We start from the raw sequence: 56000 nt of genomic DNA, 5'->3' as shown, positions 1-56000 counted from the left end.
ATGGGGGCTGCGGGAGGAGACCTGGACGAGTTCGACCTCCTGCTCGACTGCGCGGTGCGTACCGCCGTACGCCTCTTGGACGACCTCCAGGCACAGCATGCGTTCCAGGACGGCGGCGCCGGGGGCGAGCAGGTGGTCGGTGAGCGCCTTGAGCTGCTCGCGTTCACTGCCGTCCGGGTCGACGACGCTGCGTACGGTGCCGGCGGCGAGGTCGCGCAGGGCGTCGGCGCATCCCTCCAGGCAGGCGGCGAGGGCGGTGGCTGGGTGTAGCGGCGCAGGCGGCGTGCGGCGAAGCCCGCGGAGGCGGGATCGGCCGAGCCGTCCCACCGGGTGAGGGCGTCGCGCAGCCGTTCCTCCAGGCGCCGCACGGCGGCGCCCGTGGCCCTGCCGTGGTCGTCGTACTCGGCTGCCGGCAGGGCGGAGCCGGTGTGCGACCAGTGGGCCTCCAGCAGTTCGGTGTCCGCCTGGATCTCCTCGAAGACGGCGCCGGCGCGTTCGCGCGCGGCGATGACGGCGTGGCGCTGCGGCGAGCCGGCAGGTGCCAGCCAGACCGCGCGTCTGAGGACGTCGACGGTGATGTCGCGCAGCCGTTGGACGGTGGTCTGTCCCCAGTCCCAGGCGGCGCCGGTACGGGCGACGGCCTCGGCGACGGAGTCCCCGCGGGGGATGAACGTCTCCGGGCGCGCCCGCCGGTCGCGCAGCAGAGTGCGCAGGCAGTCGGCGATCTCCCGTTCGCTCCACCGGCCCACGGCCGTGGGCGGCTGCCCGGTGGCCGTCCACCGGGCGATGGTCCCGGCGGCGTACTCGGTCCGCGTCTCCAGGTACCCCTGCCAGGCCGCCTCGGGGAGGCGTTCCGCGGCGGCGGTCAGGGCGGACGTGAAGCGGGCCCGGGCCCGGCGCCGCTGCCGGACGTCCTCGTTGCGGCCCTGGATCTCGGCGAGTTCCCGGGAGACGGAGTCGGTCGAGCGCAGCCGCGTCAGGACGCCGAGGACGACGTCGGGGGCGCGCGGGGTGGGTTCGGCGGCCTGTGCCCCTGCCGGGGCCGGGGCGGGGGGCGGCGGGGTCTCGGAGGGGTCGGGGACGACGTACGTGAGCAGCCGGCGCACCTGCAGTTGCGCGGTCTGCCGGTAGACGGCCTCCAGCGCGGGGCGGATGGGCTTGTTGAGCAGGATGCCGCCGTCGACGACGTGCTGCGAGGTACGGAAGTTCGCCCACCCGGCCGTCGAAGGCCACACCTCGCCGGCCGCACCGGCGTCCGGGGTCACCTCCACCCACTGCGGCGCGAAGGCGGCGGGGAAGGAGGAGCTGCAGCGGGCGGCCACGGCGAGCTTGTCGATCACGGTGTCGTCGTGGAGGTCGCGGGTGACGAAGCGGAAGCGGGCGTCGTGGTCGATCTCGGTGATGTGCACCCCTGCGTCGTCGCAGAAGGCGCTCTGCCGGCCCCGCCACAGGGTGCCGGTGAGGATGAGCTCCACGGGCCGCTCCCCGCCGGCGCCGGGACGGGAGGGCGAGGCGAGGACGTCACGGAGGGCGTTGCGGAGCTCGTCCAGGAAGTAGTCGCCCTTGAGGACGGAGGGCGGCCGGCGGCACAGCGGGTTCTGCAGCAGCTGCGACAGGGCGCCCTTGTCCCGCCACAGGCCGGACAGGGAGGTGATGTCCCGTTCGCGGACGAGGCCCAGGGCGAGGAAGGCACCGTTGAGGCCGCCGGCGGAGGTGCCGGCGATGACGTCCACACGGGCGTCGGCCTGCAGCAGGTCGAGCAACGGCCGGTAGGCCGCCCCGTCCCGGCCGCGGGCCGTGGCGAGGCGGTGCAGCTCGACGGCGACCCCGCCGATCCACACGGCGAGGCTGATACCACCGTTCATCACGACGGCCAGCCGGATGTCCTGCCGGTCGATGTCACCACTGCCGTCGGGACTTCCGCCGGGCCTCCCGTCGGGGCTCTCGGGCTTCTCGTCAGGTCTCTCGTCGGGTCGGTCGCTGCCCGTCACGCCGTCTCCTTGCGCCTCGTGCTGCTCCCAGCTGATCACGCCGGCGGGGCTGCTGCCCGTAGGCGGCCCGTTGTGGGCCGTGTCGCCACTCCCGTCACCGGTACGTCGTACGCGTCACCCTCGAACCGCCCCGGTCGTCGCCCGACGGGGCCGCCCTCATTCGCCACCCCCGCCTCCTCCGCCACGCCGGCGAACCGGCCCGGGCCGCTCGCCTGCCGGCGGTCGCGGGCCGGGACCGCCGCCGCGTCCCGGGCCCTCAGCGCAACGGGAAGGGGACGCCTCGCTCCGCCTCCGGGCGGGGGCCGAAGAAGCGGCGCTCGGCTTCGGTGATGGGGACGTCGTCGATGCTCGCCTCGCGGCGGCGCATCAGGCCGTCCTCGGTGAACTCCCACAGTTCGTTGCCGTAGCTGCGCCACCACTGGCCGGTGGCGTCGCGGCACTCGTACTGGAAGCGCACGGCGATGCGGTCGTCGCCGTAGGACCACAGCTCCTTGCGCAGGGCGTAGTCGAGTTCGCGGGACCACTTCTCGCGCAGGAAGGCCACGATCTCCTCGCGGCCGGTGACGAACCGGTCGCGGTTGCGCCAGAGCGAGTCCTCGGTGTAGGCGAGCGCGACGCACTCGGGGTCGCGGGTGTTCCAGGCGTCCTCGGCGGCCTGGACCTTGCGGCGTGCGCTCTCCTCGTCGAAGGGCGGGAACGGGGGGCGTGCGGCCATGGCGTGGCTCCTCGCTGCTCGAAGACGCTGGGAGAACGGCCGTTCTCCCACCGTCCGCTACCCTAGAGAACGATCGTTCTCAACGCCAGGGGGGATTCCGTGGACCACGACGAGGCCCGCTCGCGGCTGCTCGACGCCGCCGAGCGGCTGTTCTACGAGCGCGGCATCCAGGCCGTGGGCATGGACGAGATCCGTACCGCCTCCGCCGTACCGCTCAAGCGGCTCTACCAGTACTTCCCCTCCAAGTCGCACCTTGTGGAGGGGTACTTGCGCCGCCGCGACGAGCGCTGGCGCTCCGCCCTGGCCGACTACGCGTCCCGGCACGGGGCCACCCCGCGCGAGAGGCTGCTGGCGGTCTTCGACTGGCTGCACACGTGGTGCGCCGAACCCGGCTTCCGGGGCTGCGCGTTCATCAACGCCTACGGCGAACTGGGCGCCACCTGCGAGGCGGTGGCCGTCACGACCCGCGAGCACAAGGACGCGGTACGGGCGTACGTGGCCGGCCTCGTCGGCGAGCTGCACCCCGCCGATCCGGGGCCGCTGACCGCGCAGGTGATGCTCCTGATGGACGGTGCCATCACGACGGCCTCGCTCAGCGGCGACCCGTCCGCGGCCCGGCACGCCCGGGCCGCGGCAGAGACCCTCCTCGCGGCCGTCCGGTCCTGATCCTCACGCGCCGCCGGCCAGCGTCCGGCGCAGCAGCGCCTTGTCGGGCTTGCCGGCGGACGTCAGCGGCAGCTCGGGCAGGAGGTGCAGCGCCTCCGGTGCGTACAGGGCCCCCTTGCGGGCGGTGACGAAGGCGGCGATCTCCCCGTGGTCCGGGTGGTGGCCGGGGGCGGGGACGACGGCCGCGTGGACGTGTTCGGTCGCGTCCGCGTCGCGCGTACCGAAGACGGCGCACTGCGCGACGGCCGGGTGGGTCAGGAGGAGCTCCTCCACCTCGGTCGGGTGGACGTGCCCACCCACCACGACGACCACGTCCTTGAGGCGGTCGACGACGAAGAGGTGGCCGTCCTCGTCCAGGCAGCCGGCGTCGCCCGTGCGCACCCAGCCGTCCCGCAGCACCTCGGCGGTGAGGTCGGGCCGCTTCCAGTAGCCGGCCATGGCGCTCGGCGCCCGTACCTGGATCTCGCCCACCTCCCCCGCCGGCAGCATCCGGCCGGCCGCGTCCCGGATGGCGACCTCGACGCCGGGCAGCGGGCGGCCGGCGGTGATCCGGCCGCCGGGCCCGGTGATGCCGTGCTCGTGCGGGCGGACCTCGGCGATCCCCGGCACCTCCGACTGCCCGTACCAGCCGTACAGGACCGGCCCGAAGACCTCGGCGGCCCGGCGCAGACGGGCGGCGGAGGCGGGGCAGCCGCCGTAGGTGATGCGCGCCAGGCTCGACAGGTCGGTCCGGGCCAGGTCCGGGTGGTCGAGCAGGCGGTACAGCAGGGGCGGCAGGAGCCAGAGGTGGGTGACGCGCTCACGGGCGATCGCGGCGAGGACCGCGCCGGGGTCGAAGGAGAGCTGGAGCACGACCGAGCCGCCCTGCAGCAGCATCTTGTCGGTGAGCGGGCCGGAGAGGCGGGCGAGCGGGGTGCAGGCGAGATAGCGGGGCGGGTCGCCGGCGTCGGCGAGGGCGAAGTCCAGGCCGCGGCGGTAGGGGCCGTGCGTGGTGCGGATGCCCTTGGGGATGCCGGTGGTCCCGCCCGTGTGCTGGATCGCCAGGTCGTCGTCCGGCCCGACCGGGGACCGGAAGGGATCGCTGCGCCGCCGGGCGGCGGCGGCCAGGACGTCCTCGCCGAAGGGCCCGGGTCCCAGCCCCAGCACGGCCGGGCGCCCGGCCAGGGACAACAGCTCCTTCGCCGCCGCGTGCCGGGTTGCGTCCACGAGCAGCACCGTCGTCTCCACGCTCGCCGCGATACGGGCGAGCACCTGTGGCGCCATCCCGTCGTAGAGGTGGACGACGCGGGCCCCGGCCAGGTGCGCGGCGTAACGGGCGCTCAGCGCCTCGGGGGTGTTGCCGGTGAGCAGACCGACCGTCGACCCCGGGCCGATGCCGCGCGCGGCCAGCTCCCGCGCCAGCCGGTGCGTACCGTCGCACAGCTCCCCCGCGGTGATCCCACGGCCGTCGGCGGCGGTCAGCACGAGCCGGCCGGGGCTGCGCGCCAGCACCCCCAGGACGACCTCCGGGTAGCTGACGAATTCGGCGGGCCGGCCACCGGTGGTCATGCGGGCACTCCCCTCGGACGGCGGCACGGCCGCGGACGGGCCGGGCCCGTCGCACGGACGGTGCCTACGGCATTCCCTGCGACACACGGGACAACACCCTTGACCCGTGCGGGCGCCGGCCGGCAGCCCCCTACGATGACGGCGTGATCCATCCCTCACCGACCACGCCGTTCGGCCGCTTCGAGAAGGTCTGGCCGGCCGCGGACCGTACCGACCTGCTCGCCGCACCCGTCGCCGCCGCGCTGCGGCAGTGGGACGACGCCGCGACGACCGCCTCCGTCCTCGTCGTCGACACCGATCCCGACGTGGCGGACACCGCGGCGTTCAGCGCGGCGTACGACGTGCCCCTGGACGTCTCGGCGAACTGCGTCGTCATCGCCGCCAAGCGCGGCCAGGACGTGACGTACGCGGCGTGCGTCGCCCTGGCGACCACCCGGGTCGACGTCAACTCCGCGGTGCGCAAACGCCTCGGCGCCCGCAAGGCGTCGTTCGCGCCGATGGACACGGCCGTGGCGCACACCGGCATGGAGTACGGCGGGATCACCCCCGTCGGACTGCCGGAGGGCTGGCCGCTGCTCGTCGACGCGGCCGTGGCCGCGGCACCGTACGTACTGATCGGCAGCGGCCTGCGCCGCAGCAAGCTGATCCTGCCCGGCGCCCTGCTGGCACGGCTGCCGCACGCGGAGGTCGTCACCGCCCTGGCCGGCTGACGACCGGCGTATCGTGGGCCCCATGACGGACGTGCCCCGGGAACGCCGCCACGCCTTCGGCGACGACGCCGAGCAGTACGACGCCGGCCGGCTCGGCTATCCGGAACAACTCGTCGACGACGTCCTGGACTTCGCGGGCGGTACGGCCGCGGCCCCCGCCCTGGAGGTCGGCGCCGGCACCGGCAAGGCCACGCTCGCCTTCGCGAGCCGGGGCCTGCCCGTCACCTGCATCGAACCGGACGAGCGGATGGCGCGCGTCCTGCGCCGGCGCTGCGCCGGGTTGCCGCAGGTCACCGTGGAGGTGGCCGACTTCGAGACCTGGCGACCGGGCGACCGGCGCCACGGCCTGCTGTACTGCGCCCAGGCCTGGCACTGGGTCGACCCGGGGGCACGCTGGACCCTGGCACGGGCCGCGCTGCGCCCGAACGGCGCCGTGGCCCTCTTCTGGAACCACTGGTTCCTTCAGGACGAGCACCTGGCACGCGAGCTGACCGCGGCCCACCAACGGCACGGCCTGGAGATCCCCGAGAACACCCTCCTCGACCCCCGCCCCCGCCCGGCCCATCACGGCCCCGAGGCCCGGCAGTGGCGCGAGATGGAGGCCGACGGCGGCTTCACCGACCTCGACCACCGCCTGTACACCACCCACCACCCCCGCACGGCCTCCGGCGTCGTGGGCCTGCTCGCCTCCAACTCCGGCTACCGCGTGATCGACAAGGCCCGCCGGGAACCCCTCCTGGAGGACCTGGCCCGCCTGGTGGGCGACCGTACGGTGACCGTCCGGGTGGTGACGAGCCTGTTCCTGGCACGCACGAAGAAGACATGAGAAAACCGGCCGATTCAGGATCAGGTGCGACTCGGGCCGGGTAGGAGACGATCACCGATCTTGGAGGCGACATGGCCGGATTCCTCGACAGGGCCAAGGAGCAGGCCCAGCAGGCCCTTCAGCAGGGCAAGGGAAAGGTGGAGGAGGTACAGGCGCAACGCGCGGGCGGCGAGCTGCTCAAGAAACTGGGAGCCGCCTACTATGCGGAGCGCCGCGGCGCGGGCACGGAGCAGGCCACGCAGGACGCCCTCAGCGCGCTGGAAGCGCACATCGCCACCCACGGCGACGGCTTCCTGCGCGGCTAGCGCCCCGTAAGGGGCGCGGGGAACTGCGCGACAAGCCACGACGTGCCCGCAGTCGGCCTCCCGGGGTGGCGTGTCGGCTGCAGACCGTCGCGGGCCGATCGCGCCCCCGCGGCGGCAGCCGCGGATCGGCACCGCCCCGCGCCCCTACGAGGCGCCGTGGTGGCGGTCCGCGGCTGCCGCCGCGGGGGTCGGAAGGGCGCGGTGGGCGCGCAACTGCTGGCGGCGCTTGGCGACACCCCCCGGCATGCGGTGCAGGCTGAACGAGCCGGGCTTGCGTGCCTCTCCCGCCAGGTGGCCGGGGATGCCCTTGCAGATCAATTCCTTGATCCTGGCGCCCAGGCCGTCGCCGATGTGCAGCCCCACCGCGACGTCGGACCGGTTGGCGAACTGGTAGAGGCCCGCGCCGCGGCCCAGGCTGAGGCACTGCGCGTACATCATCTGGTGGAGGTCCTGCGGCTGCTCGCCCGCCAGTCGGCTGAGCACGGTGTCGGCGGCTCGCGCGCCCAGCGGCGTCGCGTTCAGGCAGCTCATCCGCAGCGGCAGGCCGGAGGGTGCCGCCGAGTCCCCGGCCGCGACGATGCGCGTGTCGTCGACGCTCGTCAGCGTCTCGTCCGTCAGCAGGCGGCCCACGGCGTCGGTGCTCAGCCCGCTGCGCGCGGCCAGGTCGGGTACGCCGAAGCCGACGGTCCAGACGGTGACCTCGCTCGGCAGCTCACGGCCGTCGGCGAGCCGCACGGTGTCGCGGGTCACCGCCGTCGCCTTCGCGTCGGGGCCGTCGACGACCGTCACGCCGAGTGCGGCCAGCCGCTTCGCCACCGAGCGCCGGCCCCGGGTGTGCAGGTACGGACCGAGAACGCCGCCGCAGACCAGGGTCACCGCGCGACGGGCCTCCGCCAGCTCGGCGGCGATCTCGATGCCGGTGGGACCGGCACCGACCACCGTCACCGGGGCCGCCACGGGCACGACGTCGAGGACCTCGCGCAGTCGCTGTGCCTCCTCCAGCGTGGCGAGCGGGTAGGCGAACTCGGCCGCTCCCGGCACGCTCGGGTCGGCGCTGCCACTGCCCACGGCGTAGATCAGGTAGTCGTAGTCGAGCGCGCCGCCGGCCGCCGTCGTCACGCTGCGCCCGGCCGCGTCGATCCGGGTCACGGTGTCGATCACCAGCCGGACGCCCCCGGCCAGGACGTCCCGGTAGGCCACCACCGCGTCGTCGGACCCGCCCACCAGTTGGTGCAGCCGGACCCGGTGGACGAAGTCCGGGCGCGGGTTGACGAGTGTCACCGTCACGTCGTCGCGCTGGGTCAGCCGGTTGGCGGCCATCACGCCTGCGTATCCGCCACCGATCACGACCACATGCGTGTTCCCGGTCATCGCGCCTCCTCCGTGTGCGGGTGTTCGCCCACAAGACGCCGCCGGCCCAGCGGCTGTGACAGGTTGTGAGGCAGGTCACAGCACTCCACCCCGCCGAACGCACGGTGTCGCCATGCCCCGCGCCGTGAAGGGCGATGTCCGATTTCCGCCGGTGCCCGGTGCCGGGAGGGGGCACAGTGGACTTCGGGACACTGCAAGCACTCTGTGAAGGCCGATGATGACCATGTTGTTCACGACGATCGACAGCCCTCTGGGCGAGCTGCTGCTGGCCGGCGAGCGGGTGGCCGGGGCCCCCGGGGGTACGGCGCTGGCCTCTCTGTCCGTGCCCGGGCAGAAGGGCGGCGCCACCGTGGGGGCCGGCTGGGTGCGCGACGACGCGGCCTTCGCCGCCGTCGCGGAGCAGCTGGGTGCGTACTTCGCGGGTGAGCTGACCCGTTTCGACATCGCGTACGTGCCCTCCGGCTCGGAGTTCCGGCGCCGGGTCTGGGCGGCGTTGGACGCCATTCCGTACGGCACGACGCTCACCTACGGCGCGGTCGCGGACGCGATCGGCGCGCCGCGCAGCGCGGCCCGTTCGGTGGGTACGGCGATCGGGGCCAATCCCCTGCTGGTGGTGCGGCCCTGTCACCGGGTGATCGGCGCCAACGGGTCGCTGACGGGCTACGCAGGGGGTCTGGAGCGCAAGCAGTTGCTGCTGGCACTCGAAGGCATGACCCTCGGTGGCTGAGACGATGCCGTCCGAGCAGGTCCGCCGGCGGGTGGCGGCCACCGACTGGGCGGGCGTCGCCGAGGAGCTGGACGCGCACGGCTGTGCCCTGACGTCCCGGCTGCTCAGCGATGCGCAGTGCCGGGAGATCGCCGGCCTGTACGAGCGGACGGAGTTGTTCCGTACGACGGTCGACATGGCCCGGCACCGCTTCGGCTCCGGGACGTACCGCTACTTCACGCACGACCTGCATCCGCTCGTCGCCGCCCTGCGCGAGGCGCTGTACCCGCCGCTGCTGGCAGTGGCCCGCGACTGGGCGGGGCGGCTGGGCCGGCCCGCGCCCTGGCCGGACGATCTGGGCGCGTGGCTGGCGATGTGTCACGGGGCCGGTCAGGAGCGCTCGGCACAGATCCTGCTGCGCTACGAGGCGGGCGACTGGAACGCCCTGCACCGCGACGTCTTCGGCGACATGGTCTTCCCCCTGCAGGTGGTCGTCGGCCTGGACGCGTACGGCACGGACTACACGGGCGGGGAGTTCCTGCTCGTCGAACAGCGCCCCCGGGCCCAGTCCCGGGGGACCACGACGGCCCTGGTGCAAGGGCACGGGCTGGTGTTCACCACGCGCGACCGGCCGGTGCGCACCAAGCGCGGCTGGTCGGCGGGGGCGGTGCGGCACGGGGTGAGCACCGTCCGCTCGGGCCGGCGGCATGCGCTGGGCCTGGTCTTCCACGACGCGTCGTGACGGCGGCGGGCCGTGGCGGAAGGGACATCGATGAGTGTTCACGACAGCGGATCCGGCGAGCGGACCTCGCCTCTGGTCGGTGCGGAGGAGCACGAGGCGTACGGGCCGCTGCCGGTCCCCGCCCCGCACACCGCCGCCGAACTGGCCGCATTGCTGGGCCTGCTGGCCGCGTCCCGTCCCCGCGTCGCGAGCGTGGTGGTGGGCCACGGGCGGGACGACGTCTCGGCGGCCGCCGCCACGGCCCTCGCCGGTGCATGGGAGGCGCGGGGCGGGCTGGTCCTGGCGACGGTCACCTGGCCGGAGTCGGCGGCCTCGTGGCTGCGCGCGGCGCGCCGGATGACGGCGCAGCGGCCCGACGCGTGGGTGGTGGCGGGTGCGCCGGCCGGGTTCGTCCAGCTCGCGCGGCGGCTGCGGCACAGCACGGACTGGGAGCCGTCGCGCACGTACGCGTTCGGGTCGCTGGGCGATGCGCGGGTGGCCGCCCTGGCCGGTCCGGGCACGCTGGACGGCCTGCGCGGTGCGCTGGCCGACGGCGGTACGTGGCAGGTGCGGGCCGGCTGGGTGACCCGCTTCCCTCCCGGGCGATGAGGAAGGCGATGATGGGGGGATGACGACCCTCTCCGCGGTGGACCGTCTGGCCGAGCGCGCGCACGCCGGGCAGGTGGACAAGGCCGGTGCCCCTTATGTCGAGCACGTGCGCGCGGTCGCGGCCGGCCTCGCGCCGTTCGGGCCGGAGCTGCAGATGGCGGGGCTGCTCCACGACGTGCTGGAGGACACGGAGTGGACGGCGGAGGCGCTGCGGGCGGCGGGTGTCCCGGACCGGGTCGTGGCCGTGGTGGAGGCGGTCACCGACGAGCCGGGGGTGTCCTACGAGGAGAAGATCCGGCGCATCGCCCGCGACCCGGACGCCGTCCTCGTGAAGATCGCGGACAACGCGCACAACAGCCGCCCCGACCGGGCCGCTCACCTTCCGCCGGACCGGCGCGAGCGGCTGGCGGCGAAGTACGCGGGGGCCCGTGCGGTGCTGTGGCCGGCCGCCGACGCCGCCGACATCGAGGCGATCGTGCGGATCGTCAACCCCCACCTCCTGCCCGAACTCCCCCGCGGGGCCGGGCCCGTCGGCTGAGGCGGAGCGCTGATCTGCGGCAACGGGAGTGCCCTCCTCCTTGGGAACGGCATCGCCTACTCCCAGGGTCGGAGATCCCCCCAGCCCCTGCGGAGGATGTCCCACCGCGCGGCGTGGACGACCGTTGGGGCATGCACAGTTCTTCGACTTCGAGCAGGGCGGGCATGACGCGGCGCGGGGTGCTCGCGGGCACCGCGGCGTTAGGGGCGGCCGCCGTGGCGACGGCGGTCCCCGAGGCGGTGGCGGCGCCGGCTGCCGTACCGGCGTCCCCGTCCGACCCCGCCCTCGTCCGGCCGGACGACGCGCGCTATCCGTCCCTGACCCGACGCGGCACCAACGCCCGCTTCGTCGGCCGGCCCGACTACGTGCGCGTGGCCGCGAGCACCGAGCAGGTCGTGCGGGCCGTCCAGCAGGCCGTGCGCGACGGGAAGCGCATCGCCGTGCGCAGTGGCGGGCACTGCTTCGAGGGCTTCGTGGACGACCCGTCCGTGCGGGCCCTGATCGACCTCTCCCCCATGAACGCCGTCTCCTACGACGCGGCGCGGCGGGCGTTCGCGGTGGAGCCGGGTGCGCTGCTCGGCCAGGTGTACCGGCGGCTGTTCACCGAGTGGGGGGTGACCATCCCGGCCGGGGCCACCGCCGAGGTGGGGATCGGCGGTCATGTGCTCGGGGGCGGCTACGGTGCCCTCTCGCGCCGGTACGGGCTGTCGGTCGACCATCTGTACGCGGTCGAGGTCGTGGTCGTGGACGCCGCCGGCACGGCGTCGAGCGTCGTGGCCACGCGGGAGTCCACCGGCGCGCTGGGCGACCTGTGGTGGGCGCACACCGGCGGCGGGGGCGGCAACTTCGGTGTCGTGACCCGGTACTGGTTCCGTGACCCGGCGGCCACCGGGTCGGATCCTTCCCGTCTGCTGCCCCGGCCCCCGGCGTCCGTGCTGACCTTCTCCGCCTCCTGGTCGTGGAAGGACCTGGACGCGCGTTCCTTCGCCCGGCTCGTGCGCAACCACGGCAGCTGGCACGAGAACAACAGCGCGGCCGGCTCGCCGTACGCGGGGCTGTTCAGCGTGCTGATGCTCAACAGCCGCCAGGCCGGCACCGTCGACCTGGTGGGCCAGCTGGACGCGACCGGCTCCGGCGCCCGGCGGCTCCTGGACGACTACCTCGCCGCCGTCGGCCAGGGGGTCGGGGCGCGGCCCACGGTGAGTCGGCGCGAGCAGCCCTGGCTGCAGGCGAACGCCAACGTCTCGGAGAGCGCACCCGGGTCCTTCAAGGCCAAGGCGGGCTACCTGCGCAAACGTTTCACGGACCGTCAGATCGGCGTTCTGCACGAGCACCTGACGAGTGCGGCGGGCGAGAAGCTGTACGGCTCGGTGTGGCTCGTCTCCTACGGCGGCAAGGTCAACACCGTGCCGGTCGAGGCGACGGCCGTCGCCCAGCGGGACTCCGTCCTCAAGGCGGTCTACCTCACCGGCTGGGAGGACTCCGCGCAGGACAGCGGGCCCTGCCTGAGGTGGGTGCGCGAGCTGTACCGGGCCGTGTACGCCGACAGCGGCGGCGTGCCCGTACCCGGCTCGGGCAGCGACGGGTCCTTCGTCAACTACCCCGACACCGACCTCGCCGACCCCGCCCTGAACACCTCCGGGACGCCGTGGCAGACCCTCTACTACAAGGGCCACTACGCCCGTCTGCAGCGCGTCAAGGCGCACTGGGATCCGCGCGACGAGTTCCGCCACGCCCTGTCCGTCCGCCCGCCCCGCTGAGGCCATTGCCCCCGCCCCCGCTCGCCCGCCACCCTGGACTGTCATGAAGACAGCTGTGCTGCCCGTGCCGGGTGCCGAGATCGCGTACACGGTCCGCGGATCCGGTCCGCCCCTGCTGCTCGTCAACGGCGGTGACGGTGACGCGGCCATGTACGAGCCGCTGGCCCGCCTGCTCACCGAGGTCTGCACCGTCGTCACCTACGATCCGCGCGGCAACTCCCACAGCCGCCTGACGGGCCCGCCCGAGGCGCAGTGGATCGAGCAGCACGCCCAGGACGCCCGCCTGCTGCTGGAGGAGGTCGCCGCCGGCGAGCCGGCGTACGTGCTGGGCACCAGCTACGGCGCCATGGTCGGCATGGACCTGCTGGTCCGGCACCCGGACCGGGTGCGGGCGCTGGTGGCGCACGAGCCGTTCGTGGTCGACCTGTTGCCCGACGCCGATCGCTGGCACGGGTTCTTCCAGGAGGTGTACGAGCAGTACCGGCGCGAGGGCGTCGAAGCGGCGCTGAGCAGGTTCGCCGCGGCGGTCGGCGTGGAGGGGCCCCCGGAGCCCGCCGAGCATCTCCCGGAGCCCGTCCGGCAGATGCTGGCGCGCATCCACGCCAACGCGGAGACGGCCCTGGCGTACGAGCTGCGCTCCTTCGTCCGGTTCCGGCCGGACGTCGAGGCGCTGCGGGCGGCGCCGCTGACCTTGGTGGTCGGCGGCGAGGGACCGCGCACGCTCCTGCACCGGACGACCGAGGCCCTGGCCCTGCACGTCGGGACCGGGATCACGGACTTCCCCGGCGGGCACGTGGGGTACCTGACGCACCCTGCGGACTTCGCCGCGGCACTGCGGGGGGTGTTCGGCATCTGAGGCACCGGAGGAGGGTGGTGATGGAGGACATTTCCGGCGCGGGGTGGGCTCACGGCGTCTGCTTCCCGCCCTTTCAGGGCCGGGTGCCGACGCCGGTGCGGATCTCGCGGACCCGGCCTCCCGGTGTCCTCGCCGCGAGCGGCGGCGTGGGGCCGCCGCTGCCGTCGCGCAGTCCCTCGATGCACTCCGCCACCGCCTCGACGGCGGTGAACCGCGGTCGCCAGCCCAGCTCCCGTGCGGCGCGCGTGCAGTCCATCAGCGGCAGGCGCAGCACGGCGTCGAAGAGGTCCGGGGAGGCGGGCACGGCGTGCAGCCGCCAGGCGGCGGCCAGCGCGGGCCGCAGCAGCCGCAGCGGTACGCGCCGTACGCGCGCCTTCCACATGCCGGCGAGGACCTCGGCGTCGATCGGTGGCCCTGCGGCCAGGTTGAACGCTCCGCGCACGTCCCGGTCCAGGACGAGCCGGTAGGCGTCGGCGACGTCCGCGGTGTGCACGGCCTGGAAGCGCAGACCCGGGACGTCGGGGACGAACGGCAGGAGCTCGGGGTGGACCAGCGCCCGGGGCAGCAGGGGCCCGGCGAACAGCCGGCGCTGCTCGACGGCGGCGGTGCGCTGGAAGACGAAGGCCGGGCGCATTCTGACCACCCGGACGCCGGGGTGGCGCTGTTCGAAGGCGTCCAGGACCCGCTCCAGGTAGGACTTCTCGCGGATGTAGGCGGCCCCCGGCCAGCCGTGGGTGGGCCAGTCCTCGCCGACCGGGCGGTCCTTGGGACCCGGCGAGTAGGCGCCGACGGAGGAGGTGTGGACGAGCAGGGGGACGCCGGCGGCGGCGACGGCGTCGAAGACGCGCAGGCTGCCCAGGACGTTGGTGCGCCAGGTCAGGTGCGGGGTGTGCGTGGGCTGGAACAGCCAGGCCAGGTGGATGACGGCGTCGGCGCCGCGGAAGAGCTCGGTGAGGTCGGTGCGTTCGTCGCCGAGGTCGACGCCGACCCAGGTGGTCCGCTCCGGCAGCCACGTCGGCACCCGCCGGGCCAGCCCGGTCACCGACGCGATCGCTTCGTCGGCGGCCAGGGCGCGGACGATGCCGGTGCCCAGGTTGCCCGTGGCCCCGGTGACGATCACGCGGGTGCCCGCTGCTGCGGTGCTCATGGCTCTCCCATGGGTCGTGGCGGTACGTCCCGGCGTCCCGGTAGCCGGGTATCCGTTGCGCCCGCGCCTATGCAGATGTGCCTCTGCAGATGTCCTGGCGGACGTCCCGGCGGACGCATTCCGCTCCTGCCCCGTCAGTAGCGCAGCAGCACGCCTACGCCGTCGTGCAGGGGCAGCGTGTCGCGGGGGACGACGACGAGTTCGGCGCCCGTGCCGACGGCGGCCCACAGCAGGGCGTCCTCCGCCGTCTCCCGGCGCACGGTGGGTTCGCCGAAGGCCCGCAGTTCCTCGGCGGACAGGGAGATCCGGTGGGGCTCGGTGCCGGTCCAGACGGGGGCGGGCAGGTTCACGGGGGTGTTGACGAGCAGGGCCTCGGCCCGGCCCTGCTGCAGGGCGGCGGCGACGGCGGTCAGGCCGTCGGACGCCTCGGGCCGCTGCGCGCGCTGGGCCCGGTGGCGGTCGAGGAGCTTGTGGTCGCCGGTGCTCAGGCGATCGGCGAGCAGGCCGCGCAGCTCGTCCTCGAGCAGGGCGCGGCCGGGGCCCGGCCGGGGCGGCATCTCCTGCGCCGTGGCCACGCTGCGTACGGTGATCAGGTGGTCGCGTACGCGCCGGGGCAGGTGGCCCACCAGCACTCCGCGCGCCCACTCGGCCTCCGCGCCGGCTTGCACGACGATCACCTCGGCGTCGCCGCCGCCGGCCAGGTCCTCCAGGTGCCGGGCGATGTCGGGGGCCTGCTGCGGCCAGTCGCCGGCCGGGAGCCGGTGGGTGGTCGCGGGGCCGGGGACGACCCTGCTCATGGGCCAGCGCCCGCTCTCCACCTCGACGAGCACCTCCTCGGGCTCCTGCGTCAGGTGGTCGATCGCGACGGCGGCGTAGGGGATCTCGGGGGCGTGGTGGACGGCCAGGGGCAGGGCGTGCGGCAGCGGGCCGAAGCGTGCGACGTCGCGCCGTGGGGGCTCGGGAAGTTCCTCCAGGAGGACGAGGCGGCCGCGGGCCGCGAACAGGGCCTGCCCGTGGCGCCCGGCCACGTCGCGGTCGGCGCCCAGGACGTCGGCGAGGGCGTCGACCGTATCGCCCTCCGCGCCGCCGGCGACGAGGTCCTCGCGCAGGTGGCGCCAGCGCAGGGCGATGGCCCGCTCGGGGTCGTCGATGTCCTGGGAGGTGTCGAGGTAGACGCTCGCCCAGGGGCCCGGCTGCTCGTAGAGGCGGTCGAGGAACGACAGCTTCACCGCGGCCTCCTACGGCCCGTGGCCGGCGGCGCCGTGGCCTGCGTAGCCCTCCGCCTGGGTGGTCTCGTCGGCCACGCGGACCCCGTAGCGGTAGGCGAGCTTGCCGCCGAGGTAACCGGAGATGCCCAGCAGGGCCACGGCGACGGCGGACAGGGCGAGCATCGCGGGCCGTACGGCCTGGGCGGGCGGCTGGGCGGCGCGGCGCCAGGCGAAGTCGCCGGCGTAGGCGAGGGTCACGAGCAGATTCAGGGCCATGTGGGTGACGCCGACGCGGAAGGCCGGGGTGCCGGAGGGGATGCCCCGCAGGTCGAGGAGGCCCACCAGCGCCGCGGCGAGGGCACCGATCACGCCCAGGGCGATCAGCCACTGGGAGCCGCGGGTGAGGAAGCCGGGGTCGCCGGTGAGGTGGGAGGCGATGTCGAAGACCAGGCTCGCCACCCACGCGCCGATCGGCACGGTGATCAGGATCGGATGGAGCGGATGCCCGTACGGGCCGGCCAGGACGGGGCTGACCGGCTCTTTCGCCCTGCGCTGTGCGTCCGTGAGCATGGCGGCCTCCTGACTCCCCCGGCCGTTGCGCGGGGGGTCCTCACCCGCCATTGTCGCGGCCGGTTCCCCGGACCGCTCAGGGCAGCAGGCGCTGCTCCTTGGCCACCGCCACCGCGCCCGCCCGGGTGTCGACGCCGAGCTTGTCGTAGATGCGGCCCAGGTGGGTCTTGACGGTGGCCTGGCTGATGAACAGGGCCCGGGCGATGTCGCGGTTGCCCAGGCCCTGGGCGAGCTGGGCGAGGATGTCGAGTTCGCGGGCGGTCAGGGTGGGGCGGGCGGCGCCGCGCAGCCGGCTCATGACGCGGCTGGCGACGGGCGGCGAGAGCGTGGTGCGGCCCTGGGCGGCGTCGTGGAGGGCGGCGAAGAGCTCCTCGGGGCGTTCGGCCTTGAGCAGGTAGCCGGTGGCACCCGCGGCGATGGCGCGGGTGATGTCGGCGTCCGTGTCGTACGTGGTGAGCACCAGGACGTGGATACCGGTGGCCGCGATGCGGCGGGTGGCCTCGACCCCGTCGATGCCGGGGCCGAGCTGGAGGTCCATCAGCACGACGTCGGGCCGCAGCCGGGCGGCCGCGGCCACCGCCTCCTCGCCGCTGCCGGCCTCGCCGACCACCGTGAAGCCGGGTTCGCTGCCGAGCAGCGCGAGCAGGCCGGCGCGTACGACGGCGTGGTCGTCGCAGAGCAGGACGCGGACGGGGGCTGGTGTCATGGCGTGGTGTCCGTGGGGTGCAGGGGGACGGCGGCGGACAGCACGGTGCCCTCGCCGGGCGCCGTCTCGATCGTCAGGGCGCCGCCCAGTTGCCGGGCCCTGGCGCGCATCGCGGGCAGGCCGTGCCCCCGCGCGCCGGGGGCGCCGGCGGCCCGGGCGTCGAAGCCGCGGCCGTCGTCGGCGACGTCCAGGACCACCTGGTCGCCGAGGAAGGTCAGGGTGAGGGTCGCCGTGGTGGCGCCGGCGTGTTCGCGGACGTTGGCCAGGGCGCCCTGGGCGATGCGCAGCAGCGCGGAGGAGACGCGCTCGGGCAGCGGCCGGGCCGGCGTGCCCTCGATGTGGCAGCGGACGGCGAGGCCCTTGGTCTCCTGCGCCTCGCGTGCGGCCAGGGCGCGCAGCGCCTGCTGGAGGGTGCCGCCGCCGGCGAGGTCGGCGGGGGCGAGGTCGCGGACAAAGCGGCGGGCCTCGGCAAGGTTGCGGCCGGCGATGGAGGCGGCGGTACGGACGTGCCGGTGGGCGGCCTCGGGGTCCGCCGTCCAGACCCGGTCGGCCGCCTGCAGCAGCATCTGCTGGCTGGACAGGCCCTGGGCGAGGGTGTCGTGGATCTCCATGGACAGGCGCTGACGCTCGGCGAGGGTGCCCTCGCGGCGCTCGGTGGCGGCCAGCTCGCGGCGGGTGCTGATCAGGTCGTCGATCAGCCGGCGCTGGTGGTCGGACTGGCGGCGCATGTGGACGAAGACGGCGGTGGCGATGGCGGCGACGGCGGGCGGCGCGAGCACCAGGTTGGGGTCGAAGCCGCCGGGCGAGAGCTTGAGCTGGGCACCGACCACGAAGGCGGTGAGGACGGTGACCAGGGCGAGGGCCGTGCGCGGCGGCAGGGTGTGCAGGCCGGTGAAGAACAGGGGCACCGCGCACCAGGCGAAGCTGGGCGCGAGGACCACCAGCACCATCCAGACCGCCACCACCGCACCCAGCCACACCACCCGGCGCGGGGCGGTGCGGGCGAACGGCGCCGGGCCGAGCACGTACAGCAGGGCCAGTGCGGCGCACAGTCCGATGATCCACGGGGTGCGGGGTTCGCCGGGGTGCCGGATGAGGAACCGCGCCAGCGAGGCGCCGAGGAGGAGGAAGAAGGCGGCGTGCATGACGCGGCGCAGCCGGCGCTCGCCGAAGGCGGCGGCCTCCTGCGCGGCGGGGCCCGGGGTGCCGGAGGGCACGGAAGCGGCGCCGGCGCGTGCCGGCGTCCCTGTCCTTGCCATCGGCCCCTCCTCGACCTACGGGTGCCCGCCCATGGTCACCCGCGGGGCCCATCCTCGCATCAACCGATCGGACGACACGGGGGTCGGCCGTTGCGCTCGCCAGGAGCAGCCGCCGGGTCGAGGCGCGGGCCCCGGTGGGGGCCGGAGGATCGAGCCATGAACACCAAGAAGAAGCTCCTCGCCACCACGGCCGCCCTCGTCGCCGCCGGCACCGCCGCGACCGTCGGCGCGGTCGCCGCCAGCGCCGCCGCCCCCGAGGCGGGTACGAAGACCACGGTGCAGGCCGACGCGGCCGACGGGAACCTCGTGCAGTCCGCCCACCTGTCCGTCGCGGCCGCCACCAAGGCCGCGCAGGCGGGCCTGGCGGCCGCCGCGAAGGAGGGCCAGAAGGTCTCCGTCGCCGTCGTCGACCGCAACGGCAACACGATCGTCACGCTGCGCGGTGACGGGGCGGGACCGCAGTCGTACGCCTCGGCCGAGAAGAAGGCGTTCACCGCCGTCTCCTGGAACGCCCCGACCTCCGTCCTGGTCGGCCGCCTCGCGCAGACCCCGAACCTGAAGGACATTCCCGGCACCCTGTTCCTGCCCGGTGGCGTCCCCGTCCAGGCCAAGGGCGCCCCGGTGGCGGGCATCGGCGTGGCGGGCGCCCCCAGCGGCGACCTCGACGAGAAGTTCGCCCGCGCCGGCGCCGCGGCGCTCGGCCGGTAACACCGCACCGCACGGCCCGCCGGCGGGAGTTTTGCCGGCGGGCCGCCGCGTCCCGACGCGCCGCCTGCCGCTGCGGGTCATCCCCGTATCCGGCGGCGTACGTACCACAGCCCTGCCACGAGCAGGGACATCGCGACGAGGACAATGGCGGCGGTGCCCCAGAAGCCGCCGGCCAGGCGCTCGCCCGCCAGGGCCACCGCGGCGGCGGCCGCGACCGGCACCAGCGCCAGGGCCACCAGGCGCAGGACGACCGCGACGCCCGCGATCCTGGGCACGTGGGGGAACGAGCGCCGGTGCCGCAGCGCGTCGCCGGCGGCGCCCGGGGTGTAGTACTGCAGGGCCTTCGCCCCGAGGCGCAGGGTGTTCTGCCGGTAGATCACGGCGAGTGCCGGCACCCAGATCAGGGGCAGCACCATGCCCAGGAGGAACAGCGCCGCGATGACGGCGGTGGAGACGATCCGCCGCGCCCTGCTGCGCTTCTCGCCGCCGCCCGTGATGCCGAGGATCGCCGCCATCCGCACGACCAGGGACCAGCGGGCCCGCCGGGGGATCCGGCCGCGGCCGCCCGGCGGATGCCGCGGCACCCCGGCGAGCGCCTTGCCGGCCGCCTCGACGGAGGGGTGGACGTCCTGCAGGACCAGCAGGTCGGCGGCCCGCTGCTCGCTGCGCGGGTCGTGGCCGGCGAGGTCGGCCAGCTCCAGCACCATCCGGGCCTGGGAGAGCAGGGCGGCCACGAAGGCCAGGGGCACGAAAACGACGAACGGCCCTCCCAGCACGGCGCCGTCGGCGATGGTCGTCCGGGTGCCGTGGGCGACGGCGTCCCCGGCGAGCTCGTCGTGTCCGGCCTGCGGCTTGCGCCGCCTGCGGCGGGCGGTGGCCGCAGCGGCCCGCGGTCCGAACCTGCGGACCGCGAAGAGGGCCAGCTGTTCGGGCATGTGCTGCGGGTCGGCCCAGATCATCGGCAGCAGGGCCTGGGCCTCGACCGTCACCGACTCGTCCGCCACGCACCCCACCGTCGGCGCCGCCGCCCGGGCGCCGCCTCACCCGTTGCGGGTGAGCGCGGCGGCCTGTGCGGGGGCGACCATGGGGGCACGGTCGCGCACACGCGAGGAGGGTCGCCGTGCACGTCGCCCCGCACGGACGCCGAGGACGGCGCCGGTCCGCACGCCTGGCGGTCGCAGCGGTCGTGGCGGCGGTGGTGCTGCTGGTGTCCGTCGCCGGTGCAAGGGCCGTGGCGCTGGTGGCCGTCGGGCTGGTGGGGTCGGCGCTCACGGCGGCGGCGGCCTGGTGGGCGCTGAGCCGCCGGGGCGCGGTGCGGGGCATCGCGGTGGTGCTGGGCGTGGCCGGGCCGGTGGCGGTGCTCGCGGCGTACGTGGCGGCCGGGCTGCTGTGGCTGGTCCTGCTCTCGCTGGGCCTGTGGGTGCTGGCGGCCGTGGCGGGGTGGGCGGCGCTGCGGGCGGATGCCCCGGTGTCCGCGGGGCGGCGCGTTCCTGCGCCGCGGCATCCCTGGTTCGTGATGAATCCGCGGTCCGGCGGCGGCAAGGTCGGCCGGTTCTCGCTGGTGGAGCGGGCCCGGGCGCTCGGCGCCGAGGTCGAGGTGCTGTCCGGGCCGCACCCCGTGGACGTGGCCGGGTGCGCCCGCGACGCCCTGGCCCGCGGCGCCGACCTGCTGGGCGTGGCCGGCGGTGACGGCACCCAGGCACTGGTGGCGGGCGTGGCGGCGGAGCACGGGGTGCCCTTCGTGGTGGTACCGGCCGGTACCCGCAACCACTTCGCCCTGGACCTCGGGCTCGACCGTGACGACCCGTCGCGCGGCCTCGATGCGCTCACCGACGCAGTGGAGCTGCGCGTGGACCTCGCGCGCGTCGGAGGCCGCGTCTTCGTCAACAACGCCTCGTTCGGCGCCTACGCGGAGGTCGTACGGAGCCCGGCGTACCGTGACGACAAGGCCGGCACCGTCCTGCGACTGCTGCCCGAGGTGCTCGCGCACCATCGCGGGCCGCGCCTGACGGTCACCGCCGGCGCCGTCCGCCTCGACGCGCCGCAGGCGGTGCTGGTCAGCAACAATCCGTACCGGGTGGGCGACCGTGCCGGTCTGGGGCGGCGCGACCGGCTCGACGGCGGGGTGCTGGGGCTGCTGGGCATCACGGTCGACAGCGCGGTGCAGGCGGCCGAGTTGCTGCGCGGCCGGCGCGCGCCCGGGCTGGCCGTCCTGACCTGTCACGAGGTGGTGGTCGACGCGGACGCCCCGCACGTGCGCGTCGGCGTCGACGGGGAGGCGCTCGATCTCCCCACGCCCGTACCGTGCGTGACGCAGCCGGGCGCCCTGCGGGTCCGGGTGCCGCGCACGCGCCCGGGCGTGCCGCCACCGCGACCGCGGCTGGAGTGGCGGCAACTGCTGCAGCTGGCCTTCGGCCGCGCTCCCGCCTCAGCCGCGCCCGGCGGGAGCGCGGCCGAGCGCTGACTGCACGGCGCCGACGACGACGTGCGCGGCGACGCCCAGGAGCAGGATGTCGCCGGCCATCTGCACCATCGTCACGATCCGTGCGGCGTCGGTGTGCGGGGTGATGTCGCCGAATCCGACGGTGCTGAAGACGGTGAGGGCGAAGTAGAGCGCGCCGGTGCGGGTGAGCGGCTCGGTGAAACTGCCGGGCCTGGCCTGCTCGGTGAGGTAGTAGGTGGCCGCGAAGAGCAGCAGGAACAGCGGCACGGTGGCGGCCAGGGACTCCACGGCCCGCAGCCGGGGCCGCGAGGAGCGCAGGATGCTGCGCACCTGCCAGGTGAACAGGGCCGTCACCCCGGCCAGTCCCAGCACCAGGCCCACGGCGGCGCTGCCCTCGAACCTGTGGTTCAAGGGCAGCAGGTAGTAGGCGAGGACCAGCCCGGTGGCCGTGGCCAGCGGCCGCAGGGCCGCGCTCACCGGCCCGCGCCGGCGGCCGGGCGTCCGGCGGGCAGCCGGCGGGTGAACGGGAAGGCCAGCAGCGGGACGGCGGCGGCCGCCAGGACGGCGGCCTTGAGGCTGTGCAGCTGTGCGGTGGCGTAGGAGTCGACGAGCGCGTCCGCCTCGGCCGGGGGCAGGGCGGCGCGTCGGGCCGTGGCGCGCACCTGGTCGGTGCTCACGAAGCTCACGCCCGCCTCCATGGCGACACCGGCCTGCTGGCGCACGGCTGCCGAGATCTTCGGGTTGCTCTCGATCTGCGTGGTGAAGGCGTGGACCAGGGCGCCGATCAGCAGGGAGCCGATGAGCGCGGTGCCCACGGACGAGCCGAGGTTCTGGGCGGTGTACTGCAGGCCGCCGACCTCGCTGCGCTCCTGCTCCCCCACGGCGGACTGCACGATGTTGCCCAGCTGCGAGGCGAGCAGGCCCATGCCGATGCCGAGGAGGGCCATGGCCAGGCCGAAGGAGAGGTTGTCGATCGCGGGTTCGATGGTCGCCAGGAGCCACCCGGCCGCCGCGACGAGCACCAGCAGGCCGCAGCGCACCACGGTCCGCGGGGCGGCGATGCGGCCGAGCAGCGGGCCGGTCATGGCGGACAGCAGCATGGTCACCGAGACCGGCAGCAGGCGCAGGCCGGTCTGGAAGGCGTTCAGGCCCTGCACGACCTGCAGGTAGAGCGGGATGACGAAGAACAGGCCCAGCAGCACCAGGTTCTGGCAGAGCAGCATGGAAAGTCCCGAGCGCAGCGGGGGGTTCTCGAACAGCGCCAGGCGCACCAGGGGTTCGCCGCCGCGGGCCTGCCGTCGGCGTTCCCAGGAGCAGAACAGCCACAGCAGGACGGCCCCGGCGCCGACGGCGAACAGCGTCGGGGAGAACCCGAGGACGGTGAAGGGCGGGTTGCGGGGATCGAGCCAGCCCCAGGAGCTGCTCTGCAGAACGCCCACGACGACGAGGGCGAGGCCGGCCGCGGAGAGCACGACGCCCACGTGGTCGAGTGCGGTCCTCGGGCCCGGAGGGACGTCCGGGACCCAGGACAGCAGGCAGAGCATGACGACGACCACGACGACTTCCCCGGCGAAGACCAGCCGCCAGGTCAGGTACGTCGTCACCCAGCCGCCCAGGAGCGGTCCGACGGCGATGCCGGCGCCGGCGAGGCCGCCGATGACGCCGTAGGCGACCGAGCGCTCCCGGCCCCGGTAGGCCCCGGCGACGAGGGCCGCCAGGGCCGGCAGGACCAGGGTGGCGCCCAGGCCCTCGACGACCGACCAGCCCAGGGCCAGCACCCACAGGGCCGGTGCCAGGGCGGTCACGGCGGATCCCGCCCCGTAGACCACCAGCCCGGCGGCGAAGGTGCGGCGGCGCCCGAAGGCGTCCCCGAGCTTGCCTCCCGTGATCATGAAGGCGGCCATGACCAGGGTGTACAGGGTGATGACGCCCTGGATCGCGGTGACTTCGGTGTCGAAGTCCTCGACCAGCTTGCTGATCGAGACGTTCATCACCGAGGTGTCCAGGACCATCAGGAACTGTGCCGTCCCGAGCACTGCCAGGGGCCGCCATCTCTTCACGCCTGCGCCTTCCCGCCGTCCGGTGCGCGGGCGGCCGCTCGTTGGCACCTTAGGACGGCGCGGCGGCGAGCCGGTGCCTTGGGCGTGCGGGTGTCACCCGGCCGGACCGCAGCGCGGGCCCGGGTGGCAGGGGTGCGATCAACGGCCGGGGCGGTGACCATGGAGGCTGAGCGGTCACATGGAGGCGGCCCGGACCGGGACGGACGGATGGGCCCGGCACCGGGTCGTCTCCCCACGGTGGTGAGGCCATGCCCGCGAGGGAGCGGCCGGCACAGGGGCCGGTGCTGTCCTGGTCCGGCGATCCGCTGCTCGCGGCGAAGTTCGCGCCGCCGGCGGTGGCGCCCGCGCTCGTCGCCCGGCCGCGGCTGACCGACGCTCTGAGCGCGGCTGCGCAGGGGCCCTTGACCCTGGTCACCGGCCCCGCCGGGGCGGGCAAGAGCACGGCGTGCGCGGGGTGGTCGTGCGCCGGCGCGGCGCCCGGGCCGGTGGCCTGGCTGACGCTCGATCCCGGTGACGGGGCGCCGGGCGTTTTCTGGAGCTACGTCCTCGAGGCGCTGCGGCGGGCCGTGCCGGGGCGCCTGTCCGGGCTGCCGGTGCCCGCCTGCCCCGGCCGGGTCGCGTCCTCGCTGCTCGTACGGCTCGCGGCGGCGCTGGAGGGCCTGGCGGAGCCGGTGGTGCTGGTGCTCGACGGCTTCGAGAAGGTGACGGGCCGCCAGGTGCCGGCCGGGCTGGACTTCCTCCTCGCGCACGCCGGGCCGCGGTTCCGGCTGGTCGTGAGCAGCCGGGCGGATCCCCTGCTGCCGCTGCACCGCTACCGGGCCGAGGGCCGGCTCACCGAGATCCGCGGCGCCGCACTGGCCTTCACGCCGGACGAGACGGCAGCGCTGCTGCGCGCCCACGGCCTGGGCGTGCGGGACGACGCCCTGCGGGACGAGGTCGTCGAGGGGCTGACACGGCACACGGAGGGCTGGGCCGCCGGATTGCGGCTGTGCGCCGTGGCCCTGCAGGACGCCGGGGATCCGGCCGTCTTCGTCCGGTCCTTCGCCGCCTCGGAGCGGGCGGTGAGCGACTACCTGCTCACGGAGGTGCTCGACGCGCAGCCCGCGGGCGTGCGGGAGCTGCTGCTGCGCAGCTGCATCCTCGACCGGGTCGACCCTGCCGTGGTGGACGCCCTGACCGGGCGCCCGGGTGCCGAGGCGGTGCTGGAGCGGCTGGGGCGGGACAGCGTCTTCCTGGAGATCGTGCCGGGCACGGACTGCTACCGCTTCCACCCGTTGTTCGCCGGGGTGCTCCGCAGGCGGCTGCACCGGGTGCATCCCGCGCTCGTGCCGCGCCTGCACGGGCGTGCCGCGCAGCTGCTGGCCGCGGCCGGACGGCCGGCCGAGGCGCTGGAGCACGCGGTGCAGGCCGGACAGTGGCGGTTCGCCGCCTCGGAGGCCGTACGGGGGCTGCTGGTGGCGGACCTTCTCGCCGCACCGGAGACCAGTCGCATCGAACGGACATTCTCCTGCCTGCCCGCCTCCGTCCCCGGCGCCGAGCCGGCCCTCGTGGCGGCCGCGTGCCGGCTGATCCGGCACGACGGGCCCGGATGCCGGGCCCGCCTGCGCCCTGCCGAGGACGCCGCACGGCAGGGGCGGCCGGAGGCCGTGACGCCGGAATTCCGCCTCACCCTCGCACTGCTGCGCCTGCTGAGCCTGCCGTACGGGCCGTGCGAGGGGCCGGCGGCGGGCGAGGAGGCCGCCGCCGTGGCCGCCGACCTGACGCCCCGGCCGGTGCCCGAGCACCTCGGCGCGCACCCCGGCCTGGAAGCACTGCGCCTGCGGGGGCTGGCGCGCAGCCTCCTCGGCTGCGGCCTCCTCGACGCCGCTCGCCGCACGCTCGCCGAGGCCGTCGGCGTCTGCCCGCCCGGAACGGCCGTGCACCTGCGGCACACGTGCCTCGGCCTGCTCGCGCTGGCCGAGAGCGCCGACGGCGCCCTGACGGCGGCCGAGGACCACGCGCTGGAGTCCCTGGCGGTAGCCGACCGGCACGGCCTGCCCGCGGGCCACCGGTCGGGCACGGGGCTGCTCGCCCTGGCCGCCGTCGCCCTGGCGCAGGGGGACGCCGAGGCCGCCCGCCGCCGCGCCGAGGAGGCCACCCTGTGCCCCGACACCCGGTCGGACCCCCTGCTGCGCACCCAGGAGGCCGTCCTGCGCTGCCGCTTCGAGCTGGCGCACGGACGGTGGGAAGCCGCCGCGGCGGTCCTGGCCGGCCGGGCAGCGGACGAGGAGCCCTGGCCCGCCCGGCAGCTGGCCCTCGCCCGCGCCGGCGTGGCCCAGGCCCGCGGGGACCACCCGGCGGCCGTGGCGGCCCTGCGCGGCGGCACCGGAGCGGCGGCCCTGGTCGCCCTGGCCCGCTCCCGTCTCGCCATGGGGAGCACCGGCCGTGCCCTGGCCCTGCTGGCGCGCGCGGAGAACACCGCGCACGCCGGCCTGCCGGAGCGTGTGGCCGCCCGGCTGCTGCGGGCCCAGGCGGCAGTGACGCAGGGCGAGAAGGCGGCGGCGGAGCGCCTGGTGGGCGACGCACTGGACGCCGCCCGGCCGGAACGGCTGCGCCGTCCCTTCATCGAAGCGGGGCCGTGGCTGCCGTACCTGCTGGAGCGGTCCGGCGGGGCCGGGCCGCTGCGGGCCCGCAGCGGCTGGCTCACCGAGCGGGCACCGGGCAGTGGCTCCCCCTTCCCCGGCCCCCTGCAACCGCTGAGCGCCCGCGAACGCGACGTGCTCGCCTGTGTGCAACGGATGATGTCGGCCGACGAGATCGCGGCCGAGCTCGGCCTGTCGGTCAACACCGTGAAGACCCACCTGCGCAGCGTCTACCGCAAGCTCTGCGTGTCCCGGCGCCGCGACGCGGTGGAACGCGGCAGGGAACTGCGGCTGCTGTGACGATCCTGCACGCCGATGGCGTGCCACCTGTTGCGGGTGGTGCGGGCGCACGTCCCCGGCGCGCACGGTGAGGGGGAAGGCGACCGGACCGGCAGTGGGAGCGGCATGGACATGCGCTACGAATTCCGCGTGAACGGCATCGTCTCCCGCCTCCTGGCGGAGACGTTCCCGGAACTGGACCTCCGCCCTGCGCCCCGGCAGACGCTGTGCATCGGCAGGGTCATGGACGAGGCACACCTGTACGGGCTCCTCCTGCGCTTCCAGGACCTCGGCCTGCGCGTGGAGGAGATGCGGCGCCTGCCGGAGGAATAGGCCGTGTCCGGCGGATCGTCGTCACGCGCCACCACGGCGCCCCGTAGGGGCGCGAGGAACCGCGCGACAAGCCACGACGCGCCCGCAGACAGGGTGCCGTGCTCCGCCCGGGCCCCGGGTTGGCGCGTCGACTGCGGGCCGTCGCCGGCCGATCGCGCCCACGCGGCGGCAGCCGCAGATCGGCACAGCCCCGCGCCCCTTACGGGGCACTGCATGATCCGCCGGACGGGCCCTGACGGCACCCGCTCCCCTCACCCCCGGCGGGTGATCCCCCGCGCGGGGCGCGGGAGCACCCTGGCAAGTCACGGCGAAAGGAATGGGCCATGACCGAACCTCCGCTCAGCCCCGCCGAGGTCCAGGAGTACCGGCGGCTGCGGGACCGCGAACACCTGCGGCACCGGCGATTGCGTTATGCCGTGACCGCGGTGCTGCTGATCGTGGCCTTCGTGCTCTCCCCGCTCGCGGTGGTGGCGACCTGGGCCCACACCCAGGTATCGGACACCGACCGCTATGTGCAGACCGTCGCGCCGCTGGCCAAGGACCCCTCCGTGCAGAAGACCGTGACGGACCGGCTCACCGCACGGGTGATGGACAACGTGGACGTGAACGCCATCACGGACGCCCTCAGCAACGCCCTGGCCAAGACGAACGCCCCGCCCCCGGTCGTCGACAAGTCGCACCTGCTCGCCGGTCCGCTCAAGAACGCCATGACCGGTGCGGTCCACGACGTGGTCAACAAGGTGGTCACGAGCGACCAGTTCGCGCAGGCATGGGACGGCGCCAACCGCAGGGCCCACGCCGCCGTCGTCAAGACGCTCACCGGCGAGGGCAACAGCGCCGTGCAGGCGAAGGGCGACGCGGTCGTCCTCGACCTGGGCACCGTCGTGGACAAGGTCAAGCAGAAGCTGGTCGACGAGGGCTACCAGAAGGCCTCGGCCATCCCCGATGTCGACAAGTCGGTCACCTTGTTCCGCACCGACAAGCTCGACGACGCGCAGAACGCCATGCAGTTGCTCGACACCCTGGGCACCTGGCTGCCCGTCGTCACGATCGTCCTCGCCGCCGTCGCCGTGTGGAGTGCGCCCGCACACCGGGTGGCGATGATGAGCGCGGCCATCGGCATCGGCGTGATGATGCTGGTGCTCCTGGTCGGGCTGGCGATCGCACGGCGCGCCTACCTCGACTCCGTCCCGCCCTCGGCCCTGCCGCCCGATGCGGCCGCCTCGATCTACGACACGTTCGTACGCTTCCTGCGCAGCAGCACCCGTACCGTCCTGGTGATCGCGGTGATCACGGCGGTGGCCGGGTACCTGTACGGCCCCGGGCGCGGCGCCCGCTTCGTCCGCTCGGTCAGTGCCCGGGGCACCGGCGCCACGGGCCGGGCGATGGCCCGCAGCGGCCTGCGCACCGGCGCGACGGGCCGCTGGCTGCAGGCGCACCGGCCCTGGACCACGGGCATCGTCATCGCCGGGGCCGTCCTGGCGCTGGTGCTGTGGAACTACCCGACGGCGGCCTGCGTGGCCCTGGTCCTGCTCATCACCGTCGTCGTGCTCGCCGTCCTGGCCGTCCTCGCGGCAGCCGGCACGGAGGACGGCACGGCGAACGACACGGCGAACGGCACGGACGGGGGCACGCCGGGCACGGTCACCCGCAACGTGTGAGGCGCCGGCCGCTCGCCGTCGCGACGCTGGAGGCATACGCAGGGGCCACTCGAATCGATCGCAGGGAAAGGTGCGGAGGGACCATGAGCGCAACCGTGTACTTGGCCTACGACTACCCGCTTCTGGGGGCCTTCTGGACGATTCTGTGGATCGTCCTGTGGGTCTGGTGGTTCATTCTGCTGTTCCGGGTGATCACCGACATCTTCCGTGACGACACGCTCAGCGGCTGGGCCAAGGCGGGCTGGCTGGTCCTCACCATCGTCCTGCCGTTCCTGGGCGTTCTCCTCTACGTCCTCGCCCGGGGCCGCAGCATGGGCACGCGCGAGCGCGACCACGTCCGGGCCCAGCAGGAGGCGGTCGACCAGTACATCCGTGAGACGGCCGGCGCCCCGGGCGCCCGGAGCCAGGTGGACGAGCTGGCGAAACTCTCGGAGATCCGCGCCCGGGGTGACATCACCGACGAGGAGTTCCGCCGGGCCAAGGAGAAGATCCTGCACTGATTTCCCGTAACCGAGCCACCAACGAGCCGAACAAAGGAGACAGGCCATGTCGTCCTCGCTCGATCCCCACACCGAGAGGTCCGCGGCAGCCGCGGCGGGACTGACGGTGTTCGCAGCCGTGATGATGCTGATCGTGGGATTCCTGGACATCTTCCGGGGCATCTCGGCGATCGTCCACGACGCGGTGTACGTCAGCACACCGAGCTACGTCTACAAATTCAGCGTGGCGGGCTGGGGCTGGGTGCACCTCTTCCTCGGCATCGCGGCGGTCATGGTGGGCGTCGGCCTGTTCAAGGTCTCCACCTGGGCCAGAGTGCTGGGCATAGCCGTCGCGGCACTCGTCCTGCTCGCCAACTTCCTCTCCCTGCCCTACTACCCGCTGTGGTCGCTCGTCGTCATCGCCCTGTCCGCCTTCGTGATCTGGGGCCTGTGCGTCGTACGCCACAAGGCATGAACCACGGGACGTCCCCGCCCTACCGGAAGGCCGCGCGGTAGGCCCGCGGGGACGTGCCCGTGTGGCGGGTGAAGTGGTGGCGCAGGGTGGCCGGGGAACCGAAGCCGGTGCGGTCCGCGATGTGCGCGACGGACAGCGCGGTGGTCTCCAGCAGTTGCTGGGCCCGGTGGATGCGGGCGCGCAGGAGCCACTGCAGCGGCGTGGTCCCGGTCTGGGACCGGAAGTGGCGGTTGAGGGTGCGGACGCTGGCGTTCGCACGGCCCGCGATGTCGGCGAGGGTCAGGGGGCGGTGGAGGTTGTCCTCCATCCAGCGCAGGACCGGCTGGAGGGCGGAGGGGTCGGCGGGCGGCAGGGGCTGTTCGATGTACTGGGCCTGGCCGCCGTCGCGCTGCAGGGGCATGACGGTGCGCCGGGCGGTGGCCGCCGCGAGGTCCGCGCCGAGGTCGCGGCGCACCAGGTGCAGGCACAGGTCGAGGGCGGCGGCCACCCCGGCCGAGGTGATCAGGGCGCCGTGGTCGACGAAGAGGACGGCGGGGTCGACGTCGATCCGCGGGTGCCGGCGGGCGAGTTCGCCGGCGTACTTCCAGTGGGTGGTGGCGCGGTGGCCGTCCAGGAGGCCGGTGGCGGCCAGGGTGAAGGCGCCGACGCACACCGACGCCAGCCGGGCCCCGCGCTCCGCCGCGCGCTGCAGCGCCTCGACGGCCGCCTGCGGGGGCGGGTCCAGGAAGCCGGCGTGGGCGGGCACGACGACGGTGCCGGCCTCCTCCAGGGCGTCGAGGCCGTACGGGGTGTGCAGGCGGAAGGCACCGTGCTCGGGGGACGTTGCGGCGCTGCCGTCCGGGGCGCAGACACGGATGTCGTAGTGCATCCGGCCCGCCGCCTGGTTGGCGGTGCCGAAGACCTGCCCGGGGACGGACAGCTCGAAGGGGACGACGCCGTCGAGTGCGAGAACGGCCACCACGGTCATGGCCAGAATTTAGCGCAGGTCGGCATTCGTGCCACTGGGCGGGGGCCCGGCAAGGCCGCAGGATCGGGGAACCGACCCGATCACGTGAGGAGTCCTTCGCATGACCCCCGTCCCCGACGACTTCGACCTGCCGCGCACGGATCTCGCCGGCCGTGCCCTGCGCTACGCCCGGGAGGTCGAGCCGGCGGTCGTCTTCCGGCACAGCGTGCGCAGTTACCTCTTCGCCCGGGCGCTGGCCGACCACCGCGGCTGGACGGCCGGGAGCGACTACGACGACGAGCTGGTCTTCCTGGGCTGCGTCCTGCACGACCTGGGCCTGTCCGAGCCGGGCAACGGCCGTCAGCGCTTCGAGGTGGACGGCGCCGACCTGGCCGTGCGCTTCCTGCGCGAGCACGGGGCGAGCGAGGAGCGGGCGGCCGTGGTGTGGGACGCCGTGGCCCTGCACACCTCGGAGGGCATCGCCTCCCGCAAGGGCCCGGAGGTCGAGCTGGCCCATCTGGGGATCGGCACCGACGTCCTCGGGCACGGCCGGGAGCTGCTGCCCGAGGGGTTCGCCGAGCGGGTGCACGCCGCCTTCCCCCGCGACGACCTGGCCTACGTGCTGACCGACCTGATCGTCGGGCAGGCCCTGGCCGATCCCGCCAAGGCCGGCCCGCTGGGCTTCCCCGGCCAGCTGCTGCGCCGTCATCTGCCGCAGGGGGCGCTGCCCGACTGGTACGACCTGATCGCGCGGGCCGGCTGGGGCGACCGGCCCGTGCAGGCAACGTCGGACAGGCCACAAGCATGAGGTGGAACGTTTTGCCGCGAACGGCTGTCTAGCCTGGTGCACACCGAAGGGCAGTGCTCTGGACGGATGCGTCCAGGCCGGAACGGCAAGCACAGAGGGAACAGCTCATCCATGGGCCTGACGAGTAGCACGCTTCTACTGTGCACAGTGGTGTGCACAGTCCTGATGTTCGCGTTCACCGTGTGGCTGTGGCCACGACTGGGGCGCCACACCTGGCGCCATGTGCTGGGGCGCGTGGCGGTGCTGGTCCTCGGCCAGGCCCTGCTGTTCTCCTCGGTCGCCCTCGCGGCCAACCGCAACTTCCTGATCTACGACTCGTGGGCGGACCTCGCGGGCACCAAGCCCCCGATGAAGGTGGCGCCGGGGGGCGGCAAGGCCGTGCAGGTCCTCGGGCGGCAGGCGCCCGAGGTGCCCGGTGGCAGCAAGCCGCGGGTGGGCGGCGTGGTGGAGAAGGTCGTCGTCCACGGCGAGGGCTCGCGCAGCGCCGCCCAGGCGTACGTCTACCTGCCGCCGGAGTACTTCCAAAAGGGCAACGAGCAGCGCAGGTTCCCCGCCGCCGTCGTCCTGACGGGCTATCCGGGCGCGGCGGAGAACCTGGTCAAGGGCCTGCGCTACCCCAAGACGGCGTGGACGCAGGCCAAGCAGAAGCGGATGCAGCCGATGATCCTGGTGATGATGCGGCCGACCGTCTCGGCGGCCAACACCCAGTGCATCGACGTGCCCGGCGGCCCGCAGGCCGAGACCTTCTTCGGCACGGACGTCGTCAAGGCGGTCGCGAGCACGTACCGCACCGGCGCCTCGCCGCACGGCTGGGCCATCGTCGGGGACTCGACCGGCGGCTACTGTGCCCTGAAGATGGCCCTGCAGCACCCGGAGACCTACGCGGCCGGCGTGGGCCTGTCGGCGGACTACAAGCCGGAGATCGACGCGGACTCCGGCGACCTGTTCCACGGGAACAAGAAAGAGGAGAAACGATCGGATCTCCTGTGGTCCCTGGACCATCTGCCGCAGGGGAAGACCTCGTTCCTGGTGACGACCTCGCGCCAGGGCGAGTCGAACTACCGGCCGACCCAGCAGTTCATCAAGAAGGTCAAGCACCCGGCCCGCGTCTCGTCGATCACCCTCGACCGCGGGGGCCACAACTTCAACACCTGGCGCCGCGAGATCCCGCCCGCCCTGAGGTGGCTCAGCGGCCGGCTCTCGGTGGACGGCCAACCGCCCGCGCCGGCAACGCACCGGTAGCGCAGCCGTACGTGCCCGCCGCGCAGGAGGCGGCGGGCACGTACGGGCCGGAGCCGGTGGGCGTCAGGTCGCGTACGCCCGGACGTTGGTGATCACACCATCGGTCCTGTTCTTGTTGAACACCCATACCGTCACGGCCAGTTCGGAGTGGGGCTCGATGCAGTGTCCCGTCCGCGGCGACTGGACGGCGATGGTGCCGTCGGCGCCGTTGTCGGTGACCGTGTACCAGTGGTCGGGGTTGCCTCCCTGGTTGAAGATGCTCCCCGGCGAGGTGACGTCGAAGCGCAGCGTCCACTCACAGATCCGCTGCTCGGTCGCCTTGAGCTTGAAGTTGTACGTCCACACGAAGCCCTCCCAGCCCGCGGGCCAGCTCTGCTGGGAGGGGCCGGTCTGCGTGTAGGTGACGTCGGTCTGCGGGGGGCCGACCCTGGTGGTGACCGAGCCCTTCTTGTGCGGCGAGGTGTTGCCGACGTTGCCGGTGTCGCTCTCGGAGGTCGCGGTGATGTCGCCGGTGAAGGTGCGGTCGATGGTTCCGGTGAGCAGCACGACCGCCTGGCCGCCCTTGGGGAAGGCGGAGAAGGGCTGCGTGAACGTGGTGCCCGACACCGTGCCCTGCTCGGCGACCACGCCGCCGGAGACCCGGGTGGCGTCCAGGTGGACGTCGCCGAGCCGCTGCATCGTCCCCGTGATCCTGGCCGTGGACAGGGCGGCCGGGCCGTTGTTCACCAGCGCCATCCGGTACGTGACCGGCTTGCCCGCATCCGCGCTCGCCGGGCCGGTCATCGTCAGCGGCACGTCGGCCTGGGCCGGCGGCGCGGTCACCGTGGTGGTGACGGAATCGGAGTAGTGCGTGGAGGTGTTGGCGACGGTCTGCGAGGTGACCGTGCCGTCGCAGGTGATGCTGCCGGTGACGCCCCCCTTGACCGTGCCGTTCAGCGGCATGGTGACCGTGGAGCCGACGGGGAGGGTGAGCAGCTGGGTGTACGTGCCGTCCTGGATGCTCCCCTGCCCGGCGCTGGCCCCGCCGGTGAACGCGAACGTTCCGAAGGCCGCCCCGGTCACCTCGCTGGGGATCTTGCCGTGGACGCGGGCGTCGGGCACGGCGTTGGGGCCGTTGTTGCGCACCTTGATCGTGTACCCGATGGGCGAGCCGGCCTGCAGCGTCTGCGGGCCCTCCATGTGCAGCGGGACGTCGGCCGGGAGGGTGACCTCCAGGTTGCGGACCTCGTAGTTGTTGGTGACGGCGCCGGTGGCGGCCGACAGCCCGAGTTTGAGCGTGGCCGGCAGCGGGACCTGTCCCGTGGCGGCGCCGAGGTCGTAGTTCTCGATCAGCGCCCGCCAGTTGTTGTTCTCGCGCACCGCGACCGTCACCTTCTTGGAGATGATCGACAGCAGGACGCGGGTCGGGGACTGCCGCGAGAGGCTGAGGGTGGGCAGGGCGGCTCCCGCGAGGTAGCGGTAGCCGTCGTAGCCGTTGCCCGAGCCGCGGATGACGGCGTTGTTCGGCCGCTGCCCCGGCCCGGTGTCGCCGGCCTGCGTCGGGTTGGAGAACGACCCGTACTGGTCGATGCCGATGCCCACGTACCCCTTGGTGACGCCGGGCGCCTTGTCCGCCTGGCCCTTGTGGTAACAGGCGTACCCCAGCGCACCGCCGGGGCCGCCCGCGCCGGTCTCCGTGCTGCCGTCGATCAGGAAGAACGACATGCCGTCGGCGACGTCACCGCTGCCTCCGTAGGCGGCGAGGTCGAACTGCACGGAGATCCCGTTGTCGCTGGGGAAGGCGCGGTCGTACAGCGCCGTGCCCGCCTGGAAGGTCCGGTTCTGCGTGAGGCTGAGCCAGCCCTGCCCCGTCATCCGTGCCGAGCCGAGCAGCTTCCAGTCGGCGGGCGTTGCGGTGCCGTCGAACGACTGCCTGTACGGGAATACCGACATTCCGGACCTCCGCTCGATGTGCGCGTCGCGCTGTGGCGCGACCGTCAGCGTGACGCTACGTCGGCCTTGCGGCTGCACACAGCGCCCTGAACCCGCCAACGACCCGTAACCGGTTATCCGGCAAAGACCGGTGGCACGGGCGGTCGGAGGGACGCTCCCCCGCGCCGTGCACGCACCGTGCAGCTGCGGCCCATGGCCAAAACGCCCCGGCCAACCGTTTCCGCGCGGGGCGCATTTCCCGCGCCCTGTCCGGAAACGCGCCACGCGCTCGTACGACAGTTCGCACAAGGCAACGGCCGGTGGTCCGGCGCGCGTCCCGGCCGTTCCCTCGGGCCGTCCTACGGTGGACGCATGAAGGGAATCGTCATCGTCTACGAGTTCGACCGGCCGGTGACCGCGGCGGACGCGGCCGCGACCGGAGCGGAGACCTCCGCTCCCAACGTGGTGCACGCGGCGCCCACCGCCCCGGGGTCCTCCTCCGCCGGGCCGCGGACGTTCTGCGGCAGGGACACCTTCGACATGAAGAGCGCTCCGTGGCAGCCCTCGGCCGACTCGTGGTACCCCCCTGAGTACGCCGACCGGGTGTGCGCCGCCTGCGACACCGCCATGGAGGACGAGTTCTGAGGCTCCCGCGCGGGTTGCGACGCTCCCGCCCGCGGCGGCGGACCGGGACACGGACGGGGCGGTGACGGGGCCGGGGCCTCATGTGCCCGGGGCGCGGGGCGGCCGACGGTAGGAGGGCAAGGCCCTTCGGGCGACGACCTCCCCGGGCCACGGCCCGTCTGCGAGCCCCGTGATGACCTCCCCGCTTCCGTCCGTGACCCTCGACCGGAGCATCGGCTCCGGCCTCGCGTCCTTCCCGCTGCAGGTACGGGCCGGGCCCGCCTCGTGGGACGAACTGTCCGGTGCGCTCGCGCGTCTGGGGGCCGAGTGCTTCGTGCTGCTGACCGACCCCGGCGTCCCCGTGGCCCACGTCGAGCGCGTGGGCCGCCTCCTGCGGGCCGCCGCTCCCACCCGCCTCGTGACGACGGCGGCCCCCTTCGCCGTCCCGTCCGGCTCGGTGGTCGTCGCCCTGGGCGGCACCGGCGTCCTCGACGCCACCGCCGCACCGGCGGCCCGCTCCGGCCGGCGTCCCGTGCTGCTGCCCACCACGCTGCCCGCCATGACGGACACCGCGCTGTCGCTGGCCGGCCCGGCCGGGCCGCGGCCGGTGCCCGCGCTGGTCCGCGCGCAGCTGGAGTTCCTCGACACGCTGGCACCCGGCGTCGTCCGGCCGGGGCTGTACGCCGTGGTGCGCAACGTCCTGTCGGTGTGCCCCGCCTCCTACGACCAGGTGGGCGCCCGGCTGCGCCCCGACGGCCGGTACGACCGGCGGGCCCTGGCCTGCTTCCTCGCCCTGTGCGCCGACGCCCGTACCACCCTGACCTGCTACGACCCGCTCGAAGAGGGGCCCGGCGGGGTGCTGCGGTACGGGCATGCGGTGGCCGGCGCGCTGCGCCTGCTCGGGGTGGGCGCGCTGCGCTACGGCGACGCCGTCGCGCTCGGCATGCTGGTGGCCGCCCGGTGCGCCCGTCGGCTGGGGCTGCTGGGCGCGGACGACGAGCGCGCCCACCGTGAGCTGCTCGCCCGCTGGGGCGCCCCCGCCGTCCTGCCCTCCCCCCTGACCGCGGACGACGTCCTGCGGGCCCTGTGGCAGCAGGGCACGGACACGGTCGGCATGGTCCTGCTGGAGGGCCTGGGCCGGCCGCACGTCCACGCGGGCCGCACGGTCACGCAGGTCGGCCGGGACGCACTGCGCTCGGGCCTGGCGGCGACCGCCCCGGCCACCGCCGCGGTGCCGGCACCCGCGGCCGGGACACGGCCGGGACCGCCGGCTCATGTGCCCGGGACGCCGGGACGGCCAGCGTGGTGAGGGACGCATCCCTCCCGGCCCCGGCCGGACCCCCGCCCTTCGTGAAGGAGACCACCGTGACCTCCGCCCCGACCTCCCCCGCCCACCACGGCCTGTTCACCTCCGGCGAGCCCGTGCGTTCCTGGACCGTGAGCACCGCCAAGCCCGTCCGCTACGAGGTGGGCTTCGCGCCGGGCCTGCTGGACCCCGCCAATCCCGCACTCGCCCGGGCCGGGGCACCGCCCGGCGGCCCGGCGCCCGCCCGCCGGCTGCTCGTCGTCGAGAGCACGGTCGACGCGCTGTACGGCGAGCGCATCCGCGCCTACTGCGCGGCCCGCGGCCTGGAGACGGCCGTCCACGTGCTGCCCGCCCACGAGCGGCTGAAGACCATGGACGCGGTCTTCTCCGTGGTCGAGGCGATGGACCGCTTCGGCGTCTCCCGCCGCAGCGAGCCCGTCGCCGCCGTCGGCGGAGGCGTGCTGATGGACGTCGTCGGCCTGGCCTGCAGCCTGTACCGGCGCAGCACCCCCTACGTCCGCGTCCCCACCACGCTGATCGGGCTGGTCGACGCGGGCGTGGGCGCCAAGACGGGGGTGAACTTCGGGTCGTACAAGAACCGCCTCGGCAGCTACCACCCGGCCGCGCAGACCCTGCTGGACCCGGCCTTCCTGCGCACCCTCGACCGGCGGCACGTCAGCAACGGCGCCGCCGAGATCCTGAAGATGGCCCTGATCAAGGACAGGGCCCTGTTCCGCCTGCTGGAGCGCTGCGGTGCCCGGCTGATAGCCGGGCGCTTCCAGGACGGGGCGGCCCGGGAGGTGCTGTGCCGGGCCGTGCACGGCATGCTGCAGGAGCTGCAGGGCAACCTGTGGGAGCACGACCTGGAGCGGATCGTCGACTACGGCCACTCCTTCAGCCCCACCCTGGAGATGCGCGCCCTGCCGGAGCTGCTGCACGGCGAGGCCGTCTGCCTGGACATGGCCCTGACCACGGTCGTCGCCGAACGGCGCGGCCTGATGCGGCCGTCGGAGCGGCGCAGGGTCCTCGCGACGATGCGCGACCTGGGGCTGCCCGTGTGGCACCGGCTGTGCACGCCGGAGGTCCTGGGCGAGGCACTGGCCGACACGGTCCGCCACCGCGACGGCAGCCAGCGCCTGCCGCTGCCCCGCGGGATCGGCCGGGCCGTGTTCGTCGACGACGTCACCCCGGACGAGCTGGCGAGCGCCGCCGGCGTCCTGAGGGACCATCACCAACGCACCGGGGAGGCCCGCGATGCGTGAGGCAGTCGTCGTCGCCACCACCGGCGACCCGGCCGACGTCTACGGCGTGCACGCCGCCGCGGGCCACTCCCGCTGGACGTGCCTGGCCCGGCGCACCGGGCTGCACGGCGACTGGGAGGCCGTCGAGTGGGCGTGGCTGCCCCCGGGCGGCGTCAGCGGCGAGCACCGGCACACCCGCACCGAGGAGGTGTACTTCGTCCTGACCGGCGCGGGCGAACTCACCCTGGACGGCCGGCCCCGGCCCGTCGCGCCGGGCACGACCGTCCTGACGGCGGCCGGCAGCCGGCACGGCCTGCGCACCACCGGCCGCACACCGCTGTCCTGGCTCGTCGTCGAGCTTCCTGTACCCCGCCCCCTCCAGGAGACCGCCATGCACGCCACCGGCAACCCCCGCAGCACCGTCGTCACCGACCTGTCCCGCAACGGCCCGCTCGATGCCTCCACCGTGCTCGGCGGCCCGCTGCGCACCGTGCGCGTCACGCGCCTGCCGCCGGGCGCCACCGGCGACTTCGACTGCACGGGCGCGGAGCACACCGTGTACGTCACCGCAGGCGCCGGCACGGCGCGGGCCGGCGGAGCGCGCGTGCCGCTCGCCCCCGGGGTCTGCCTGACTCTGCCGCTGGGCACCGGGGCCCGCCTGCGGGCCGGCGCCCGCGGCCTGGAGTACTTCCACGCCGTCCTGGCCGTCCCCACCGAGGAGCAGCAATGATCGTCCATGCGAGCCGGCAGCCGACGGTCCTCCTCGCCGCCGGGCGGGCGGGCGTCCGCATCCGCTGCCTGGCCCGGCGCGGCATGCTGCACAGCGAGTGCGAGGCCGTCGACCGGGTCGGCCTGGCGCCCCACGCGCGCTACGACCTCGCCGGCCGCGCCGGCACCGAGGCGGCCTGGTACGTGCTGCGCGGCCCGGTCACCGCCGAGGGCAGCCCGCCCCTCCCGCTGCGCGACGGCGACCTGCTCCTGGCGCCCAGGGGCGAGGACGTCGCCCTGCGCGCCGGGCCGAGGGGCGCCGAGCTGCTGTGCCTGACCCTGACCCCGCCCGCCGTCACCCGCCGTCTGCCGCCGCGCAGCCCGGACCTGACGAACGAAGTCCCGAAGGAGCCGACATGACCTCCACCGCCACCACTGCCCGCACCCGCCGCCCCGGTGTCCCCGGCGTGCGCGGTGTCCACCACGTCGCCTTCACGGTGCCCGACCTCGACGAGGCGGTCGACTTCTTCACCGGCGTCCTGGGCGCCGAGACGGCCTACCGCACCGGACCCATCGGCGACCCCGGCGGCGACTGGATGCGCCGCCAGCTCGGCGTCCACCGGCGCTGCACCGTGCACATCGCGATGCTGCGCCTGGGCCCCACCCTCAACATCGAGCTGTTCGCCTACAGCGGCCCCGGCAGGCGCCGGCGGATGCCCGGCAACAGCGACGTCGGCGGCCACCACCTCGCCCTGTGGACCGACGACTTCGACACCTCCGTCCGCCACCTGACCGCGACCCCGGGCGTACGGATGCTCGGCGAGCCGCAGCGCGTGGACGAGGGGCCCATCCGCGGCACCCGGTGGGTCTACCTCACCACCCCCTGGGGCCTGCACCTCGAACTCGTGCACGCCCCGGACGACCTGCCCTACCGGCGGCGGACCGGCGTACGGCTCTTCCAGCCGCCGGCCCCGGAGCACGGGAGCGGGCCGTGACCGGCATCTGGGGACCGGGCACCCCGCCCGTGGTCCGGGACGACGCCGCGCGCTACGCGGCCGACGTCGTCATTGTCGGCTCCGGTGCCGGAGGGGCGAGCACGGCCTGGGCCCTGGCCCGAACCGCTGCTCGCGTCCTGGTGGTCGAGCGCGGCGGGTTCCTGCCCCGCGAGGCGGCCAACTGGTCGCCGCAGGCGGTCTTCGGCGACGGCCGCTACCGCAACGCCGAGCCCTGGCACACGGCCCGCGGCCGGGCCTTCACCTCCGCCGCGCACTACTACGTCGGCGGCACGACCAAGGTCTACGGGGCGAGCCTGCCGCGGATGCGCGAGAGCGACTTCGCGGCGGTCGAGCACCTGGAGGGCACCTCCCCGGCCTGGCCCTTCGGCTACGCCGAGCTGGAGCCGTTCTACGCCGAGGCCGAGCGCCTGTACCGGGTGCACGGCCGCACCGGCCACGACCCCACCGAGCCCGCCCGCTCCGGCCCCTACCCGCACCCGCCGGTCGCCCACGCCCCGGTGATCGCGGAGCTGGAGGGCCGCCTGCGCGACCAGGGACTGCACCCCCACCCGCTCGAACTGGGCATCGACCTGGCCGACGGCGGCACGTGCGTGCGCTGCGGCACCTGCGACGGCTTCCCCTGCCGCGTCGGCGCCAAGAGCGACGCGGAGACCCGCGCCCTGCGCCCGGCCCTGCGCTCCCCCACCGTACGACTGCTCACCCACACGTACGTCACGCGGCTGCGCACCGACCCCGCCGGGCGCACGGTCACCGCCGTCGAGGCCTCGCGCAACGGCCACCCGGTCCTCATCACGGCCGGCACGGTCGTCGTCTCCTGCGGCGCCGTCAACTCCGCGGCGCTCCTGCTGCGTTCGGCCAGTGGCGCGCACCCCGGCGGGCTGGCCAACGGCAGCGGTCTGGTGGGCCGCAATCTGATGCTGCACCACAACAGCATGCTGATGGCCGTCGATCCGCGCAGCCGCAACCCCGTCGTCTTCCAGAAGACCCTCGCCGTCAACGACTTCTACCGCGCCGGGGCCCGCACGCCCCATCCGCTGGGCAACCTCCAGCTGATGGGCAAGGTCCACCCGGCGGCGATGGCCACCGCCCATCCCCACGTGCCCCGCCGGGTCCTCGCCGCACTGGCGGACCGCAGCGTCGACTGGTGGCTGATCTCCGAGGACCTGCCGAGCCCGGACAACCGCGTGCTGCTCGGCCCCGGCGGGGGCATCGTCCTCGACGTGCGTCCGGTGGGCGCCCGCGCCCACCGGCAGCTGGTCCGCGCGGGGGCGCGGATGATGCGGCGCGCCGGCTACCCGCTGGTGCTCGGCCACCGCATGGGCATCGAGCACACCGGCCACCAGTGCGGCACGACGGTGGCCGGGCGCGATCCGGCCACCTCGGTGCTGGACCCCTTCTGCCGCAGCCACGAGGTGCCCAACCTCTTCGTCGTGGACGGCGGGTTCTTCCCCTCGTCGGCCGCCGTCAACCCCACCCTGACCATCGTCGCCCAGGCCCTGCGCACGGCCCGCCTGGCCGTGCTGCGGCCGTGAGCGCATCCGAGGAGCCCGTCATGTCACTGCACCGTCTGTCCTCCGTCACCATCGGGGTCCCCGACCCCGCCGCAACGGCCCCCTACTACGCGGAACTCGGCCTGCGCCGGGACACCCACGGCTGGTTCTCCACCCGCGACGGGGGCCGCCAGCTGCGGATCGTGCCCGCCCCCACCCGCCGCCTGGTCGAGATGCGCGTCGGCGTCGACGACCCCGACGACCTGGCCGCGGCCGCCGCCCGGCTGGGCCGCATGGGCGTGGCCGCCGTGCGCGGGCCCGGCGAGCGGCTGACCGCCGCCGACCCCGCCACCGGGGCGCGCGCCGTGCTGCAGGTCGAGCCGCGCCCGGCGGTGCCGGCCGCGCCGCCCACCCCGTACAACGGGCCCGGGCGCGCGGAGCGCACCGCCGGCCGGGCCCCGGGCGTGGTGCGCGCGCACCCGGTGCGGCCCAGCAAGCTGGGCCACGCCGTGCTCGGCACCCCCGAGCCGCCGACGACGGCGGCGTTCTTCGGCGACGGCCTCGGCTTCAAGGTCAGCGACTCCCTCGGCGACGCCGGGGCGTTCCTGCGCTGCTCGACCGACCACCACAACATCCTGGTGCTGGCGGCGCCGGTGCCCTTCCTGCACCACACCTCCTGGCAGGTCGACGACGTCGACGACATCGGGCGCGGCGCGATGGCCATGCTCCGGGACCACCCCGAGCGGCACATCTGGGGGTTCGGCCGGCACCACATCGGGTCCAACTTCTTCTGGTACCTCAAGGACCCGGCGGGCAACTTCACCGAGTACGACTCCGACATGGACTGCATCGTCGACGACCAGCTGTGGGATCCGGAGGTCTTCGACGTCAACGAGAGCTTCTTCAGCTGGGGGCAGCCGCCCCCGCCCTCGTGGATCGCGCCCGAGGACCTCGCGGCGCTGATGACCGGCACGCACACCGCCCGCTGAACCGCACGCGCGGCCGCCCGGGGCGAGCAACAAAACGAGAGATCGCCCCGGGCGGCGGCTAGCGTCGGTCTGTGAGACCGCAAGACGAGGACGCCGTCATGCCCCGTGTCCTGATCGTCGACGACCATCCGCTCTTCCGCGACGGCCTGCGGACGGCCCTGGAGGCCACGGGCGGCGCCACCGTCGTCGCCGAGGCCGCCACCGCCGGGGAGGTGCTCGACGCCGTGGCCCGCGAGCGTCCCGACGTCGTCGTCATGGACCTGGCCCTGCCCGACGGCTCCGGCATCGACGTCACCCGGCAGCTGGCGCAGCGCCACCCCGGGCTGCCGGTGCTGATGCTGACCATGTCCGACGACGACGGCAGCCTGCTGGCGGCCCTGCAGGCCGGTGCCCGGGGCTACCTCGTCAAGGGGGCGGGCGCCGGCGAGGTGCTGCACGCGGTGCGCACGGTGGCCGCCGGCGGCGCGGTGTTCGGCCCTCGGACGGCGGCCCGGCTGACCGCGCTGCTGCAGGAGGGCCGGCGGCACGACGCCGAGCGGCTCTTCCCGGCGCTGACGGCGCGGGAGACCGAGGTGCTGCAGCTCATCGCCCGCGGGCTGGACAACCGGCACATCGCCCGGGAGCTGGTGCTGTCGGAGAAGACGGTCCGCAACCACGTCACGCACGTCTTCGACAAGCTCCAGGTGACCACCCGCGCCGAGGCCGTGGCCCGGGCACGGGACGCGGGCCTGGGGGACGAGGACTGACGGGCCGCGCCATGGCCCAGAACGCAGCCGGGCGCACCGGGCGCGCACTGACCTTCGGGGCGTACGGGCTGACGGTGGCCGCCGCGGTGCTCTGGGCCGCCCTGGCCCTGGCCCACCTCCACGACGCGCGGCTGGCCCCGTACATCGTGCAGCGGGGGCCGTCGGTGGTGGCCGCGACGGGCGTGGTCCTGCTGGGGTCGTTCATGGCGGCCCATCGCCCGCGCAGCGTGCTGGGCCCGCTGCTGATCGTGCCCGGGACCGCGAACGTCGTCTCGGACGCCGCGACGCTGGCCGCCTCCATCGCCTCCGTCCCCCGGGCCGGCAGCGACGCGCTGGCCGCCTTCTCGGTGGCCTCCTACGCCATGGCGGCCTTCACCTTCTACGTGCTGCCGCTGTACCTGCCGAGCGGCGAGCTGCCCCGCCTGCGGATCTGGCGCCCGTACGTGGCGCTGCTGGCCGCCTGGAGCGTGGTGCACGCCTTCGCCGACCGGATCGCCGCGCGCACCTACACGCTGCCCGACCCCACGCTGGACGACGGCTGGGGGCGCCTGCGGTCGTTCCTGACCGACCACGTGCCCGTCGTGCTGCCCATGACGGGCATTCTGCTGACGAGCCTGACCGTGATGGTCGTGCGGTGGTGGCGGGAACCGGACCCGCGCCAGATCGTGCCGATCGTGCCGTACCTGCTGTGGCTGGTGATCGTCTACGTCAACCACGTCGTGCCGCTGAAGGGGGCGCTGTGGTCCCTGGCGTACACGGTGGCGGCCCTGTGGCCGTTCTGCGCGGTGTACGCCATCCGCCGCGACCGTTCGCGGCCGCTGGACCGCGCCACCCGCAAGGCGCTCGCCTCGCTGCTGCTGACCGCCGGCCTGGTCACCGTGTTCACCGGCGTCTCCCTGCTGGCGCTGCACGCGGTGCCGGGCAGGGCGGGCACGGGCACCCTGGCGGCGGAGGCCGTCGGGCTGGGCCTGGGGGTGCTGCTGTACCCGTGCGCCCGCCTGGCCCTGCGGGCGGTGGACCGCATCTACTACGGCGACCGCGCCCGTCCGTACCAGGTGGTGCGGGAGCTGTCCCTGCGGCTGAGCGGTGCGGCCGCGCCCGCGCAGGCGCCGCGGCTGCTGTGCGACACGGTGGTGACGACCCTGCACCTGCCGGGCGCCGCGGTGGTGCTCGACACCCGTGGCGGGCCCCGCACCCTGGCCACGGCCGGTGCGCCGGTGCCCGGGTCGGACGGCTTCCCGCTGACGTTCGAGGGCAGTGTCATCGGCCGCCTGCACGTCGCGCCGCGCACCGGGGAGCGGGCCCTGGACCCGCAGGACCGGGAGGTGCTCCGCTCGCTCGCCGACCAGGCCTCGCCCGCCCTGGCCTCGCTGCGGCTGTACGAGGACCTGCGGGCCGCCCGCGAGCGCATGGTCCTCGCCCGCGAGGAGGCGCGCCGCACCCTGCGCCGCGACCTGCACGACAGCCTGGGACCGGCCCTGTCGGGGGCACGGCTGCAGGTGGACGGCGCGCGGTACGCGGTGCCGGCGGACTCGGCGGCCGCCCGGCCGCTGGAGAGCGCCTCCGAGGGCATCGGCGCGGCCATCGCCGAGCTGCGCCGGATCTCCGCCGGCCTGGCACCCGCCGCCCTGGACCGGGGCGGGCTGGGCGGCGCGCTGCGGCAGCTGGCGGACCGCTTCCGGCACCGACTGGAGGTGGACGTGCGCTTCGCACCGGACCCGCTGCCGGCCCTGCCGGCGGCCGTCGAGGTCGCCGTGTACCTCATCGGCGGCGAGGCGCTCAACAACGTCGTCCGGCACGCGGGGGCGCGGGCCGTGGTGCTGGCCGTGCGCGTGGTGCCCGACGAGGTCACGATCGAGGTGCGCGACGACGGGCGCGGGCCGCCGCAGGACCCGCCGCGCACCGGCGTCGGCATCGGCTCCCTGCAGGAGCGGGCCGCCGAGCTCGGCGGACGGTTCACGCTGGAGCCGGGCGAGACGGGAGGAGCGGTGGCCCGGGCGTCGTTCCCGCCGGTGGCCGGGCCGTTCCCGGGCTGACCACGCACACCGGGTGCACGACCGTTCACATGTACCCCGCCCGGTAGGCGGGTTCCCCCGCCGCCCACGGGTAGGCATCCGCCATGGCCACCCCGCGCCGGCTGCTGCTGCCCGTGCTCCTCTCCCTGCTCGCCCTCCTCGGCGCGGCCGCCCCGGCGCCCGCCGAGGATCCCGCGGTCGTCACCACGGACCGGGGACAGGTGCGCGGCACGGTCGGCGACCACGGCCGGGCCTTCCTGGGGATCCCGTTCGCCGCGCCGCCGGTGGGCGAGCGGCGATGGCGGCCCCCGCAGCCGGCCGCGGCCTGGAGCGGCGTGCGCGACGCCACCCGCTTCGCCGGGGCGTGCGCCCAGCCGGCCCGCCCGGTGCTGGGCACCGAGGAGTCGGTCAACGAGGACTGCCTCTACCTGAACGTCTTCACCCCGCCCTCGGGCGGCGCCGGCCGGCCCGTGCTCGTGTGGTTCCACGGCGGGTCCTTCATCTCCGGGTCGGCCGCCCACTACGACGCCCGGCGCCTGGCCGTGACCGGCGACATGGTCGTCGTCACCGCCAACTACCGGCTGGGCGCCTTCGGCTTCCTGGCCCACCCGGGCCTGACCGCCGAGGACCCGGACGCCGGCTCCGGCAACTACGGCCTGCTCGACCAGCAGGCCGCGCTGCGGTGGGTGCGCTCCAACGCGGCCGCCTTCGGCGGGGACCCGGGCCGCGTCACCGCCGGCGGCCAGTCCTCGGGCGGCCTGAGCGTGTGCGGCCACCTCGTCTCGCCGCCGGCCCGCGGCCTGTTCGCCCGCGCCCTCGTGCAGAGCGCGCCGTGCGGGGTGGCCTCCCGGCCGCTCGCCGAGGCGCAGAGCACGGGCACCGGTTTCGCGACCGGGGCGGGCTGCCTGGGCACCGGCCCGGCCGTCGTGGCGTGCCTGCGGTCGAAGACCGCGGCCCAGCTGCTGAAGGTGCCGACCACCGGCGCCGCGCCCTGGTGGCCGGTCTCCGGCACCCCTGTGCTGCCGGAATCACCGGGCGAGGCCGTCGCGGCGGGCCACCAGGCCCGGGTGCCGGTGCTCACCGGCAACACGCTCGACGAGGGCACCATCGGCTCGGTGCTGCTGGAGTCCGCCGGCGTCCATCTGAACGCCGTCACCTATCCGGTGGTGCTCACCACCCTGTTCAAGCTGGACGGCCCGCGGGTCGCGGCGCACTACCCGGGCTCGCGCTACGGCGGCGACTACCGTCTGGCGTTCGGCGCGGCCTTCGGCGACTACCTGGTCGCCTGCCCCACCCGCCGGGCCGCGCAGTCGCTCGCCGCCGGGGCCCCGGGCGGTGTCTACGGCTACGAGTTCGCCGACCGCTCCGCGCCCGACCTCTACCACGGCGACCCCGGCTTCCCGCTCGGCGCCTACCACGGGGCGGAGATCCCGTACCTGTTCGACTACCTGGCGGCGGATCCCGTCCGCCTCGACCCGGCGCAGACGCGGCTGGCGCAGGCCATGACGGCCTCTTGGGCCCGGTTCGTCGCCGGCCGGCCCCCGGCCGGCGACACCTGGCCGCCGGTCGCGGCGGGCCCGTACCGGCCGATGTCCCTGGCCCTGGACGCGATCACGCCGCGCACCGACTTCGAGGCCGGTCACCAGTGCGACTTCTGGGCAACCGTGCCGGGCCCGACGTCCCAGGGCCCGACAGCAACGGAGGTCCGCCTCCCCACCCCGGCGCGCAGCGCCCCTTCGGGGCGCTAGTCGCGGCGGTGGTCCCAGCCGAGGACGTTCCGCTCGGGCGGGCGCTTGTAGACCTCTCCTCGCGCGATTTCCCGGTCGTTCTCGACCTTCGCCGCCCGCTCCTGCCGCTCGCGTTCCTGCGCGGTCGGCTCGTGGACGTCCCGGTGCCTTTTCTTCCACAGCCCGGCCATGACCGCTCCCGCCTTTCCTGCGGAGATCTCCTCCCCTTCCAGCGTCACACCGGGCCGTGGTTCACACCAGTTCGGGTTGCGGTTCCGGGTGCCGTACCGGTACGGCGGTCCGCGGTTCCCATTGCCTGGTGGTCCGTACATAGCCGTAGATCACCGAGGCCATCGCCAGAAGGACGAGGGGACCGGACAGCCACGGGTTCCCTGCCATCTGCATCGGCAGGAAACGGAAGGCCAGCAGGAGCACGGTGAAGACCGTCGCGCCGTAAACGGCCAGCAGAATCCCCGACCGTTCCCACCCGCGTGCCTGCGCACGCAGGGCCACCTCGATCGTGAGCGTGAAGACCACGCCGGTGACGATGTCCGTGCCGTAGTGGTAGCCGAATCCCAGCGTCGCGCCCAGGGTGGTGATCAGCCAGAACGCGCCGAAGAAGCGCAGCAGCCGCGGGCCCTTGCGGGAATGGATGAATATCGCGGTGGCCCAGGCCGTGTGCAGGCTGGGCATGCAATTGCGCGGTGTGAAGTCGTTGAACGGCATGAGATGCGGCGCGCTGATCGGCGTCGCCGTGTCCGGCCACAGGTTGGCCACCGCCCAGTGGCCGCCGTCGGCGCCGTAGGCGAAGATCGGCCCGACCACCGGGAAGATCATGTAGATGGCCGGTCCGAGCAGGCCGATCACCAGGAAGGTGCGCACCAGGTGATGGGCCGGGAAGCGGCGTTCGGCCGCGACGTTGCGCAGTTGGTAGAACGAGACGAGAACCGCCGCCACCGCGAGCTGGATGTAGACGTAGTCGAGAAGATGCCCGCCGATCGGGCCGGTGGCCCTGACGAACCGGCCCACGAACCACGACGGATTGCCCAGGGCGTGATCGGCGACCGCCACGTACTGGTCGAGGACCATGGGACGCGTCTTGGAGGTGATCAGCAGCCAGGTGTCACCGGTCTTGCGGCCGGTCACCAGCAACAGCCCCAACCCGACGCCCTTGAGCAGCAGCGCGCGTTCCCGGCCGGTGCGACGCGTGACGGCGATGACCGCGTACCCCAGCACCACCCACAACGCACCGTTTCCGAACATCATCTTGGCGTCGAAAATCCACCGCACCAGGAAAAAGACGACGTCGATTCCGACTGCGACACCGGCCGCGATGAACCGCTGCCGCCACGGCAGCACCACCATCATCAACGCCATGCTGCCGTACAGCAGCGGCCCCGATTTCGGAGCGAAAACCACCTCGCGCGCCTGGTTGGTGATCGGCCCCCGCATGCCGTAATGACGTGCGGCTATTTCCAGCGCGATGACGAATCCGAGGGCCACCACACTCACAGCGGCCCACAGAATTACGCGCGGCTGGCGCCAGGCGGCGACCGCCATTCTGTTATTTATTCGCGATGATATGGATGTCAATTATTCGGCCGTTTGCTAGACGTTGGACAAATGGTTGTTCATCGTGCTGGAGAGCACGTTTCCGGCTGAGTACGGGCGATGAGGGTGATCACCGCGAGTCCGAACATGCTATCGGGGTGGCGGGCGGCGGGGTTCGCGGGCTCTTCGTTAAGATCCACCAAGCTGCGGGGGAGGGGGGTTCGGCATGGCGACGCGGACAGCGGAGGGGCCGGAGCACGTGGGGCCGTTCCGGACGGTCGGGGTACTCGGTCAGGGCGGCATGGGGCAGGTCCTGCTCGGGGTCGCACCGGACGGGCGGCTGGTGGCCGTCAAGCGGGTGCACGCCGATCTGGCGGAGGATCCGGGCTTCCGTTCCCGGTTCCGGCGGGAGGTGGACGCCTCCCGGCGCGTGTCCGGCGCCTACACCGCGCCGGTCGTCGACGCCGACCCGGATGCGCCGACCCCCTGGCTGGCCTCTCGTTTCCTTGCGGGACCCACGCTGGGCGAGGCGCTGGACGCCGGCGGGGCACTGCCCGAGGAAACGGTCCTGCTGCTCGCCGCCGGGCTCGCCCGGGCCCTGGAGGACATCCACCGGGCCGGGCTCGTGCACCGTGACCTCAAGCCCTCGAACGTGCTCCTGACCGAGGACGGCGTCCGGGTCGTCGACTTCGGCATCGCGCGGGCGGCCGACCACGACACGAAGCTGACCCGCACGGGCGCGCTGATCGGCTCGCCCGCGTTCATGTCGCCCGAGCAGGTCCGGGGCGAGCAGCCCGGCCCGGCGAGCGACGTCTTCTCCCTCGGTGTCACGCTGGTCACGGCCGCCACCGGTCGCAGCCCCTTCGCCGGCAACTCGCCGCTCGCCCTCATGCACGCCGTCGCCCACGACCTGCCCGACCTGGCCTGCGTACCGCCCCGGCTGCGCCGGATCGTCGAGCCCTGTCTGGCCAAGGACCCGGCCGCCCGGCCGACCCCCGGACAGCTGCTCGGCCTGATCGGGCCGCTCGCCCCCGCCGCGCGTCCGTGGCCCGCGGTGGTGTACGAACGGATCGCCGAGCGCCGGGCCTGGGCGGAGCGGCTCGCGGCCACGGCCGGCTCCCCGGCCGCACCCACCACGCCTCCACCCGTCACGACCCCGCCCATCACGACCCCGCCCATCACGCCCGCGCCGCGCCGCCGCCCCCGGTGGCGGATCCCCGCGATCGCGGCGGGTGCGGTGCTCGCGACGGTGGCGGGCATCGTGCTGGCGCTCGGCCCGGCCGACCTGTACGAGGAGGTCTTCCCCGAGCCCGTGCCGACCCCCGGCTCGACGCCGCTCGCCCAGGTTCCGGACAAGTACACGAAGACGGTCCCGTCCTGCGTGCAGAACCGCCGCGGCATGACGGCCCCGGCCGGTTTCGGCGAACCCACGGGCAACTTCCCCGACACGGTGTGGCAGCAGTCCGACGGCAACGGACACACGCATCCGTCGACCACGTGCGTCTGGACCACCCGCTCGGGTGACCAGATCTACCTCTCCTGGGACCTCTTCCTCTCCCGCCCGGGCGGTCCCACCGGCGCCGAGCAGGCGAAGAAGCACTACGAGGGCTTCTACGTGCGGTCCTCGACCCCGCGCGACCCGGGCATCGGCGTCGTGGAGGAGGGCATGTGGCTGAAGAACTCCGACGAGAACAACTGCACGCTGTACGCCCGGGACGGCAACCTGGCCCTCTTCGTCGCGGTCAAGGGCATCCACTACCCGAAGGGCCGGTGCGAGGACCTCACCAAGGACATGGCCCGCCAGGGCGTCGCGGCGGTGGCGACCCTGTGAGCGCCTCGCACCCGCTGCCGGAGAAGGCCGGACCGTACCTCCTGCTGACCGAGCTCGGCCGGGGCGGCATGGGCCGCGTCCTGCTCGGCGTCGCGCCGGACGGCCGGCCGGCGGCCGTGAAGCTGGTGCACGCCCGGCACGCGGCCGACGACGGCTTCCGCGCCCGCTTCCGGCGCGAGGTGGCGGCCTCGCGGAAGGTGTCCGGCGCCTACACGGCGGCCGTCCTGGACGCCGACGCGGACGCGGAGCAGCCGTGGCTGGCCTCGGTGTTCGTGGCCGGCCCCGCACTGGGTACGGCCGTCGAGCGCGGCGGCCCGCTGCCGCAGGACGCCCTGCACCGCCTGGCGGTGGGGCTGGCGGCGGCCCTGGGCGAGATCCACCGGGCCGGTCTCGTCCACCGCGACCTCAAGCCCGAGAACGTCCTGCTCGCCGAGGACGGCGCCCGGGTCATCGACTTCGGCATCGCACGGGCGGCCGAGGCGGGGGACGCGACCGAGCTCACCGGCACCGGCTGGGTCGTCGGCTCGCCGCCGTACATGTCGCCCGAGCAGGCGGAGAGCCGGGAGCTGACCGGGGCGAGCGACGTGTTCTCACTGGGGTCGGTGCTCGTGCTGGCGGCGACCGGACGCAGCCCGTTCGCCGGCCCGTCCGCCCTCCAGACGCTCTACAACGTCGTCCACACCGAGCCCGACCTGAGCGGGGTGCCGCAGTCCCTGTACGGGATCGTCGCGCGCTGCCTGGCCAAGGACCCGGCCGCCCGGCCCGCCCCGGCCGAACTGCTCACCCTGCTGGGGCCGGTGGCCCCGGCGGCCCGGCCGTGGCCGCCGGCCGTGCACCGCATGATCGACGAGCAGCGGGCCCGCGCCGAGGGCCTGCTGGCGGGCGACCCCGAGCGCACGGCCCTCCTGCACCGCGCCGCCGCCCCGCCGACCGCGGTCCTCACCGCGCACGCCCCCGCCCCGCCGGCACGCCCTCGGCGCACCGTGACGTGGGTGGCGGCGGGGGCGGTGCTCGCGGCGGGCCTCGGCGTGGGGGCGTACCTGCTGCTGCGCGGCAACGACGACGGGAGCGGCGGCCCGCCGGACAAGTACGTGACGATGCCGGTGTGCTCGGAGGCCGTGGCCGGGCTTCCGCTGCGGGAGGAGCGGCGCAAGGACAAGGACGTCTCCCAGGAGAGCCCCGAAAGCGCGAAGACCGAGTGCTCCTGGTACGGCAAGGACCGGCCCCAGCCGGACGGCTGGAACTACTCCCCCAGCGCCGCTGTCACCTGGGAGCTGCAGCGCTCGGAGCAGCGCAAGAACGGCACGCAGAAGCAGCGGCGGGAGTTCGACGGCAGCGCGAGGAGCGGGCGTCCGGCCGGCGGTCTCGGCTTCGGTGACGCGGCGTACTGGACGACCTACGAGAAAAGCTACGAGAAGGGCTGCCAGCTCAACGTGCGCGACGGCAATCTCGTGGTGCGGGTCTTCCTGGACGGCACCGAGCACGCCTCCTGCGAGACCGAGGCACAGGGCATCGCGCAGGCCGCCCTGGCGGCCATGCCGTCGGCCGCGGGCTGAGGGCCCGACGTCGTCACCGCACGCCGCCCGGCTCCTCCAGCGGGCCCGGCAGGCGCACGCCGAGCGCGGCGATGTCGTCGTCGAGGGCTCCCCCGCTGTAGCGCAGGAGGTCGCGGTGCAGGGCGTCGAGCAACTGGCGGGGGTGGTCGGGGGACTGCCGGCTCATCCAGGCGGCCAGCGGGAAGAAGTCGCCGGTGCCGTTGCGGGCCTCGGTGACGCCGTCGGTGTACAGCAGCAGCAGGTCGCCGGGGGTGACGTCGAAGGTGTCGACGCTGTAGTTGTCGCCGATGAGGTCGGCGAGGTCGACCAGCGGCGAGGGGGAGCTGGGTTCGAGGACGAGCAGCTCCTTGCGCTTGAGCAGCAGCGGCGGAGGGTGCCCGCAGTTGAGGACGCGGACTCCGGCGCCCTCGTGGGGGATCTCGACGAGGAGGACGGTGGCGAAGCGCTCCATCATGTCGTCGGGCGGGAACGCGGCGCTGTAGCGGGTGCTGCTGGCCTCCAGGCGGCGCGCGATGCTGGCCAGATCCGCCTCGTCGTAGGCGGCCTCGCGGAAGGAGTTGACGATCGCCGCGGCCGAGCCCACCGCCGGCAGCCCCTTGCCGCGCACGTCGCCGATGAGCAGCCGGACGCCGTGCCGGGACTCGACGACCTCGTAGAAGTCGCCTCCGATGCGGGCCTCGGCGGCGGCCGCGAGGTACAGGGATTCGATCTCGATGCCCGCGCAGCGGCGCGGCATGGGGCTGAGGACGACCTGCTGGGCGGCGTCGGCGACGAGCCGGACCTGGAAGAGGGTGCGTTCCCGCAGGAGCCGCACGTGGCTTCCGTAGGCGGCCGCCACGGTGACGGCGACGATCCCCGCGGAGGTCCACCACGTGTTCAGGCCGGGGAAGACGAAGCCGAGGCCGATCGTGAGGAAGAGGCAGACCGTGCCCAGCAGGACGGTGGGCAGCACGGGCCACATGGCGGCGGCGAAGGCGGGGGCCGCGGGGAGCAGGCGGCTGAAGGCCATGCTCGGCGGGGTGGCGTACGCCAGGCCCGCGATGACGACGGTCAGGACCACGGGGGACAGCAGCGTGAGCCGCCTGCGGCCGGGGCGACGACGGGACCTCGGCCCTCCTGACTTGATCACGATTCATAGCATATCTACACACAGTGAACATAGCGCCCTGATGCCAGCAGTCGGCGGACATCCGGTGCGAACAAGCGATCGATGACGCTCGCCAGGGCGTCCCACCGGGGGCGGGCGGCGGGGCGCACGGGCGCGCCGAGGCGCTGGGCCGCCGGGGTGAGGAGGAGGCGAGCGCCGGGGAAGCCGTGCTTCCCCGGCGCTCGCCCGTTCCGGCGTGCTTACGGCGCCATCTCGTAGGCGCCCGCCAGCGCCTCCACGCGCTCCCAGACCCGTGCCGAGCGGGCCGCGTCGACCACGGGGCGGCGCACGGCGCCCAGGGCCCAGGTCTGCTGCTGCTCGGTGGCGGAGTCCTTGCCGTGCAGCTCGACGGCGTAGGCGGAGAAGTCGCGGACGAGGACGGCGAACAGCTCGTCGAGCACGTCCTGCTCGGCGCCGGTCAGGGCGGCCTGCTCCAGGATCAGCTGGCCGTGCACGACGAGGGCGAAGAGCTGGCCGACGGCGAGCAGCAGGTCCAGGTCGCGGCTCTGCTCCTTGTCGGGGGCGGCGGTGGTGACGAAGGTGCACAGGGCGTCGGCCTGCTCACGGAAGCGGGCGACGTTGGGCAGGTGCGCGTAGCCGTCGTAGGCGGTGCGCCAGTCGTGGAAGCGCACCGCGCCCAGGCCGCGGGCCGGTCCCTGCCGGAAGAGGAAGGCGTCGTCGGCGGCGTCGAGGCGCGTGGGGACGGGCGCGTACTCGGCCGGGTTCAGCAGGTGGTTGCCCATGAACTTCAGGATCAGGGCGAGGTTGACGTGGACCGTGCCCTCCAGCTTCGGCAGGCCGCGGATCTCGCTCGCGGCCTGGGCGAAGTAGGTGTCCTTCTCGAAGCCCTTGGCGGCGATCACGTCCCACATGAGGTCGATGACCTTCTCGCCCTCGGTCGTCACCTTCATCTTCGTCATGGGGTTGAAGAGAAGGTAGCGGCGGTCGTCGGGGCCGGCGGTGCGGAAGTAGTCCACCGCGCGGTCGCTGAAGAGCTTCATGCCGACGAGGCGGACGTAGGCGTCGGTCAGCTCGCGGCGCACGTGCGGGAAGGCGGTGACGGGGCGGCCGTAGAGGATGCGGTTGTGGGCGTGGGTGACGGCCTCGTACATCGCGTGCTCGCAGATGCCGATGGAGGCGGTGCACAGGTTGAACTTGCCGACGTTGACGGTGTTCAGGGCGGCGTCGAAGGCGGCCTGGCCGATGTGCAGGACGTCCTCGGCGGCGACGGGGTAGTTCTCCAGGCGGAACTCGCTGACGTACTTCGAGGAGTCGACCACGTTCTTCACGAGGTGGTACGCCTCGTGGCGGCTGTCGGCGGCGAAGAAGACGTAGCCGTCGGGGCCCTCGACGTCGGTGCGGCGGCCGAAGACGGAGACGAGGCCGGCGGCGTTGCCGTTGCCGATGTAGTACTTCGAGCCGGTGGCGCGGAAGCCGCCCTCGCCGTCGGGCTCCAGCAGCATGTCGGTGGAGTAGATGTCGGCGCCGTGGGTCTTCTCCGACAGGCCGAAGGCGAACACCTCGCCCTGGTCGAGCAGTTCGGCGGCGCGGGTGCGGGCGGCGGCGTTGTCGCTCTGCCAGACCGGGCCGAGGCCGAGGATGGTGACCTGCCAGGCGTACCAGTAGTCGAGCCCGTAGAAGCCGAATATCTCGTTGAGGGCGGCGATGCGGGCGGTGTCCCAGCGCTTGTCCGCGCTGTCGCCGGCGGCCGCGGCGGGGGTGAGGAAGGTCGCGAACAGGCCCTCCTTGGCGGAGAAGGCGAGGAAGTCGGACAGCCAGGCGCGGGAGCGGTAGTCCTCGATCAGCTTGCGCTTGCCGCGCGCCTCGAACCAGTCGACGGTGGCGCGCAGCAGGCGGCGGGTCTCGGGGTCGAAGTGCGCCGGGTCGTAGGTGCGCGGGTTGAACAGGAGCTGGTCGGCCATGACTGGTCGCCTTTCCGGCTGGGTCGGAGGGTGGTGGATGGTCGGGTGGCGCTGTCGGTGGGGGTGCGGTCCTACGGGCGGGGGCCGCGGTCCTACGGGCCCGGGCGCTCGGCGGCCCGCGCCGCCCGGATGCGGCGGAGGGTGGCGAGCACGTCCTCCAGCCAGGCGAGCGTCATCCGCTCGTAGGCGATGCCGCCGCGCAGCACGACGTGCTGCAGCTCCTGCATGTCGTCCAGGGGCGCGGGGGCGTCGGGCCCGGTGAAGTCGCGCGACTGCCCCGCGAGGTAGTGCGCCAGGCGTTCGGAGTGCAGCTGGTGGTAGCGCTCGACCTGGCGCATCAGGGCGGACGGGTCGTCGAAGGCGGCGCCGCGGATCTTCACGGCGAGGTCGTGCCGGACGCTCTCGGGCTCGATCGGCTCGTGCAGCCATGCGGCGAGCGCGGCCCGCCCGGGGCCGGCCACCGCGTAGTGCTTCTTGTCCGGCCGGCCCTGCTGCGCCACCTCGCGCGCCTCGACCCAGCCGTCGCCCTCCATCCGCTTGAGGACGCGGTAGATCTGCTGGTGGGTCGCGGTCCAGAAGTAGCCGATGGAGCGGTCGAACCGCCGGGCCAGCTCATATCCGGAGCCCGGCTTCTCCAGCAGGGAGACGAGGATCGCGTGCTCGAGCGCCATACGCCGGATCCTCTATGCAACTCGTTTCATAGGCAAGAGGGCCCCGGCGCGGTGAGACGCGGCTCACGCACGGCCCGGCGCGCCGGTATCGGCTATCTTCGACGCCGATCGGATCAACGGACCGGATCGACAGGGGTGGGGCGGGGCATGTCGCAGGAGCCTTGGGCGGAGTTGGGGGAGACCGTCGGCGCGATCCGCGCCCAGTTGCAGCAGGCCATGCAGGACGGCCGGGACGAGCCGCTGAAGTTCACGGTGGGCCCGGTGGAGCTGGAGATGACCGTGGCCGTGAAGAAGGAGGCCGGGGCGCGGACGAAGGTGTTCGTCCTGCCGTGGACCGGCGAGGCCGACGGCAGACGGACGTCGGAGCGCACCCACCGGATCACCTTCACCCTCCAGCCCGTCGACGCCGACGGCGAGGACGCGAAGATCTCCGGCAGCATGGACGGGCTGCCGGAGTAGGCCGGTGGAGCGGGCACGGGTCGTGGAGGTCTGGGCGCCGTCCGGGGACCGCCACCGCGTCGGCACCGGCTACCTGATCTCCTCCCGGCTGGTGCTCACCGCCCGGCACGCGGTGGCGGACACCCCGGCGCAGGGGCAGGTCAAGGTGCGGCTCCTGGACCCCGGAGGCGGGACGACGTGGATGGCGGCCGAGCGGGTCTGGCCCACCGGCCCCGTCGACCTCACCGCGCACCCCGAACAGGAGGGCGCACTGCTGCGGATCGTCGATCCCGCGTGGCGGCCCCCGGCCGGGGAGCCCGTACGGTTCGGCCGGATCGCCGGCGAGGCCCGCGTGCCGTGCCTGGGGCTGGGCTTCCCCGACGCCGCCACGGACCGCGCGCGGCCGAGGCGACGCGACACCCTGGCGGTGCGCGGCCATGTGGACCCCTTGCACGCGCTCAAGTCCGGCATGGTCACCGTGCACGTGGACACGGGCATCGTCCCCCGGCGCGCGGCCGGTGGGGGCTCCCACTGGAGCGGCGCCTCGGGCACGGCCGTCTTCTGCGGCCCTTTGCTGGTGGCCGTTCTGGCCACGGACCGGAAGATCGCGGACACCGCGAACGTCCTGGACGCCGTCCCCGTCACCTCGCTCCTCGCCCTGCCGGGCTTCCGCCGGGTTCTCGAGGAGGAGGGGATCCGCTGCTTCGCCGAGGACGTCCCCGCGCCCCTGAGCGGCGAAGAGGCGGCCGAGCCCGCGTACTCGCCCCTCGCGATGGCCCCCGTCTCCCGGGCCCACCGCACACGCACGGCCGCGGCGGCCGGTGCCGCGGCCGTCGTCGCGGCC

At 74.4% G+C, this 56000-nt stretch carries 52 protein-coding genes and 2 pseudogenes (1 of these 54 running past the window's edge); 34 read left to right on the top strand and 20 right to left on the bottom strand.

All coding sequences use genetic code 11. From position 1 onward, the window contains the following. The 3 genes and pseudogenes from AC27L3_RS11695 to AC27L3_RS11685 form a co-directional block, all read right to left on the bottom strand. Window positions 1-327: the 5' end (the start) of a DUF3376 domain-containing protein gene (locus AC27L3_RS11695; RefSeq protein ID WP_487233934.1), read on the bottom strand. It extends 1155 nt beyond the left edge of the window; the window shows 327 of its 1482 coding nt (coding positions 1-327); its start codon is at window positions 325-327; its stop codon lies beyond the left edge, outside the window. Next, window positions 294-1991, bottom strand: a pseudogene (locus AC27L3_RS11690) (patatin-like protein); the annotation flags it as partial. The gene AC27L3_RS11695 and the pseudogene AC27L3_RS11690, both read right to left, overlap by 34 nt. Before the next feature lie 256 nt (window positions 1992-2247). Further along, a complete protein-coding gene (locus tag AC27L3_RS11685; RefSeq protein WP_487233933.1) occupies window positions 2248-2706 on the bottom strand; it encodes a nuclear transport factor 2 family protein in 459 nt (152 codons plus the stop codon). Window positions 2707-2805: 99 nt separating this feature from the next. Here AC27L3_RS11685 and AC27L3_RS11680 point away from each other — a divergent pair, with 99 nt between their 5' ends. Next, window positions 2806-3372, top strand: a complete 567-nt coding sequence (locus tag AC27L3_RS11680) for a TetR/AcrR family transcriptional regulator (RefSeq protein WP_487233932.1) — start codon at window positions 2806-2808, stop codon at window positions 3370-3372. Between the two features lie 3 nt (window positions 3373-3375). On the opposite strand, the gene AC27L3_RS11675 is transcribed toward AC27L3_RS11680, so the two are convergent. Next, the gene (locus tag AC27L3_RS11675) at window positions 3376-4920 is read right to left on the bottom strand and encodes an AMP-binding protein (RefSeq protein ID WP_487233931.1); all 1545 of its coding nucleotides are present in this window, start codon (window positions 4918-4920) and stop codon (window positions 3376-3378) included. A 146-nt stretch (window positions 4921-5066) separates the two neighbouring features. On the opposite strand from AC27L3_RS11675, the gene AC27L3_RS11670 reads away from it, so the two are divergent. The 3 genes from AC27L3_RS11670 (at window position 5067) to AC27L3_RS11660 (ending at window position 6761) form a co-directional block, all read left to right on the top strand. After that, the gene (locus AC27L3_RS11670; protein WP_487234190.1) at window positions 5067-5630 is read left to right on the top strand and encodes a YbaK/EbsC family protein; all 564 of its coding nucleotides are present in this window, start codon (window positions 5067-5069) and stop codon (window positions 5628-5630) included. A 22-nt stretch (window positions 5631-5652) separates the two neighbouring features. Next, a complete protein-coding gene (locus AC27L3_RS11665) occupies window positions 5653-6456 on the top strand; it encodes a class I SAM-dependent methyltransferase (RefSeq protein WP_487233930.1) in 804 nt (267 codons plus the stop codon). 71 nt (window positions 6457-6527) lie between these two features. Beyond that, window positions 6528-6761 (top strand): hypothetical protein, encoded by a 234-nt coding sequence (locus AC27L3_RS11660; RefSeq protein WP_487233929.1) that lies wholly within the window; start codon window positions 6528-6530, stop codon window positions 6759-6761. Window positions 6762-6905: 144 nt separating this feature from the next. Here AC27L3_RS11660 and AC27L3_RS11655 read toward each other — a convergent pair whose 3' ends face one another. Continuing rightward, window positions 6906-8132 (bottom strand): NAD(P)/FAD-dependent oxidoreductase, encoded by a 1227-nt coding sequence (locus AC27L3_RS11655; RefSeq protein ID WP_487233928.1) that lies wholly within the window; start codon window positions 8130-8132, stop codon window positions 6906-6908. Between the two features lie 217 nt (window positions 8133-8349). Here AC27L3_RS11655 and AC27L3_RS11650 point away from each other — a divergent pair, with 217 nt between their 5' ends. The 6 genes from AC27L3_RS11650 (at window position 8350) to AC27L3_RS11625 (ending at window position 13322) form a co-directional block, all read left to right on the top strand. Further along, a complete protein-coding gene (locus AC27L3_RS11650; protein ID WP_487233927.1) occupies window positions 8350-8859 on the top strand; it encodes a methylated-DNA--[protein]-cysteine S-methyltransferase in 510 nt (169 codons plus the stop codon). Between the two features lie 4 nt (window positions 8860-8863). Next, entirely contained in the window at window positions 8864-9580 is a 717-nt protein-coding gene (locus AC27L3_RS11645) for a 2OG-Fe(II) oxygenase (protein ID WP_487234189.1), read from the top strand. Window positions 9581-9610: 30 nt separating this feature from the next. Further along, window positions 9611-10168 carry a hypothetical protein gene (locus AC27L3_RS11640; RefSeq protein WP_487233926.1) on the top strand — a complete coding sequence of 186 codons (558 nt, stop codon included), beginning with the start codon at window positions 9611-9613 and terminating at the stop codon, window positions 10166-10168. A 19-nt stretch (window positions 10169-10187) separates the two neighbouring features. Beyond that, a complete protein-coding gene (locus tag AC27L3_RS11635; RefSeq protein ID WP_487233925.1) occupies window positions 10188-10706 on the top strand; it encodes an HD domain-containing protein in 519 nt (172 codons plus the stop codon). A gap of 131 nt (window positions 10707-10837) precedes the next feature. After that, entirely contained in the window at window positions 10838-12466 is a 1629-nt protein-coding gene (locus AC27L3_RS11630) for an FAD-binding oxidoreductase (protein WP_487233924.1), read from the top strand. 43 nt (window positions 12467-12509) lie between these two features. Continuing rightward, on the top strand, window positions 12510-13322 hold the full coding sequence (locus tag AC27L3_RS11625) for an alpha/beta fold hydrolase (RefSeq protein WP_487233923.1): 813 nt from the start codon (window positions 12510-12512) through the stop codon (window positions 13320-13322). A 73-nt stretch (window positions 13323-13395) separates the two neighbouring features. Here AC27L3_RS11625 and AC27L3_RS11620 read toward each other — a convergent pair whose 3' ends face one another. From AC27L3_RS11620 to AC27L3_RS11600, 5 genes are all read right to left on the bottom strand, one after another. Next, window positions 13396-14469 (bottom strand): NAD-dependent epimerase/dehydratase family protein, encoded by a 1074-nt coding sequence (locus tag AC27L3_RS11620; protein WP_487233922.1) that lies wholly within the window; start codon window positions 14467-14469, stop codon window positions 13396-13398. A gap of 134 nt (window positions 14470-14603) precedes the next feature. After that, window positions 14604-15698, bottom strand: coding sequence for a baeRF2 domain-containing protein (locus AC27L3_RS11615; RefSeq protein ID WP_487233921.1), 1095 nt, complete (start codon window positions 15696-15698; stop codon window positions 14604-14606). Window positions 15699-15707: 9 nt separating this feature from the next. Continuing rightward, a complete protein-coding gene (locus AC27L3_RS11610; protein WP_487233920.1) occupies window positions 15708-16247 on the bottom strand; it encodes a DUF2231 domain-containing protein in 540 nt (179 codons plus the stop codon). Window positions 16248-16323: 76 nt separating this feature from the next. After that, complete coding sequence (locus AC27L3_RS11605) at window positions 16324-16953, bottom strand: response regulator (RefSeq protein WP_487233919.1); 630 nt, start codon at window positions 16951-16953, stop codon at window positions 16324-16326. Further along, window positions 16950-18212 (bottom strand): sensor histidine kinase, encoded by a 1263-nt coding sequence (locus AC27L3_RS11600; RefSeq protein ID WP_487233918.1) that lies wholly within the window; start codon window positions 18210-18212, stop codon window positions 16950-16952. The genes AC27L3_RS11605 and AC27L3_RS11600 overlap by 4 nt, the downstream gene beginning before the upstream one ends. A gap of 156 nt (window positions 18213-18368) precedes the next feature. On the opposite strand from AC27L3_RS11600, the gene AC27L3_RS11595 reads away from it, so the two are divergent. Then, window positions 18369-18920: a GlcG/HbpS family heme-binding protein gene (locus AC27L3_RS11595; protein ID WP_487233917.1), complete on the top strand. Its 552-nt coding sequence runs from the start codon at window positions 18369-18371 to the stop codon at window positions 18918-18920. 77 nt (window positions 18921-18997) lie between these two features. Here the strand turns inward: AC27L3_RS11595 and AC27L3_RS11590 are convergent, their stop codons facing one another. Further along, a complete protein-coding gene (locus tag AC27L3_RS11590) occupies window positions 18998-19924 on the bottom strand; it encodes a hypothetical protein (protein ID WP_487233916.1) in 927 nt (308 codons plus the stop codon). 116 nt (window positions 19925-20040) lie between these two features. Between AC27L3_RS11590 and AC27L3_RS11585 the strand changes: the two genes are divergently transcribed. Further along, window positions 20041-21384 carry a diacylglycerol/lipid kinase family protein gene (locus AC27L3_RS11585; RefSeq protein WP_487233915.1) on the top strand — a complete coding sequence of 448 codons (1344 nt, stop codon included), beginning with the start codon at window positions 20041-20043 and terminating at the stop codon, window positions 21382-21384. Here the strand turns inward: AC27L3_RS11585 and AC27L3_RS11580 are convergent. Both AC27L3_RS11580 and AC27L3_RS11575 read right to left on the bottom strand, forming a co-directional pair. After that, complete coding sequence (locus AC27L3_RS11580; RefSeq protein ID WP_487233914.1) at window positions 21349-21840, bottom strand: potassium channel family protein; 492 nt, start codon at window positions 21838-21840, stop codon at window positions 21349-21351. The two genes, AC27L3_RS11585 and AC27L3_RS11580, sit on opposite strands and share 36 nt — an antisense overlap. Further along, window positions 21837-23423, bottom strand: a complete 1587-nt coding sequence (locus tag AC27L3_RS11575) for an MFS transporter (RefSeq protein ID WP_487233913.1) — start codon at window positions 23421-23423, stop codon at window positions 21837-21839. The genes AC27L3_RS11580 and AC27L3_RS11575 overlap by 4 nt, the downstream gene beginning before the upstream one ends. Before the next feature lie 248 nt (window positions 23424-23671). On the opposite strand from AC27L3_RS11575, the gene AC27L3_RS11570 reads away from it, so the two are divergent. From AC27L3_RS11570 to AC27L3_RS11550, 5 genes are all read left to right on the top strand, one after another. After that, complete coding sequence (locus AC27L3_RS11570) at window positions 23672-26344, top strand: winged helix-turn-helix domain-containing protein (RefSeq protein ID WP_487233912.1); 2673 nt, start codon at window positions 23672-23674, stop codon at window positions 26342-26344. 111 nt (window positions 26345-26455) lie between these two features. Then, window positions 26456-26656 carry a hypothetical protein gene (locus AC27L3_RS11565; protein ID WP_365967876.1) on the top strand — a complete coding sequence of 67 codons (201 nt, stop codon included), beginning with the start codon at window positions 26456-26458 and terminating at the stop codon, window positions 26654-26656. A gap of 323 nt (window positions 26657-26979) precedes the next feature. Next, window positions 26980-28317 carry a hypothetical protein gene (locus AC27L3_RS11560; protein ID WP_487233911.1) on the top strand — a complete coding sequence of 446 codons (1338 nt, stop codon included), beginning with the start codon at window positions 26980-26982 and terminating at the stop codon, window positions 28315-28317. Window positions 28318-28400: 83 nt separating this feature from the next. Then, complete coding sequence (locus AC27L3_RS11555; RefSeq protein WP_487233910.1) at window positions 28401-28817, top strand: SHOCT domain-containing protein; 417 nt, start codon at window positions 28401-28403, stop codon at window positions 28815-28817. 46 nt (window positions 28818-28863) lie between these two features. After that, window positions 28864-29271, top strand: a complete 408-nt coding sequence (locus AC27L3_RS11550; protein ID WP_344435546.1) for a DUF7144 family membrane protein — start codon at window positions 28864-28866, stop codon at window positions 29269-29271. A 19-nt stretch (window positions 29272-29290) separates the two neighbouring features. On the opposite strand, the gene AC27L3_RS11545 is transcribed toward AC27L3_RS11550, so the two are convergent. Next, window positions 29291-30238: a GlxA family transcriptional regulator gene (locus AC27L3_RS11545; protein ID WP_487233909.1), complete on the bottom strand. Its 948-nt coding sequence runs from the start codon at window positions 30236-30238 to the stop codon at window positions 29291-29293. Between the two features lie 100 nt (window positions 30239-30338). On the opposite strand from AC27L3_RS11545, the gene AC27L3_RS11540 reads away from it, so the two are divergent. Next, the gene (locus AC27L3_RS11540) at window positions 30339-31025 is read left to right on the top strand and encodes an HD domain-containing protein (protein ID WP_487233908.1); all 687 of its coding nucleotides are present in this window, start codon (window positions 30339-30341) and stop codon (window positions 31023-31025) included. Window positions 31026-31136: 111 nt separating this feature from the next. Beyond that, the gene (locus tag AC27L3_RS11535; RefSeq protein ID WP_487233907.1) at window positions 31137-32267 is read left to right on the top strand and encodes an alpha/beta hydrolase; all 1131 of its coding nucleotides are present in this window, start codon (window positions 31137-31139) and stop codon (window positions 32265-32267) included. Between the two features lie 63 nt (window positions 32268-32330). Here AC27L3_RS11535 and AC27L3_RS11530 read toward each other — a convergent pair whose 3' ends face one another. Further along, window positions 32331-34199, bottom strand: a complete 1869-nt coding sequence (locus AC27L3_RS11530; protein WP_487233906.1) for a hypothetical protein — start codon at window positions 34197-34199, stop codon at window positions 32331-32333. Between the two features lie 351 nt (window positions 34200-34550). Here AC27L3_RS11530 and AC27L3_RS11525 point away from each other — a divergent pair, with 351 nt between their 5' ends. The 11 genes from AC27L3_RS11525 to AC27L3_RS11475 all read left to right on the top strand — a co-directional run bounded on the left by AC27L3_RS11525 (window position 34551) and on the right by AC27L3_RS11475 (window position 46061). Next, window positions 34551-34823 carry a hypothetical protein gene (locus AC27L3_RS11525; RefSeq protein WP_487233905.1) on the top strand — a complete coding sequence of 91 codons (273 nt, stop codon included), beginning with the start codon at window positions 34551-34553 and terminating at the stop codon, window positions 34821-34823. Window positions 34824-35016: 193 nt separating this feature from the next. Continuing rightward, entirely contained in the window at window positions 35017-36111 is a 1095-nt protein-coding gene (locus AC27L3_RS11520; RefSeq protein ID WP_487233904.1) for a 3-dehydroquinate synthase family protein, read from the top strand. 56 nt (window positions 36112-36167) lie between these two features. Then, the gene (locus AC27L3_RS11515; protein ID WP_487233903.1) at window positions 36168-37370 is read left to right on the top strand and encodes a sedoheptulose 7-phosphate cyclase; all 1203 of its coding nucleotides are present in this window, start codon (window positions 36168-36170) and stop codon (window positions 37368-37370) included. Next, a complete protein-coding gene (locus AC27L3_RS11510; RefSeq protein WP_487233902.1) occupies window positions 37363-38079 on the top strand; it encodes a cupin domain-containing protein in 717 nt (238 codons plus the stop codon). The genes AC27L3_RS11515 and AC27L3_RS11510 overlap by 8 nt, the downstream gene beginning before the upstream one ends. Continuing rightward, window positions 38076-38477, top strand: coding sequence for a hypothetical protein (locus AC27L3_RS11505; RefSeq protein WP_487233901.1), 402 nt, complete (start codon window positions 38076-38078; stop codon window positions 38475-38477). Before AC27L3_RS11510 ends, AC27L3_RS11505 begins: the two co-directional genes overlap by 4 nt. Continuing rightward, window positions 38474-39052 (top strand): VOC family protein, encoded by a 579-nt coding sequence (locus AC27L3_RS11500; protein ID WP_487233900.1) that lies wholly within the window; start codon window positions 38474-38476, stop codon window positions 39050-39052. Before AC27L3_RS11505 ends, AC27L3_RS11500 begins: the two co-directional genes overlap by 4 nt. Then, window positions 39049-40605, top strand: a complete 1557-nt coding sequence (locus tag AC27L3_RS11495; RefSeq protein ID WP_487233899.1) for a GMC family oxidoreductase N-terminal domain-containing protein — start codon at window positions 39049-39051, stop codon at window positions 40603-40605. Before AC27L3_RS11500 ends, AC27L3_RS11495 begins: the two co-directional genes overlap by 4 nt. Before the next feature lie 20 nt (window positions 40606-40625). Next, window positions 40626-41552, top strand: a complete 927-nt coding sequence (locus AC27L3_RS11490; RefSeq protein WP_487233898.1) for a VOC family protein — start codon at window positions 40626-40628, stop codon at window positions 41550-41552. A 98-nt stretch (window positions 41553-41650) separates the two neighbouring features. Then, complete coding sequence (locus AC27L3_RS11485) at window positions 41651-42298, top strand: response regulator (protein WP_487234188.1); 648 nt, start codon at window positions 41651-41653, stop codon at window positions 42296-42298. Between the two features lie 11 nt (window positions 42299-42309). Then, on the top strand, window positions 42310-44334 hold the full coding sequence (locus AC27L3_RS11480) for a GAF domain-containing sensor histidine kinase (protein WP_487233897.1): 2025 nt from the start codon (window positions 42310-42312) through the stop codon (window positions 44332-44334). 83 nt (window positions 44335-44417) lie between these two features. Beyond that, window positions 44418-46061, top strand: coding sequence for a carboxylesterase/lipase family protein (locus AC27L3_RS11475; protein WP_487233896.1), 1644 nt, complete (start codon window positions 44418-44420; stop codon window positions 46059-46061). On the opposite strand, the gene AC27L3_RS11470 is transcribed toward AC27L3_RS11475, so the two are convergent. Further along, entirely contained in the window at window positions 46058-46279 is a 222-nt protein-coding gene (locus tag AC27L3_RS11470) for a hypothetical protein (protein WP_487233895.1), read from the bottom strand. The two genes, AC27L3_RS11475 and AC27L3_RS11470, sit on opposite strands and share 4 nt — an antisense overlap. A 13-nt stretch (window positions 46280-46292) precedes the next feature. After that, entirely contained in the window at window positions 46293-47600 is a 1308-nt protein-coding gene (locus tag AC27L3_RS11465; protein ID WP_487233894.1) for a phosphatase PAP2 family protein, read from the bottom strand. A 217-nt stretch (window positions 47601-47817) separates the two neighbouring features. Here AC27L3_RS11465 and AC27L3_RS11460 point away from each other — a divergent pair, with 217 nt between their 5' ends. Both AC27L3_RS11460 and AC27L3_RS11455 read left to right on the top strand, forming a co-directional pair. Then, window positions 47818-49422, top strand: coding sequence for a serine/threonine-protein kinase (locus AC27L3_RS11460; protein WP_487233893.1), 1605 nt, complete (start codon window positions 47818-47820; stop codon window positions 49420-49422). Continuing rightward, a complete protein-coding gene (locus AC27L3_RS11455) occupies window positions 49419-50978 on the top strand; it encodes a serine/threonine-protein kinase (RefSeq protein WP_487233892.1) in 1560 nt (519 codons plus the stop codon). The genes AC27L3_RS11460 and AC27L3_RS11455 overlap by 4 nt, the downstream gene beginning before the upstream one ends. A gap of 13 nt (window positions 50979-50991) precedes the next feature. Here AC27L3_RS11455 and AC27L3_RS11450 read toward each other — a convergent pair whose 3' ends face one another. The 3 genes from AC27L3_RS11450 to AC27L3_RS11440 all read right to left on the bottom strand — a co-directional run bounded on the left by AC27L3_RS11450 (window position 50992) and on the right by AC27L3_RS11440 (window position 54718). Beyond that, complete coding sequence (locus AC27L3_RS11450) at window positions 50992-51987, bottom strand: PP2C family protein-serine/threonine phosphatase (RefSeq protein ID WP_487234187.1); 996 nt, start codon at window positions 51985-51987, stop codon at window positions 50992-50994. A gap of 338 nt (window positions 51988-52325) precedes the next feature. After that, window positions 52326-54047: an acyl-CoA dehydrogenase family protein gene (locus AC27L3_RS11445; RefSeq protein WP_487233891.1), complete on the bottom strand. Its 1722-nt coding sequence runs from the start codon at window positions 54045-54047 to the stop codon at window positions 52326-52328. A 92-nt stretch (window positions 54048-54139) separates the two neighbouring features. Further along, window positions 54140-54718, bottom strand: a complete 579-nt coding sequence (locus AC27L3_RS11440) for a PadR family transcriptional regulator (protein ID WP_487233890.1) — start codon at window positions 54716-54718, stop codon at window positions 54140-54142. 147 nt (window positions 54719-54865) lie between these two features. Here AC27L3_RS11440 and AC27L3_RS11435 point away from each other — a divergent pair, with 147 nt between their 5' ends. Then, a complete protein-coding gene (locus tag AC27L3_RS11435) occupies window positions 54866-55177 on the top strand; it encodes a trypco2 family protein (protein ID WP_487233889.1) in 312 nt (103 codons plus the stop codon). Window positions 55178-55181: 4 nt separating this feature from the next. Beyond that, a pseudogene (locus AC27L3_RS11430) lies at window positions 55182-56000 on the top strand (hypothetical protein); the annotation flags it as partial.

This window comes from Streptomyces sp. PKA51 (assembly GCF_057552455.1).
The sequence above is the reverse complement of the archived record's forward strand: the minus strand, read 5'-3'. Positions and strand labels throughout refer to the sequence as shown.

Coding starts and splice junctions, on each gene's coding strand:
- AC27L3_RS11685 (WP_487233933.1), bottom strand. CDS start 2,706: ATGGCCGCACGCCCCCCGTTCCCGCCCTTCGACGAGGAGAGCGCACGC.
- AC27L3_RS11675 (WP_487233931.1), bottom strand. CDS start 4,920: ATGACCACCGGTGGCCGGCCCGCCGAATTCGTCAGCTACCCGGAGGTC.
- AC27L3_RS11665 (WP_487233930.1), top strand. CDS start 5,653: ATGACGGACGTGCCCCGGGAACGCCGCCACGCCTTCGGCGACGACGCC.
- AC27L3_RS11660 (WP_487233929.1), top strand. CDS start 6,528: ATGGCCGGATTCCTCGACAGGGCCAAGGAGCAGGCCCAGCAGGCCCTT.
- AC27L3_RS11655 (WP_487233928.1), bottom strand. CDS start 8,132: ATGACCGGGAACACGCATGTGGTCGTGATCGGTGGCGGATACGCAGGC.
- AC27L3_RS11650 (WP_487233927.1), top strand. CDS start 8,350: ATGACCATGTTGTTCACGACGATCGACAGCCCTCTGGGCGAGCTGCTG.
- AC27L3_RS11645 (WP_487234189.1), top strand. CDS start 8,864: ATGCCGTCCGAGCAGGTCCGCCGGCGGGTGGCGGCCACCGACTGGGCG.
- AC27L3_RS11640 (WP_487233926.1), top strand. CDS start 9,611: ATGAGTGTTCACGACAGCGGATCCGGCGAGCGGACCTCGCCTCTGGTC.
- AC27L3_RS11635 (WP_487233925.1), top strand. CDS start 10,188: ATGACGACCCTCTCCGCGGTGGACCGTCTGGCCGAGCGCGCGCACGCC.
- AC27L3_RS11630 (WP_487233924.1), top strand. CDS start 10,838: ATGCACAGTTCTTCGACTTCGAGCAGGGCGGGCATGACGCGGCGCGGG.
- AC27L3_RS11625 (WP_487233923.1), top strand. CDS start 12,510: ATGAAGACAGCTGTGCTGCCCGTGCCGGGTGCCGAGATCGCGTACACG.
- AC27L3_RS11620 (WP_487233922.1), bottom strand. CDS start 14,469: ATGAGCACCGCAGCAGCGGGCACCCGCGTGATCGTCACCGGGGCCACG.
- AC27L3_RS11610 (WP_487233920.1), bottom strand. CDS start 16,247: ATGCTCACGGACGCACAGCGCAGGGCGAAAGAGCCGGTCAGCCCCGTC.
- AC27L3_RS11605 (WP_487233919.1), bottom strand. CDS start 16,953: ATGACACCAGCCCCCGTCCGCGTCCTGCTCTGCGACGACCACGCCGTC.
- AC27L3_RS11600 (WP_487233918.1), bottom strand. CDS start 18,212: ATGGCAAGGACAGGGACGCCGGCACGCGCCGGCGCCGCTTCCGTGCCC.
- AC27L3_RS11595 (WP_487233917.1), top strand. CDS start 18,369: ATGAACACCAAGAAGAAGCTCCTCGCCACCACGGCCGCCCTCGTCGCC.
- AC27L3_RS11570 (WP_487233912.1), top strand. CDS start 23,672: ATGCCCGCGAGGGAGCGGCCGGCACAGGGGCCGGTGCTGTCCTGGTCC.
- AC27L3_RS11565 (WP_365967876.1), top strand. CDS start 26,456: ATGCGCTACGAATTCCGCGTGAACGGCATCGTCTCCCGCCTCCTGGCG.
- AC27L3_RS11560 (WP_487233911.1), top strand. CDS start 26,980: ATGACCGAACCTCCGCTCAGCCCCGCCGAGGTCCAGGAGTACCGGCGG.
- AC27L3_RS11555 (WP_487233910.1), top strand. CDS start 28,401: ATGAGCGCAACCGTGTACTTGGCCTACGACTACCCGCTTCTGGGGGCC.
- AC27L3_RS11550 (WP_344435546.1), top strand. CDS start 28,864: ATGTCGTCCTCGCTCGATCCCCACACCGAGAGGTCCGCGGCAGCCGCG.
- AC27L3_RS11545 (WP_487233909.1), bottom strand. CDS start 30,238: ATGACCGTGGTGGCCGTTCTCGCACTCGACGGCGTCGTCCCCTTCGAG.
- AC27L3_RS11540 (WP_487233908.1), top strand. CDS start 30,339: ATGACCCCCGTCCCCGACGACTTCGACCTGCCGCGCACGGATCTCGCC.
- AC27L3_RS11535 (WP_487233907.1), top strand. CDS start 31,137: ATGGGCCTGACGAGTAGCACGCTTCTACTGTGCACAGTGGTGTGCACA.
- AC27L3_RS11530 (WP_487233906.1), bottom strand. CDS start 34,199: ATGTCGGTATTCCCGTACAGGCAGTCGTTCGACGGCACCGCAACGCCC.
- AC27L3_RS11525 (WP_487233905.1), top strand. CDS start 34,551: ATGAAGGGAATCGTCATCGTCTACGAGTTCGACCGGCCGGTGACCGCG.
- AC27L3_RS11510 (WP_487233902.1), top strand. CDS start 37,363: ATGCGTGAGGCAGTCGTCGTCGCCACCACCGGCGACCCGGCCGACGTC.
- AC27L3_RS11505 (WP_487233901.1), top strand. CDS start 38,076: ATGATCGTCCATGCGAGCCGGCAGCCGACGGTCCTCCTCGCCGCCGGG.
- AC27L3_RS11500 (WP_487233900.1), top strand. CDS start 38,474: ATGACCTCCACCGCCACCACTGCCCGCACCCGCCGCCCCGGTGTCCCC.
- AC27L3_RS11490 (WP_487233898.1), top strand. CDS start 40,626: ATGTCACTGCACCGTCTGTCCTCCGTCACCATCGGGGTCCCCGACCCC.
- AC27L3_RS11485 (WP_487234188.1), top strand. CDS start 41,651: ATGCCCCGTGTCCTGATCGTCGACGACCATCCGCTCTTCCGCGACGGC.
- AC27L3_RS11480 (WP_487233897.1), top strand. CDS start 42,310: ATGGCCCAGAACGCAGCCGGGCGCACCGGGCGCGCACTGACCTTCGGG.
- AC27L3_RS11475 (WP_487233896.1), top strand. CDS start 44,418: ATGGCCACCCCGCGCCGGCTGCTGCTGCCCGTGCTCCTCTCCCTGCTC.
- AC27L3_RS11465 (WP_487233894.1), bottom strand. CDS start 47,600: ATGGCGGTCGCCGCCTGGCGCCAGCCGCGCGTAATTCTGTGGGCCGCT.
- AC27L3_RS11460 (WP_487233893.1), top strand. CDS start 47,818: ATGGCGACGCGGACAGCGGAGGGGCCGGAGCACGTGGGGCCGTTCCGG.
- AC27L3_RS11450 (WP_487234187.1), bottom strand. CDS start 51,987: ATGGCCTTCAGCCGCCTGCTCCCCGCGGCCCCCGCCTTCGCCGCCGCC.
- AC27L3_RS11445 (WP_487233891.1), bottom strand. CDS start 54,047: ATGGCCGACCAGCTCCTGTTCAACCCGCGCACCTACGACCCGGCGCAC.
- AC27L3_RS11440 (WP_487233890.1), bottom strand. CDS start 54,718: ATGGCGCTCGAGCACGCGATCCTCGTCTCCCTGCTGGAGAAGCCGGGC.
- AC27L3_RS11435 (WP_487233889.1), top strand. CDS start 54,866: ATGTCGCAGGAGCCTTGGGCGGAGTTGGGGGAGACCGTCGGCGCGATC.